This is a genomic window from Streptomyces sp. NPDC020597 (assembly GCF_044335095.1).
Lineage (GTDB): Bacteria > Actinomycetota > Actinomycetes > Streptomycetales > Streptomycetaceae > Streptomyces.
In genome coordinates, this window is record NZ_JBIRUL010000035.1 from 1 (window position 1) to 57,671 (window position 57,671).

The window sequence follows — 57,671 nt, forward strand, 5'->3', positions numbered from 1 at the left end:
ACGGCCTTGAGCGAGACCTGGAACACCGCCGCGACATCCTCACGCGTCCGGCCGGCCACCAACGCGGCCACCGCCCGCAGCCGAAGGGCCTCCTGTGCCGACGGCGACAACTGCCTTGCGTCCCCCACCAGTTCACTCACGCAGGGATCAACGACTCAGAACACCTACCGTTTCGGATCAATAGGTGTGGTGGCCATGTGGCAGTCAGCGTCCTTCGGCAGTCGGCTCTGAGGTGTCGTGCGTGGCCATGTGGTGGCCAAGCGTGCAGCGATTGTGTAAATGGGTCCCGATCTGCCGTGCCGTCACAGGCGTGCTTGGGGCCGCAGGGTTGTGCCATCCGGACAATCCCACGATCCACGCGCTCCACCTGGGGCACGATCGGCAGGAGCCGCCGCGGCGGTGTCAGCCAGCGGTGCTGTTCACTGATGCCAGGTCGCGGCGTCGGCTGGATGGCCGGTGCCAGGAGTCAGGTAGCGGCCGTGGCTCGCCAGGCGGTGGTGAAGCACTCTTGCTCCCAGTGCCACCATCCCTCGGCCTCGCCGTACTCCAAGCGGGGTACTGGTCTGCACAAGGTCTGACTTCTTGTGAATGGTCGGGTCCCAGGCCCTGGGCGAGCGGTGAAGTCGCTGAGCCCGGGGCCGTCTACGGGGTGCCGCTCAGGCAGACTTGGCAGTCATGCGGCCCTACCTTCTTGAGTGCGTCCCGCGAGTTCGCGACTCTGGGACTGTGCGGGTGGGGCAGGGATGGTTTTCATGCTGACTGCCTTCGATGGCTCAGGACGCTGATCCCCCTGCCCCGCCACTTCTTCCGGACTGCTGATTAGCCTCGAAGTTTCGTGACGGTCCGCCGACGGAGTCGGCGGGCCGTTTTCGTGCTGTGGGCTGAGGTTGTGGAGGCCGAAGACCCGAGTGTCGCCTCGGGGTGGCGCCGGATTCCACTGCTCGGGGTACTGAGGTGCTGTCGAAGGGACGGGGAATCTGCTGGTCAGCCAGGGCTGGGCAGTTGGGTGAGCCGGTCGAGGGCTGCGGTGATGTGACCGGTCCAGGGCCAGTGCCGGGCCAGGCGGAGGATTCGCCGACGGCCGGTGGTCACGAGCTGTCCGGCCGCGGTGAACAGGCGGAGCCGTAGTCGGCGGGGCTCCCAGAGCCTGGCCCTGCCGGTCAGGGCGAGCATCGGCATCCAGGCCAGCAGGTCGAGAGCGATCTGCACGATCTCCAGCCAGATCCGGTTCTGGGTCGTGCGGTGCAGGGGCAGGTTGCGCAGGCCGGTGGTCCGGGCGGCGCGGATGCGGTCCTCGGCCCGGGCCCGCAGCCGGTGACGGAGCTCGAGTTCGGCGATCGGCCTGCCCAAGGTGTTGGTGGCGAAACAGGTCAGCCGCATGCCGTCCGCATCCGTGAGCCGCAACTGGGCTCCGGGGTGCGGCCGTTCCTTCCTGACGATCAGCCGCATGCCCTTCGGCCAGCCGTCCAGAACGTCGCCGGCGAGTTCAGCGACCCAGGCGCCGTCGCGGATCGCGCCGTCCGCCTCGACGGCCGCCGTCCAGGCAGATGCCAAAACCTTCAGCACATGCTGGTGGACCTGCTCGGTGATCACCATGCCGACCGAGTAGGACAGCCACCGTCCCCGCTGGGCGAGCCAGGCGACGAAGTCGTGGGTGCCGCCCGCGGAGTCGGTGCGGATCAGGGTCCGGCGCCCGCGGCGGTACTTCTTCGGCAGCTGGGCCAGGGCCAGTTGGGCGGCACTGATGTGGTCGGAGGCCACCGGCCCGAACACGGCCGGCTCGGCCCGCAGCATGGCGACATCCGCGAGGCAGTCCCCGCCCAGCGCGACCGCCAGGGCCACGTCCAGCAGGATCTTGCCCGGGTCGTGCACCGCCCGAGTTTTCCGCCATGGCGTCAGCGCCGCTGATATCGCGGTGTCCAAGCCGGCCTTGCGGACGGTCTCGACCAGCAGCACGCCCCCGGCCTGCGAGACCACCGTCCGGCCGCCGCCCTCGATGCGGACACGCGGGTACGACCCGATACGCTTCTTCACCTGGAGAGTGCTTCTTTCCGTGCAGCCAACAGGACCCTAGACAAGTCCCATCGTTGCAGGTCAGGAGCACTCTCCGCTTATTTGATCAAGCATCGGACACCCCACATCGTGAAAGCGCGAGGTTAGGCACTGCGAACGATCGCTGAGTAGGGCGAGGGCAGGCGGAAGGAGTCGCGCCGCAGGCTGCACCGTGAGGGGACCATGACCGCCAACGCAGGCTTCGACATCGCCAAGGACTTCCACTGGCTCGCGGTCACCGACGACCGCGGACGCCCGCTGCTCAGCCACCGGGTCGACAACAACCCGGCCGCCATCGACGCCTCGATCGGCGAACTGCACACCCTCGAGGACGGACACGGCCCCGTCACCGTCGGCCTGGACATCCTGGGCGGCATCGCCGCCCTGCTGACCGCCATGCTTCTGGCGGCCGGCTTCCGCCAAGTGCAGCGCTCCCGCTCGCGGCCGGTCAACGGCTTGCGCAATCGAAAGTGGATTTGAATGCGAGAACGGGGGTGCAGGTTGTTGCAGTGGTGACGTGTGGCCTATTAGCTCGCCGGGCGGGTGCGGCGGGGCATTGTTCGGTGCCCGATCGGCTGGCCTGCGACCTCTGACCGCCGTGCCGTTCGTGCCCTAGCGTCGCTGGACGACGTGGTGTGGCGCAGGGGTGCGGAGGTGGATCATGGGGCTGCTCGTGACGGCGACGGCACTGGTGAGCTGTTCGTCGGGCAGTGCGCCCGCGACGCTGTCCGTGCCTCCAGGGCCGGTGCAGTGCCACGGCAGGACGGTCGCCACCGTCCAGGCGGTCGTGCCGCAGCTGAACATCCCGTCGTTCGGCATGTGCAGCAACCCCGGCAATCCCGTGGTGGCGCAGGCGACCGCCGCCGCGAACGGCGTGCTGACCCCCATGCCGTGCATGCCGGTCACTCCGGCTCCCTGGCAGCCGGGTTCGTCGACGGTGCTGGTGGCGGGTCAGCCGGCGCTGACCCAGTCGTCGAAGTGCGCGTGCCAGTGGGGAGGGACCGTGCAGATCGGCTCGCCCGGTCAGCAGAGCACGCAGGTCGCGGGCTGACCGGGACCGGGCGCGGCGCCGGCGGTCAGGACGCGACCATCTTGCCGTTCAGCAGCGCGGATTCGGCGCAGGTCGTGGGCTTGGGGGCGGAAGGCGGCGAGCCGGGGGTGCGGCACGCGACGGTCATGGTGACCTTGCCGCCGGCGGGAACACGGAGCGGCGTGACCCAGGGGCTGTCCGTGTCGCGGAAGTCCTCCAGCGCGAGCAGCGACACCTGGGAGCCGTCGATGTCCAGCGTCAGGGTGCCGTAGTCGCCCTGCGGGTTCTGCAGGACGATGTCCGAGATCAGGAAGGTCTTGCCCTTCGGCACGGTGAACGTCGCGTCGGCGCTGTCGCCGTTCTGGGCCCGCACGGACAACGGCGTGTAGAAGTTGGCGCCCGCCGCCCCCGGCCCGGCAGCCGCCGCGATCCCCGAGGCGCCCGGCGAAGGCTGCGCGGCCGGTTGCGCCCCAGCGCCCGCTCCCGCGCCTCCTCCCCCCGCCTGCGCCGCCGCCGCGCTCTGGCTCGCGGCGGCCGACGCCACCGCGTCGACCTTCTTCTGCTGCTCCTTGACCGCGGACTGCACGGCCTGGCTCGCCTGGGCACTGACGGCGGCGCCCGCGGTCGACTTGATCGTCGGCTCGAGCACGCCGAACCACGCGGCGGTCAGGGCGACGCCGGAGGCGGCGGCCAGCGCGAGCGCCTTGGGGAGCATCGCCGGGACCAGCGGGCGCTGCTCGTACGCGCCGTCGAGGGGGTCGCCGGGCAGGCCGGCGAGGGCCACGCGGACCTGGAAGGCGTGCCGCTGCACCGCGCCGCGCAGGATGCGATGGCGCGGCCGTACCGTCAGCCGGAGATGGCCCTGCTCGCCGGGGGCGAGTTCGGCTTCGGCGGGGTGGACGCGGTACCGCAGCTTCTCGTCGGTGTCCCAGGCCCCGAGCGTGACGTCGGCCGGGGTGTTGCCGTGGTTGTGCACGGCCACCTGGAAGCGCGCGCGCAGCCGTCCGCGGTTCGAGCGCGGCAGCAGCTCCGAGGCGATCTCGTGGAACGGCAGGACCTCGACCGTTCCCTCCGGGACCGTCACGTCCTGGGGCCGTTCGACGGGCAGGACGCGGACCGCGAACGGCGTCGGCCCGACGGCCGTGTCGGGCGTCCGGGGCGGCCGGAGGGTCAAGGTCACCGTGTCCGCGGTCCCCGGGTAGAGCGACAGCTCGGCCGGCTCCACCGCGGCCCAGGCCGACGGTACGCCGACCACCTCGAACCGGTACGCCTCGACGATGTCGCCGCCGTTGCGGACGTGCAGGGTGACCTGATGGGTCCCTCCTGGCTCGACCGGGAGGGACGGGGGGTCCAGCCGCGCAGTTGCTGTCATGGCCCCTGACTGTAGGAAGATCACCGCGCGCTGCCAGGGGCCGATCGGGAAAGACCGGAGGCACCATGTCTTCCCATTAGCTTCACATTAAGTGCACGCAAAGTCCTCAGGTGCATGCTCGTTCTCCTTGGTTCGATATCGACCCCCGGTCGACCGGCGCTCGCCCGGTCCGGGCCGGGAACACAGGAGAGCGAAGTGGAACGTGTCGCCGTCGTCGTCCACGCCGAAGACCCCATCTCCCGGTCGGGCGTCGTCACCCAGCTCAAGCGGTGCCCGGAGCTGTGGGTCCTCCCCGAATCCGAACAGGAGCGCGCCGCGGTCGTGTTCGTCGTCGCCGACGGAGTCGACGAGCACACCGCGGTGGTGCTGCGCCGGCTCAGCCGTACGGCCGCCGCGCGCGTCGTCCTGATCGCCGCCCGGGTCGACGACGCGGGCCTGGTCACGGCGGCGGAGTGCGGGGTCCTGGGCGTGGTGCGCCGCTCGGAGGCGACCCCGGAGCGGATCGTGCAGGTGGCCCTGCTGGCGGCTCGGGGCGAGAGCAGCATGCCGTCCGACCTGCTGGCCCGTCTGCTGGCCCAGGTCGGCAAGATGCAGCAGCAGTTGCTCGACCCGCGGGGGCTGTCCTACACGGGCATGAGCACCCGTGAGATCGGTGTCCTCAAGCTCGTCGCCGACGGGTTGGACACCCGCGAGATCGCCGCGAGCCTGTCCTATTCGGAGCGCACCGTGAAGAACATCCTGCACGACGTGACCAGCCGGCTGCAGTTGCGCAACCGCACGCACGCGGTCGCGTACGCGTTGCGGCAGGGCCTGATCTGAGGTCCCTTCCGGGGCCGTGCGCTGCCCGAACGCGCAACGGGTCCTGCGTCGTTCACTGCCCCGCCGCACGGGGTGAACCGTCGTCCGGACGCCCAGGATGGACGGTCTGACCATCGCGGGGTGAGCGAGCGCGGGCTCCCGCCCGGCGGTGCCGAGGACGGGAGGGTGCGCGCCGGTGCGTCGTAGCGTTCGATTGCCGCATGGCCACGGACCCGGCCGGCGCTTCGCCGCCCGGGCGGTTCCGCTGCTGTTGCTGGGGACACTGCTCGGAGTCGTCTCGCCCGAGGGGAGGAGTGCCGCGGAGCCGGCCGGCGGGGCCGCGGCCCCGGGACGCATCGCGTTCTACGGGACGGCGCACCGCAGCCTCGGCACGGTCGCGCTGGGCGACGAGAGGGCCGACTCCAGTGCTCCGCTCTTCCCCGGCCCGCAGCACTACGACGTCGACGCCTCGGCCCGGGGCGACGCCGTCGTCTGGACGAGCCTGCGGGACTCCACCGAGGCGCAGATCCACACGCAGCGCGGCAACGGTCCCGTCACCCGGGTCACCACGGCGGCGACCGGGGTGCAGCACCCGCAGCTCTCCCCGGACGGCGAGCAGGTGGCCTTCGCCGCCGCGACCGGCCGCGAGGACGGGCTGCACGACATCTGGGTCGCGGACGTCGACGGCGGCCGGCCGCGCCGGATCACCGACGGGTCCGGCGACAACGTCTGGCCCACCTGGTCGCCGGACGGGAGCCGGCTGGCCTTCAGCGCCCTGCGCGGCGACGTCTCCCGGTACCGGCTCTTCACCGTCGCCGCGGCGGGCGGGGCGGTCAGGCCGCTCACCGCGCACGGCGACTGCGACCCGGGCGGGCCCGGCACGGACACCTGGATCCCTCCGGCCGACCCGGCCGCGGGCGTCTGGGCCGGCGCGATCCAGCCCGCGTGGAATCCGGTCCGCGCCGACACCCTCGTCTACACGTGCGGGCAGTGGCCGGCGCCCGTCCCGGAGGTGACCGAGTCCCGCCTGACGCTCCTGTCCACGGACGGCAGCGAGTCCGCCGCGCTTGCGGCCGACTGGGCCGGCTGGCAGGGCAGTTGGTCCCCGGACGGCACGGGCCTGGCCTTCGTCAGCCATGGCGAACCGGGCGCGGAGGAGGGGCGGAACCTGATCTACACGGCGGCGGCCACAGGAGCCGCGACCCCTGTGCTGCGGCTGGTGGAGGACCGGGGGGTCGACGGCCCCGGCTGGTACACGCCCGCGGGCGGGAGCACCCGGCTGCTCGTCGCCCGCGACTCGGCGGCGAGGGCGGGCGGTCTCGACCTGTCGGACGTGCTGCCCGACGGAACCGACCCGCGCGACCTGGGCCAGCCGACGGCCGCCTCCCCCGTCGCGGAGTGGGCCCAGAACGGACCCGAGTACTCCCCGGACGGGCGGCGGATCGCCTTCACCCGGCCCGAACGCAGGGGCGACGAGACATTCAGCCGGATCTGGATCGCGAACGCCGACGGGTCCGGCGCACGCCCCCTGCAGGCGCTGGGCGGGCCCGGCACCGGGGGGAACGGGCGCGGGGAGATCTCCCCGACCTGGTCGCCGGACGGGCGGCGGATCGCGGTCGTCCGCGCCGGTTTCTCCGGGGACCGCCGCCGGTCGTGGATCTCCGTGATCGACGTCGCCTCGGGGCGGGACCTCTTCGACGTCGACCAGGGAGAGAACCAGTGGGACGCCGAGCCGGTGTACGCGCCGGACGGCCGCACGCTCCTCTTCTCACGGGTCGACGTCCTCGCCGAACATGCGGAGATCTGGTCGGCCCGCGCCTCTGACGGCGGCGGGCAGACCGACCTGACCGCCGTCTCCGTGCCGGACACGGCCGCCCGGACCGACGTCAGCCCTGCGGTCTCACCGGACGGTTCCACGATCGCCTTCAGCACCGAACAGGGCTACTGGCTGATGAACGCGGACGGCACCGGCCGCCGTCCGCTCCCGGGCGACTCCCCCGTGGGGGGCTTCCCGGCCTGGTCGCCCGACGGAACACGGATCGCCTTCACCGGCAGGCGGACGGAGCGGCCCAGGATCCACCTGGTGGACGTCAGGACGGGCGCCGGCACGGTGCTGCTGGGCCGGGGATTCACCGGGGGAGGGGGCGACGCCGGTCAGCAGCAGTCGCCCGCCTGGCAGCCCACCGCCGACCTCGGCACCTCGCTGCTGTCGACCCCGGGGGAGCTGACCCCGGGCGAGCGGGCGACCGTCACCCTGACCGTGCGCAACCTGGGCCCGCGGCCGGAACCCGCCGCACGGCTCACCGTCTCCGTACCGGCGGGGCTGCGGCTGAACGCGCTGGAGCCGGACCGGGGCAGCTGCGACACCGCCCGGTTCACCTGCGCTCTCGGCGCGCTGCCGACGGGGACGGCGGCCACGGTCACGGTCCGCGTGACAGCCACGGCCGAGGGTTCGTTCCCCGTCGTGTGGACGGTGGCCGGCGCCATGGCCGACCCCGATCCGGCCGACGACCACGGCAGCGCCCGGCTCACGGTGGGCGCGGACGTCCCGCCGGCGGTCCCGCCCGCGCTGGCCGTCGCCGCGTCCCCCGGTGTCGGACACGTCGGTGGCGCGGTCACCGTGACGTACACGGTGACGAACACCGGGCGGCGGAGCGTCGAGGGACTGTCGCTGGCCGTCGCGATCCCCGAGGCGTTCTCGGTGAGCGGGCTGCCGGACGCCTGCCGGACCGCCGTCGGCTGCGCGGTCGGCGACCTGCCGCCGGGAGGGTCCACGGTCGTCCAGGCCGTGCTGACCCCGACGACCGCCGGGCGGTTCCGGCTCGACGCTCGGGTGGGCGCGACCACGACGCCGACGGCCGACGGCGCGGTGCAGGCCGCCGCGACGGTGACGGTGCTCCAGCCGGCGATCACCGCACTGCCGAGGGTCGGCAGCCCCGGCACGGTCACCCTCGTCCGGGGGACCGGCTTCCCGCCGGGGATCCCTGTGCGGCTCACCTGGAGTCCGGGCATCACGGCGGCGGCAAACCCCTCGGTGACCGGCCCCGACGGATCGTTCGTCGCGCAGATGCTGATCCTGGACGGCGACCGCACCGGCCTGCGGACCGTCACCGCCGCCGGCCCCGGGTTCGGCCCCGTCACCGCCCCCTTCCTGGTGACCGAGGCCCGGTTGCCGCTGCCGTACCTCGACGCCGGCGCGGACGCGGGCGGCGGCGTCGACACGCAGATCCCCGCGGCGACGGGCACTCCGGCGGCGACGGGCGCTCCGGCGACGCCGGGTGTGCCTGCGACGCCGGGTGTGCCTGCGGGGCCGAGGGAGACCGTGGGGCCGGTCCGGCCGTCGGCCGAAGGGCGGACGCCGTGATCCACGAGGTGGATGAGGCACTGCGGAGCCTGCTGAGCGAGGAGATCCTCGGGGAGACCGGAGCGGAGGTGGCCTTCGAGGCCCCCACCCGGGAATGGGTGGCCAGACGCTCCGGCGCCCCCGCGGTCAACGTCTTCCTCTACGACGTCCGCGAGGACCTCCACCGGCGACAGCTGGGCCGCCGTACCGAGACCGACGACCGCGGCAGGGCGGTGGCACTGCGCGAACCGTCTCGCTGGTACACCCTCTCCTACCTGGTCACCGCCTGGACGGCACGGCCGCAGGACGAGCACCGGCTGCTGTCGCTGCTGCTCGCCGGGCTGGTGGGCGAGGAATGCCTCCCCCCGGGGCGGCTCACCGGATCCCTGGCGGAACTGGGCCTGACCGTCCCGGTCAGCGTGGCGCTCCCACCCGCCGAGAGCAGGGCGACCGCCGACGTGTGGTCGGCGCTCGGCGGCGAGCTCAAGCCGTCCCTCGACGTCGTCGTGACCGCCCCGCTCGCCCCCCGCGCCCGGCCCGCCGGACCCCTGGTGTCGGACGGCCTGGAACTGCGGGCCGTCGACCTCGGCAGCGGTACGCAGGCCGCGCACGGCGGCGAGAGGCGGCGCGCGCGCTACCAGGGCGCGCCCGAGGGGCAGACCGCGCCCCCGCCCGACGCCGCGCCCACGCTGGGCGCCCGCCGCGTCCGCGGCACGGCGGCGGGCGGCACGACGCCCGGGGCGGTGCGGCGTTGACCGGGACCGCGCCCGATACGGCCGCGCCCGATACGGCTGGGCCCGAGACGGTCATGGGGGCGACGGTCATGGACGGGGCGTGTCGCGCGCCCGCCCGTCTCTTCGTCGTCGAGGGACTGGTGCGCGCGGCCGTGGACCGGCGGCGCGGCGCCGACGCCCGGCCGGACGACCCGCTGCTCGGCCTGTACCTGTCCGAGGAGCACGTCGGCCGCCTGCTGGAGCGTCCGGACGGCATCGGCTCCGGGCCCCGTGAAGGGCCACCCCTTGCTGCCGTGGAGCGCGGGACGGAGGAGCGGGCGGAGGCCGGTTCCGTCGCGCCGGTGCAATCGCTCGCCCGGCGCTTCGGGTTGAGCCCGTTCGACGTCGACGTCCTCCTGATCGCACTCCTACCGGATCTCGACGCCGCCTACGAGCAGCTCTACGGCTATCTCAACGACGACGTCACACGGCGGCGGGCCTGCATCGGGCTCGCCCTCGAGGTGCTGGGCGCCGATGCCCGGCATCCCGGCGTCCGCGCCCGGTTCTTCGCGGGCGGCCCGCTGGTGGCGGGCGGGCTGCTGGAGGTCGAGGATCCCGGCAGACCGTTCCTGACCCGGGGACTGCGCGTGCCGGACCGGGTGGCCGCGTACCTGCTGGGCGACGGGGCTCCCGATCCGCGGACCGACGCCGTACTGCGCGTCCTGCCCCCGGCGGACGCCGGTGCCCCGGCCGGTCCGGAGGCGGCCGGGACGCCGGTCGCCTCGCTCACCGCGGCACTGCGCGCCGGCGTACGCCTCGTCCATCTGCACCAGGCGCAGGGCGGTTCGGCGACCGGCGTCGCGGCCACGGCGCTGCGGCGGGCGGGACTGGCGGCGCTGGCGCTCGACCTCACGGCCCTGGCGTCGACGCCCGACCCGGAGCAGTCGGTGCCGGTCGTGGTCCGGGAGGCACGGCTGCGCGGCGGCGGGCTCGTCGTCGGGCCGCTGGAGGCGCTGGAGCCCGTCGCCCACCCCGAACACCGGCGGCTGCTGCGCACCCTGGCCGGGCTGCCGGTGCCTGTCGTCTTCACCGGGCACCGCGCGTGGGACCCGCAGTGGTCGGGGACCAGCCCGCTGACCCTCGCCGTTCCCGGCCTGGACGCCGACGAACGCGCGGCCCTGTGGCGCGAGGCACTGACCCCGGCGGGCGGCATGGCGGACGGCATGGCGGGCGGCAAGGGAGTCGAAGCCGGGGACGGCGTCGACGCAGACGGAGACCAGGACGTCGAAGTCGACGTCGACGATGCCGGGTTGGCCGACCTGGTGTCCGCCTACGTGCTGACCCCGGAACAGATTCGGCGTGCCGCGGAGACGGCCCTCGGCCTCGCGGCGTCCGCGGGCGGCGGCGTCACCCGGACCCAGCTGAGCACGGCGGTCCGGGGCCAGAACGCCACCGGACTCGACCGTCTCGCCCGCCGTGTCGAACCGGCCGTCGGCTGGGCCGACCTCGTCGTGCCCGAGCCGGTGAGCGAGCAGTTGGGCGAGCTCGCCCGCAGGGCCAGGCACCGGGAACGGGTCCTCGGGCAGTGGGGGATGCGGCCGGGCGGCGGCCGGGGCCGGGGCGTGCTGGCGCTGCTCGCGGGGGAGTCCGGCACCGGCAAGACGATGTCGGCGGAGGTGATCGCCGGGGACCTCGGCCTCGACCTGTACGTCGTCGACCTCTCCTCTGTCGTCGACAAGTACATCGGGGAGACGGAGAAGAACCTGGAACGGATCTTCACGGAGGCGTCCGGGGTGAACGGCATCCTGCTCTTCGACGAGGCCGACGCCGTCTTCAGCAAGCGGTCCGAGGTGAAGGACTCCCATGACCGCAACGCCAACATGGAGAGCGCCTACCTGCTCCAGCGGATGGAGTCCTTCGATGGCATCGCCGTCCTGACGACCAATCTGCGGTCCAACCTGGACGAGGCGTTCATCCGCCGGCTGGACGTCATCGTCGACTTCCCGATGCCCGAACCCTCGCTGCGGCGCGACCTGTGGGACCGCTGCCTCGGCCCGTCCGTCCCCCGGGCGGACGGGCTCGACCTGGACTTCTGCGCCCGCTTCGAACTGGCCGGCGGCTCGATCCGGGCCTGTGTCATCACCGCGGCGTACCGGGCGGCCGAGAGCGGACAGCCGGTCTCCACGGCGGATCTGGTCGGAGCGATCCGCCAGGAGTACCGCAAGCTCGGCCGCCTGGTGCTGGACCACGAGTTCGCCCCGCGGCGGGCGACCACGAGGTGACGGACGGCCGCGTATGCCGCGTCACGGGAAAGGGGCGTACATGCACGAGCACGAGCAGGAGCCGACGGGCGGGACCGACGCGCGGCGGCTCTCACGCGAAGGGCGCAGCGCCCGCCCGGAGACCGCCGTGCAGGCCGTGCAGGCCGTGCAGGCCGTACGGACGGGGGATGCGCTGACCCCGCAGATGGTGCTGGCACTGCAGCGCGGCGTCGGCAACGCGGCGGTCGGCCGGATGCTGAACCTGCAGCGGCACACGGACGGCGGCTGCTGCGACCGCCGGGAACCGGAGCGCCACCTCTCGGAGGATGCCCCCGTGCAGCGCTCCACCGTGCACGACGTGCTGCGCTCCCCCGGAAAGCCCCTGGCCAAGACCCTGCGGTCGGAGATGGAGGAACGGATGGGCGCGTCCTTCTCCGACGTGGTCATGCACGACGACACAGCGGCGGCCCGCTCCACCGACGACGTGGACGCCGACCACTACACCGTCAAGAACCACATCGTCGTCGGACGCGGCGGTATCGACAAGCGCACGCTGGCCCACGAGCTCACGCATGTCCTCCAGCAGCGCGAGGGCGAGGTCGCGGGCACCGACAACGGCGCCGGCCTGCGGGTGAGCGACCCGTCGGACCGCTTCGAGCGCGAGGCGGAGGCGAACGCGGCACGCGTGATGGCTCGCGGGATCCATCCCGCCGACACCGGACCGGGTCCGTCCGCGGACCGGCGGAAGCAGGTGCGGTCGGCCGCACGACAAGCCGTCATGCAAAGGGTGAAGCGCTATGTCGCGCCGGGCGCGGTCGCGCACACGGCTGCTTCGCCCAGCGCCCACAAGCTGAGGGGAACCGAGACCAGGAAGGCGAAGCTGAGGAAGATCAGGAAACAGAACCTGAGCATGGCCGGAATAAAGCGCGAGTTCAATGACGCCGGCATCAGGGGTCTAGGTCACACAGGCGGCGGCATGTGGACGTCCAAGGTCACTCATGTCGGATCCCGATCGTTCAAGACTTCCCCGGACGAGCAGGTTCTTCGGCATCTTTCCACGCAATTGTTCTGGTATATGAAGAATGCCTTGGATCAGAAAGAGGAACAGGAAGTCCAGGCCATGTACGTCAATGGCGGGATTGTCGTGGCGAGCAACCTCGATGCTTCGCTGGCGGCCGTCTTCGGCGACCTTCACCAAAAGCTGGAGGACTATGTGAGGGCGGGGGGCGTGGCGCACGGCGAGGAGGAGGAGGAAGAGGAGGCCGAGGAGGGGGAGATGGACGAGGAGGGGCTTGAGAATCCTCTTCAGGAGGTTCTCGGAGGTGAGCAGAACCCTGGCGACCTTCGGGCTTCGGGTGTCGCACGGAAATTTCAGGGACTGCACGAAGGGTCGCGTCCCGCTCGTGCCGGAGCTGAGTGGATGCTCCACTCGATCCTGCAAGAAAAATTCAACCCACTGCGGTCTGTGACGATGGAAGAAAGCCGGGCCATAATTGGGGATCCGGAAAAGATGAAAGACCGGATAATCTTCCTGAGAGGCGGGAGCAACTACCACGCCGAGCAGAAGCTCGTCCTGGCGCTGCACGGCGCGGGCGGCACCGGCCAAGCATGGATCGCAGGAAAGAAGCGGCCCTGTGCCGTCTGCTTCGCGACCCTTTCGTACGCTCGGGACGAGGGACGTATGGACATCTCGTTCCAGGGGCGGCCCGGTGGATATTTTCAACCTGCCATCCCAGGTCTGGTGGCGCTCGGAAAGGCTCTCGGGCACACCGAGGACCAGGTGATCAAGTGGCTTCGAAGGTGGCTCGACGCAGATCTTCGGCTTGCCCAATCACTCAAGCTCAGCAAAGGCTCGTCGAGGTCCTCGCTGGTCGACAGGGTGGACGTCACGCCCAAGCTCAACGACGCGGATGTGGACACCGGGTACGGTTCCCTCTCCGATTCGGGCGATGAAGCCGACTCCGAAGCCGAATCTGAGTCCGGCTCGGACTGAGTCGCTCCGGCTTCGTGCGCCGGGACGGCGGTCCCCCCGGGACCCTCGGTGCTCCCCGGGTTGCTCGATCGGGCAACCCGGGCGTCCCCCTTCGCGGTACGCGTGGCCGTACCCCGGCCGTGGGCGGCGGATGAGACTGCTTGCCTGATCGCCGTCGCCGGAAGAGGAGCGCGAAGATGCCGACGTACCTGTCCCCGGGTGTGTATGTGGAGGAAGCCCAGAGCGGCTCCCGTCCCATCGAAGCGGTGGGGACGGCGGTCGCGGCCTTCGTCGGGTTCGCCGAGAAGGGGCCCTTCCACGAGCCGACGCTCGTGACCACGTGGAGTCAGTACGTCCAGACCTTCGGGGACTTCGTCGACGGCTCCTACCTGGGCCTCTCGGTCTACGGCTACTTCGCCAACGGCGGGAGCGTCGCGTACGTCGTGCGCGTCGGCGGAGCGTCCGGAGCGGGGCGGACCGGCGAGGGCGAGGGGCCCAGGGAGCTGACCGCCGGGGAGCCGGTCGGCCTCGGCTCGTTCCGGGTCGCGGCGCTGCCCGGCGTGGACGCCGCGGGCACCACGGTCGAGGTGAGCCACCCCGAGGGCGACAACGCCCCCGAGGACCGGTTCAAGCTGGTCGTCTCGCAGGACGGCAAGACCGTGGAGACCCATGACGTCTCGACCCGGAAGAACGCCAAGAACTACGTCGTCACGCAGGTGAAGACCGGCTCCACGCGCATCGCGGTCGAAGAGGCCGTCGCGCAGGGCGCGTTGACCCGTCCCGCGGCCCAGAAGGTCGCCCTGCTTCCGGCCGCGCCCGCACCGGCCCCCGCGACGGCCGCGGTGCTTCCCGCGGAGATCTCCCCCCAGGAGTACATCGGCGACGCCGCCGCCCGGACCGGGTTCGGCGGCCTGGAGGCGGTCGACGAGGTCACCATGGTGGCCGTGCCCGACCTGATGGCCGCCTACGAGCAGGGGCTGATCGACGCGGAAGGAGTCAAGGGCGTACAGCTCGCGATGATCACGCACTGCGAGCTGATGGGCGACCGGATGGCCGTCCTCGACCCGCTGCCCGAGCTGACGCCGCAGCAGGTGAGCCGGTGGCGCCAGGAGGAGGCGGGCTACGACTCGAAGTACGCCGCGCTCTACTACCCGTGGATCAAGGCGTTCGACCCGGCGAGCGGCAAGAACCGCCTGATGCCCCCGAGCGGTCACGTCGTGGGCGTCTGGTCGCGCAACGACGGCGAGCGAGGGGTGCACAAGGCCCCGGCCAACGAGGTGGTGCGCGGGGCGCTGGACCTGGCGGTCAACGTCACCAAGGGGGAGCAGGACCTGCTCAACCCGATCGGGGTGAACTGCATCCGCGCCTTCCCCGGCCGCGGCATCAGGATCTGGGGCGCGCGCACGCTGTCCTCCGACGCCGCCTGGCGCTACATCAACGTCCGACGGCTGTTCAACTACCTGGAGGAGTCGATTCTCCTCGGCACCCAGTGGGTGGTCTTCGAGCCCAACGACATCCGGCTGTGGGGGACCATCCGCCGCAACATCTCGGCCTTCCTGCGGGAGGAGTGGCGGCGCGGCGCGCTGTTCGGGGCCAGCGCGGCCGAGGCGTTCTACGTCAAGTGCGACGACGAGACCAACACGCCGGACTCCATCGACGCCGGCCAGGTGATCTGTGAGATCGGGATCTGCCCGGTCAAGCCCGCCGAGTTCGTGGTCTTCCGGCTGTCCCAGTTCTCCGACAGCACCAGCCTCGTCGACGAGTGACCCGGCAGCAGTGATCTTCAAGCGGCTCTGAACAGCGGCTCCGCGCAGCGGCTCCGAACGGCAGCTCCGAACGACGGCTCTGAACGACGGCTCTGAAAGGCAGTAGGACTCATGACGGCTACGGGAGACACCCTCTCCACACACATTTTCCAGGTCGAACTCGGCGGAGTGGCGGTCGAGTCCGTCCAGGAGGTCAGCGGACTGTCGGTCGAGGTGGACACGATCGAGGTCGCGCAGGTCACCCCGAGCGGCCAGTACCTGATCAAGAAGCTCCCGGGCGCGCGCAAGGGCGGCGAGGTCACCATCACCCGTGGGCTGGACAAGAGTTCCGCGTTCAGCCAGTGGATCGAGTACGTCTTCGAGAAGGGGGCGGTCGACGAGGCGCGCAAGAACATCAGCATCATCGTCACCGACGCCACGAACACCCCGGTGCGGCGGATGAACCTGGAGAACGCCTGGGTCAACAAGTGGGAGGGGCCCGGTCTGAAGGCGGGCGACGCCTCCCCCGCCACCGAGAAGGTCACCGTCGTCTTCGAGACGATCACCTTCGCATGAGGCGCCGCACGGTCTCCGGCGCGGCGCCCGGGACGGATCCCGCCGGAGACGGCTCCCTGCTCACCGCGCCCGAACCGGGCCACCCCGGCACGGCGGCCCCGGCCGCCCCGGAACGGCTCAGGACGGAGTTCGACTTCGAGCTTCCGCGCGGCTACGTGGACGACTCGGGAACGGTGCACCGGCGGGGCGCGATGCGCCTGGCGACCGCCCGCGACGAGCTGGTGCCGCTGATCGACCTCAGGGTGAAGGAGAACCCGGCGTATCTCACCGTGGTCCTGCTCGGGCTGGTCGTCACCCGCATCGGGACGGTCACCGACGTCCACGCGGGCGTGGTGGAGCGGCTGTTCGCCGCCGACCTGGCGTTCCTCCAGGACTTCTACCGCCGGATCAACGCGGAGGGCCACACCCGGGCCGAGGTGACCTGCCCGTCCTGTGCTTCCTCCTTCGACGTCGACCTCGCGGGCAGCCGCCTGGGGGAATCGTGACGTACGGGGCCGACCGCATCCACGAGGAGACCGCGTACGTCGCCTACCACTTCCACTGGTCCCGCGACCAGATCCTCGACCTGACCCACGCGGAGCGGGCTCGCTGGGTGACCGAGATAGCCAGGATCAACACACGTCTCAACGAAGGATGAGCAAGGGCCATGGCGATGCGTGACTGGATCGGCCGTCGGCGGGGCGGGCGGACGGCCGCCCCCGTGGACCCGGCCACCGCATCCGCCGTCGCCGGTGAGTCCGCCGTCGCCGGGCCGGCCGAGCCGTCGGACGGCGGCTGGCCCACGGTGGGGCCCATGCCGCTCACGGTCGCGCCCGCGACCCTGCTCACCGACCCGCCCGCCTTCGAACGCGGTCTCGGGACCCGGCAGAACCCCTCGCTGTACCGCGAACGCGGCCGCCTGGTCAGCGTCGACGCACCCGGCGGGAGGGCGCACGGGGTGGTGGACGTGGTCCCGGGAACCGCGGTTCAGCGAAGCGACCACTCCGTCCTTCCCTACGCCGGACCCGGTGCGCGCGCCGGTGCGGCATCCGATGCGGGACGCGGTGTGGAGTCCGTCGGCGACGTTCGGCCGGAAGGAGGGTCCGGGGATGCGGGGCCCCCGGCTCAGGGGCCTCCGGCCTCTGCGGCCCCGCCGGTGCAGCGCCGCGTTTCCCCGGCGACCGCAGCGCGGGCCCGAAGGGCGACGCCCTCACCGGCACCGGCCTCACGGGCGCCACGCGCGGCGGCAGCGCCGACGCCCCCCGGGGCGCCGGCCGAGGACCGCAGCGCCGAACCGCCCCGGCAGGACACGACCGGACCCCGGACGAATCCACCGGCCCCACCCGCCCGAGGGCATTCTCCGTCCGCTCCCATGGCTTCCGATGCCCCCGTGACCCCGGCCGCTCCCGCCGCCCCCGCCGCTTCCGATGCCCCCGTGACCCCGGCCGCTCCCGCCGCCCCTGCCGCTTTCAAGCCTCCGGCTGCCCCCGTGGCCCCTGCTGCCTCCGCGCCTGCGGCCGCTTCCGTCGCACCTGCCGACTCCGGTGCACACCTCGTTCAGCGGCGGCAGCAGCCGGGACCCGCCGCCCCCGTGACGGCCGCCGCTCCGGTCGCACCCGCCGACTCCGGCGCCCCGGCGTCCCGTCCGGCACCGGGCTCCGCCCCGGCGGATCACCCGGCGACCCGTACGCCCCCTCACGTGCAGCGCGCGGTCACGTCGCGCTCCGGGTCCGGTACGCCGCCACGGTCGGCAGCCCGGCGGACCGACTCCGCAGACGGCCCGGACATCTCGGCACCCGGCCGGGTGTCCCCCGTCGGCCCGACGAGCGGCAAGCCACGACCAGCGGACCGAGCCGCACGAGCAGTGCCGGCGGTTCCGACGGCCCCGGGGGCTCCCGCAGCGCCGACGGCACCGGACCCGGAGCCGGCGCCGGTGTCGGCACCCCTGCCGACGGTGCAGCGCCGGGCGGAGCCCGCCCCGCCGTCGGCTCAGGACCGGCCGCCCGCGGAGGCTCCGGCCCCGACCGCATCTGCCGCAACCCCTCGACCGGTACGCCCGGACGTCACGGAGAGCATCCCTGCGCCTGCGGGGTCGGGAACGATCGAGTCGGCGATGCCGTTCGCGCCGCCGTCCGCGCTGCACCGTGCCCGGGAGACCGAGCCCCGGCAGGGAAACACGTCGGCGCACTCCTCCCCCCGTCGGGATACCGCGCCGCCCGCTGCCGCGGTGCTGCCCGAGGTTGCCGCACCGCCGACGGCAGCACGACGTAAACCGGTCCAGCCGGTCCAGCCGGTCCAGCCGGTCCAGAGAAGTGTTTCGCGGCCGGAGACGCCCGGCGTCGGCGCGGCCGCGCGGCCCGGTTCGCCCGGCGTGGCCGATGCGGTCGAGGCGGTCGAGGCGGTCGACGTGACCGAGCCGGGTCCGTCGCGGCGAGCATCCCGGGAAGCCGCTCACGGCCGTCCCGGAACGCCTCGGGGGAACGCGCCGTCCGCCGGAACCGAGACGCCTGCTCCCCCTGCGTCCCCCGGCCTTCCCGGGCGGGCTCCTGCTGCCGTGCCCCCGGTCGTGCCGGTCACGGTGGCGGTCGCGCCACCCGTGGTGCAGCGTGCGATGCCGCGTGCCGCCGTGTCCCCGTCGGCGGCGGAGCGGCCCGCCGCACGGCAGGCGCCGCCGCCCGTGACCGCGGCCCCGCCGGCTCCGGTCCCGCGTGCGGCGACGGCGACGGCGACGGCGGCGACCGTGGTCGCCCCTTCGCCTTTCAAGGAGACCGACGGTTCGGGGTCGGTGCCCGGCCCGCCCGTGGTGCAACCGGCCCCGGCGCGAAGGTCCGGCCTCGGTGCTCCGCTTCCCGACGGGGAGGCGTGGGCCCCCGTGTCCCGGTCCGATGCGGGCGCGACGGTTCGCCCGACGCCGCAGGGTCGCGGCGGCCGGAGGGGGCTGGGGCTCGGCGCGCCCATCGAGGCGCCGCAGGCCGGGGCCGGGGCTCCCGTGCCCCCGCCCTCGTCCTCCTCGACGCCCCCGTCCGCGACCCCGTTCGCGCCTCCGTCCGCGCCCCCGTCGGTGCAGCGTGCCGTCGGAGCCGCTGCCTCCGCGAGGCCCGCGTCGGGGGAACCGAACGAGGCCGCCCGTCCCGTGGTCGTCCGGCGCGTCCCCGGAGACCCGGCGTCGCCTCGGCGACGGACTCCGTCGGCGCCCCGCGAGTCCGGCGCCCGGGCCGTGGGCTTCGGACATGACAGGCCCGCGAGCGTGACGTCTGCCGATGCCGGCGCCTCCTCGCCTTCCTCGCCTTCCTGGCCTTCCTGGCCTTCGTCTGCCGGGGCGCTGCCGCCGGTGCTTCAGCGAGCGGAGGGCAGCCGCGTCATCGTCCCGGAAGCGGCCGCACCGTCGCGGTCCCTGGTCGTTCCCCGTCCGCGCCCGGCCGCAGCCGTCGCGCCCGCTGGTGCGGTCGTACAGCGAAAGCACCCGAGGCGCCCCGGCACGGGACCGGCTCCGGCGCGCCCGGCCGCACCGGGGAGCCCGCGCCAGGAACGGTCCGGGACACCGGGGCAGGTTCAGGTCGCCCCGGGCCGGACATCCCTCCCTGCCACCGTGGATCCGGCACCGGTTGAGTGGGCGGGTTCACGCAGACCCGCCCACGCACCGGAGTCGTACACGCTGCCGTCTGCCGCGTCTGCCGCGTCTGCCGCGTCTGTCCCGTCGGCTCGGGGGCTCGTGTTCGGCGCGGACCGCCGACGCGCGGACCAGGCCGCATCGCCGCGCGCGGACGGCAGAGCACCGGCGCCGCCGGCATACGGAACGCCGTCGCCGCCGCCCGGGCCGCCCCCGGCAGGCCCGGGCGGCGGGTGGGGAGCGCCCGGCCCGCATACACCGGCGCGTGTGCCGACGCCGACGCCGCCACCGAAGCCGGTGCCGGACGGGCCGCACCGGTACGGCGGGGGGCCGGAGGATCCCGGGGCGTTCCTGCAGCGGCTGGAGCGCAGGCATCTCGACGAACTCGCCCGGCGGCTCGCCGACCCTCTGGGCCGTCTGCTGCATGCCGAGTACCTGCTCGGCAGGGAACGCGCGGGACGCCTGCTGGACGGCGGGCGCTGACATGACACACGACGACGACAGTGGACGGCCGCGGCGGCCGGCGAGGCGGTGGGGTGCGGATGAGGGTGGACAGGACGGCCGGTACGGACCCGGGGACGAGCGTCCACTTCCGGCTGCAGATCGAGGGCATCGACCTGGGCGGTTTCAGCAACTGCGAAGGACTGAGCCTCCAGGTGGAGGTCGAGCAGCGCGTGGAGGGGGGCAACAACGGCTTCGTGTGGCAACTGCCGTCGCGGATCACGTACTCCAACGTCCGGCTGTCGCGCCCGCTCACCTCGGACTCCGCGAAGGTGGCCGGCTTCCTGGCCTCGCTGCCGCGCAAGGCACGTCGTGGCACCGCCCAGATCGCCGCTCTGCGGCCGAACCTCCAGGACGTGATCGCGCAGTGGTCGCTGCGTGACGTGATCGTCGTGTCCTGGACCGGACCCACCTTCGACGCCGGGAGCTCGCAGGTCGCGACGGAGAGCATCGAGCTGGCCCACCACGGGTTCCTGTGACCGGCCCGCTCCGTCGTCCACGCCGTCCGTCCGCCCGCACCGAGAGGAGCCGTGTCCGTTGACCGCACTGGCCCGCGCCAAGCTGACCGCGTACGAACCGCCCCGACAGCCCGGCGAGCCTCCCGGCGCGCGGGTGGGGAACGCCGTGCCCTTCCAGTTCAATCCGGCCTCGCTGAGCCTCGGCAAGGGCGCGGGCTGGGTACGCCATGTCGCCAAGGGCGCGAAGGAGGTGGGCGTCCCCGAGTTCGTCGGCACGCATCCGCGCAGGCTGTCGGCGGAGTTGTTCCTCGACGCCACCGCGACGCATGACAGCAGCGTCCAGCAGGCGGTGGAGACGCTGATCGGGTGGTGTGCGCCGACCGAGCGCAGCAGCGCCGCCGACGCGCCGTCCGCGCCGTGGGTGAAGTTCACCTGGGGGTCCTTCAGCACCGTCTCGTTCTTCGGTTACCTGGAGAACGTCGAGGCCGTGTACTCGCTGTTCGACCCCAACGGCACCCCGCTGAGGGCCACCTGCTCGGTCTCCCTCACCGAGGCCGCCGGGCCGGTGCCCGGACAGAACCCGACCTCCGGTGCGCTGCACGCCCGGCGGGTGCACCGGCTGGTCATGGGCGACAGCCTGGAGACGCTGGCCCACCGCGAGTACGGGGACCCGACCGTGTGGCGGGTGATCGCGGAGGCCAACGGCATCGACGACCCGGCCAGACTGCGCCCCGGCACGGAGATCCTGCTGCCCGCCGCGGGCGAACACGACCACGGGGGAGTGAGCGTCCGATGACGACCATGTTCGTGGTGGAGGCGCCCCGCCCGCTTCCGGCCTCGCTCGCCGATCTGCCGGTCCATGTCCGGATCGAGGACGGCAACGCGGCTCCGGCCGCGGCGGTCCTGCGCTACCGCGACCCCGAGCGGATCTTCCTGCGGAGGTCCGGGATCGTGATCGGTGGGGTGCTCAGGGTCTCCGCCCGGCCCGGCGGTGCGGGTCCCGCCGTCCCGCTGTTCGACGGTGAGGTCGTGGCGCTCGAGGCCGAGTTCGACGGGACCGGCACCTTCACCACGGTGCGCGCCTTCGATCACGGGCACCGGTTGCAGCGGGGGCGACGGGTGGCGGCGTACCCCAACATGACGGCCTCCGACATCGCCCACAAGGTCGCCACCAGGGCCGGTATCGCGATCGGCCGGATCGACCCCACGACGACGACCTGTCCGCTCGTCACCCAGCCGAACGTCTCGGACTGGGACTTCCTCGCCTCGCTGGCCGCCGAGAACGGCCGCGAGATGCTGGTGGAGGGCGGCAAGTTCCACTTCCGACGGCCCAATGCCGCCAGGTCGGCGCCGCCCGCGGGCGGGCCGGCCGCGCGCCGGAAGAGCCCCTATGTCATCAGGATGGCCGAGGACGTCCTGTCGGTCCGTTCGTCGATCACCTCGGTCAACCAGGTCGAACGGGTACAGGTCCACGGGTGGAGCGTCCAGGAGAAGAAGGCGCTGCTGGGCGAGACGACGGTGGGCGAGAGCCGCACCTCGGCGGTGGGCGTCACCCCCCGGCAGGCCGCCGGGGCGTTCGGGGCGGCTCCGCTCGTGGTGGCGGACGTCCCCTACCGCAGCGACGCCGAGGTGAAGGCGGTCTCCCGCGCGCTCGCCGACGACGTGTCGGCGGCACTGGCGGAGCTGGAGGTGGTCGTCCGGGGCGACCCGAGGCTGCGCTGCGGGGCGGCGGTGACGCTGACCGGGGCGGGCGTCCCGTTCGACGGCAGGTACACGGTCACCGCCAGCAGGCATCTCGACCGTCCGGGTCTGGGCTACGAGACCTGGCTCACCGTCAGCGGCCGTCAGGACCGCACCGCGTACGGCGTCGTCGGCGGCGCGTCCGCGGCGGCGCGCTCGCCCCGCATCCCGGGTGTGGCGGTGGGCGTGGTGACCGACGCCAAGGAGCCGAAGGACCGCGAGGGCCAGGGCTGGGTGCGGCTGAGGTTCCCCTGGTTGTCGGGGGACTCGGGGACGGCGTACGTCAGCGACTGGGTCCGCACCGTGCAAGCGGGCGGCGTCGGCGGCGGCGGGGTGTTCAGCCCCGACGTCAACGACGAGGTGCTCGTGGCCTTCGAGCAGGGGCTGCTGGACCGGCCGTACGTGATCGGCGGGCTCTACAACGGGGTCGACAAGCCCTCGCCGCACGACACGCCGCTCGTCGACGCGACCAGCGGCAAGGTCAACCGCAGGTCGCTCGCCTCGCGGGCCGGTGACCGGCTGGAGCTGCTCGACGCGGCGGGCGGCGGCCCCGGCGGGGTCCGCGTGCGCACCGGGGACGGGAAGCTGGAACTGCACCTGGACCGCCGGCAGACGGCGATCACCGTGCACAGCGACGGGACGGTGAGCATCACCGCGGCCGAGCACGTCACGGTCGCCGGGAAGGGCATCACCCTCGACGCCCGTTCCGGGGCCCTGGAGCTCAAGGGCGCGTCGGTCTCCGTCGCCGGGTCGACGGTGTCGCTGAAGGGCGACAGCGAATGCGTCGTCAAAGCCCCCATCGTGAAGATCAACTGACCTGTCGTCCGCGTCGGCGGCCGTGCACGGAGAGCGGAGCAGCGAAGCAATGGCCGAACAGTTCGTCGGGGCCGGGTGGGCCTTCCCCCTGCGCACCGACGCCACCGGCGGCATCGCCCTGGTCGCCCGGGACCGGGAGATCGCCGAGTCGATCAGGATCATCCTCGGCACCGCCCCGGGCGAGCGCCCGATGCGCCCCGAGTTCGGCTGCCGGATCCACGACCACGTGTTCGCGCCCGCCGACGAGGACACCGCGGGGCGCCTCGCCTACGAGGTGCGCAGCTCCCTCGACCGCTGGGAGCCGCGGATCGACGTGGCCGACGTGGTCGTCACGCCGGACGGCCACGACGCCGGAACCCTCTACATCGACGTGCGGTACAGCGTCCGGGGCACCAACAACCCGCGCAATCTCGTCTTCCCCTTCTACGTCATCCCCTCGCACGACACGCCCCCGGCCGGCTCCGGCGACGGGGCCGCGTGGAGCGTCCAGGCGGCGCCGAGCATCCAGGAGAGTGCACGCTGATGGCCCTGCCCGCCCCCCACCTCGACGACCGCCGCTTCCAGCAGCTGGTCGACGAAGCGAAGCGCTTCATCCAGCAGCGCTGCCCGGAGTGGACCGATCACAACGTCTCCGATCCCGGGGTCACCCTGATCGAGGCGTTCGCGCATATGACCGATCAGTTGCTCTACCGGCTCAACAGGGTGCCCGAGAAGAGCTATCTGGCGTTCCTCGACCTCCTCGGGGTCACCCTGTTCCCGCCGGTCCCGGCCCGCACCGACGTCACGTTCTGGCTCTCCGCGCCGCAGCAGGGCGTCGTGCTGCTGCCCGAGAACACCGAGGTCGCGACGGTGCGCACCGAGACCGAGGACGCCCTGGTCTTCGCGACCACCGCCGATCTGGCCGTGGTGCCCTGCTCGCTCGCCCACCTGCTCACCCAGAGCGACGGGGCGCGCGCCGTCGACCGTACCGACGACCTCGCCGACGGGCGCGACGTCGGCTGCTTCCAGGCACAGCCGGTCGCCGGGGACGCCCTGCTCGTCGGTCTGTCGGACGCCGTGCCGCACTGCGCGGTGGTCCTGCGGCTGGACAGCCGGGTGGAGGGGGTCGGCGTCGATCCGCGTCGGCCGCCGTTGGTCTGGGAGGCCTTCGACGGAGCCGACTGGCAGCCCTGCGAGGTGGAGAAGGACGACACGGGCGGACTCAACCGGCCCGGTGAGGTGATCCTGCACGTGCCGGGCGGCCACGCGCTCGCGCCGCTCGCGACCCGGCGAGCGGGGTGGCTGCGCTGCCGGGTCGAGACCCCCCGCGCGGACCAGCCCTTCTACTCCTCCTCCCCGGTGCTGCACGGCGCCACCGCGTTCACGATCGGCGGCACCGTGGGGGCGGTCCACGCCGAACTGGTGACCGGTGAGCGGCTCGGCGAGGCGGAGGGCGTGCCGGGCGGGCGGTTCGCCGTCGCCCGGCCGCCGGTGCTGCCGGACGAGGAGCCCCTGGTCGTCGAAGTCGCCGGCGAGGACGGCGGCTGGCAGGAGTGGACCGAGGTCGAGACGTTCGGCGCGAGCGGGCCGGGCGATCGCCACGTGCGGCTCGACCGGACGCTGGGCGAGGTGGCGTTCGGGCCCGCGGTGCGCGACCCCGACGGCTCGCTGCGCCGCTGCGGCGCGGTGCCGCCCAAGGGCGCGCAGGTCCGGATCCGCCGCTACCGCACGGGGGGCGGCCGGCGCGGGAACGTCGCGGCCCACACCCTGACCGTGCTGCGCAGCTCCGTCCCGTACGTGGCCCGCACCGACAACCGCGAGGCCGCCTCGGGCGGCCGGGACGGCGAGTCGGTCGAGAACGCCAAACTGCGCGGCCCGATCGAACTGAGCTCCCAGGACCGGGCGGTGACGGCACGGGACATCGAGACCCTCGCCCGGCGGGCGGCCCCGGCGGCGGCCCGGATCCGTGCCGTGCCCGCCGGGGACGGCGCGCCCGCGGGCGCCGTGCGGGTGCTCGTCGTCCCCCAGGCGTCGCCGGACGGGGACCGGCTGCGGATCGAGCAGCTCGTCCCGCCGGACCGGATGCTCGACGACATCGCCCGGTACCTGGACGAGCGGCGACCGATCGGCGCCCGGCTGATGGTCGAACCGCCGCTGTATCAGGGCGTGACGGTGGTGGCCCGGATCACCGCCGAAGCCGGGGCCTCGGCCGCCCTGGTGCGCGCCCGCGCGCTCGACGCGCTCCACCGCCATTTCGACCCGCTCGTCGGCGGGCCGGACGGCGGCGGCTGGCCCTTCGGCCGTCCGGTCCAGGCGGGCGACGCGCACGCGGTGCTGCAGGCGGTGCCCGGGGTGGCACTCGTCGACGACCTGCGCCTGTTCCCGGCGGACCCGCTGACCGGGCGCCGGGGTTCGCCGGCCGACCGGATCGAGCTGGGCCCGCACGCGCTGGTGCTCTCCTTCGAACACCAACTGCTGGCGGAGGAGCGGTGAGCGGCGCCTCGGCCCGCCGTGCCGTGCCCGGGCTGGAGTCGGCGCTGCCGTTCGGCGACCGGCTGCCCCTGCTCTACGCCGACGACGACTTCGCCCGTCGCATGGTCGCGGCCTTCGACGACGTCCTCGCCCCGGTCCTGTCCACCCTGGACTGTCTCCCGGCCTACTGGGACCCGCGGCTCGCTCCCGAGGACTTCGTCGACTGGCTGGCCGGCTGGCTCGCGGCGGACCCGCCGCCCCGGCTGCCGGCCGCCCGCCGCCGCGAACTGGTGGCCGAAGCGGTCCGGCAGCACCGTCTGCGCGGGACCGCGCGCGGGCTGGCCGAACAGATAAGGCTGGTCTTCGGCGTCGAGGCGGAGATCACCGAGAGCGGCGGCACCACGTGGTCGGCGACCGCGGGCGCGACGTGCGCCGAGTCGGCCGGACCCTCGCTGACGGTCCGGGTACGGGTCGCCGACGCGCGGGTGGCGCCCCTCAGGGAGCTGCGGGCGCTGGTCGACGCCAACCGCCCCGCGCATGTGCCGTGCACCGTCCACGTCGATGTCGACGCCGGTGGCGGTGGCGATGCCCGTGGCGGTGGCGACGTCGCGGCCGAGCCCCGGCAGTAGGACGGCCGGTGCGGCCCGGTACGGGCGGCATGCCAGGAATCCAGGTCACTCGGGCCCGCCCTTCGGGGGCGCCCCGCAAGAACGGAGAACTCACGCAGGTGGCTACATGCGAGCAGTGCGGGGCGCCGCAGCAGGACGCCGACGACTTCTGTGGGGCCTGCGGCGCCTTCACCGCCTGGGGCCGCGAGCGGTCGGGGACGCAGGCGGCGCAGGAGACACGGGCGCAAGAGGAGGCGGCGACGGAACAGGGGGGTGCGGGTGAGGCGGCCGGCCGCGCGGTCGCGCCGCCGTCGAAGGCCCCGCTCGCAGCGGACGCAGCGGACCCCGCGGTCACTCCGGCCGCCCCGGTCGCCCCGGCGGGTTCGGTCTCCTCGGCCGGAGCCGTCTCCTCGGCCGGGGCCGTCTCCTCGGCCGGGGCCGTCTCCTCGGCCGGGGCCGTCTCCTCGGCCGGGGCCGTCTCCTCGGCCGGGGCCGTCTCGGCGGCCGGCGCGGCGGGCGCGGTCGCCGCGGTCGCACCGGTCGCGCCGGTGCCGGGGAAGGCGGTCCCCTCCGCGCGGACGGCCGCGTCGTCCGCACGGGATCAGCTCGCGCCGACGGCCCCCGCACCCGACGCCGCGACGGCGGCCGCGGTACGCCCCGCGAAACCGACATGGGACCGTGTGGAGCGGCGGCACGGCGTCCCGGACGGACACGTCCCGGCGCCGGACGACGTGGAGTGCGCCGGGTGCGGCACCCCCAACCCGGCGGGCCGGCGCTTCTGCCGCCGGTGCGGCGACACGCTCGACGAACGCGCCGCCCAGCCCCGCGCCTCCTGGTGGCAGCGGCTGGCGGGACGGCTGCGCGACCGCCGCCACCGGCGCCGGCTGGGCCGCCGTCACGGCGGATGGGCGACGGCGCGCCGGGCGGCCGGCGTGGTCCTCGTCCTGTGCGTGCTCGGCGGCGGGATCCGTCTGTCGTGGCCCTACGCGTCCCGGCTGCTGGGCGACGCCCGCGATCACGTCGCGAGGTCCGCGCCCGTCACGCCGAAGAAGGTCACCGCCTCCAGCAGCGCCCCCGGTCATCCCGCGGCGTACGCGGCCGACGGCACCTGGACCAACTGGTGGGCGCCGCAGAGCCCGGCCGAGGGCCAGTGGGTGGAGGCCGAGTTCGACGGGGCTGTCGACCTGCTCCACCTCGTCGTGCTCTCCGGCGCCTCCGAGCGGCAGGACGGTTTCCTCAAGCAGGCGCGACCCGCGGTGTTCGAACTCACCGCCCGCGTCGCCGGGGGCAAGACCGTCACCCGGCGCATCAAGCTCCAGGACAAGTACGGGTCGCAGGACTTCCTGCTCGCCATGAAGGGGGTGACCCGGATTCGCCTGACCGTCGTCTCCTGCTACGGCGCGGCCCGGGGGCGCCTTGCCGCCGTGGGCGAACTCGAGTTCCGGACCCGCGCGTGAGGCGCGCCTGCCGCGTCTGGGCCCGCGGGCGCGGCAGGGCGGCCGGAGCGCCGGGGCGGGCCGCGGACCACCGGGACTGCCGGGAGCGGCGGCGGACCGGCGGCGACCGGCGCGGCCCGCTTGTCAGCCGAGGGTGCGGATCACCCGTTCGTACTCGCGCTGAGCCCGTTCGGCGGCGGCCGTGCTGCCCGCCTCGCGATGCGCCGCGACCAGCAGCTGCCACGAACGGTCGCGGTAGCGGTCCAGTTCGAGGCTGCGCCGGGCCGCCTCGGACGCCTCGACGGGGCGCCCGAGGAGCAGTTCCGCCTCCGCGAGCGCGCCGGTGACGTCGGCCGCCCGGATCCGCAGCCGCCGGCGCTCCGGCACCACCCACTCGGTGGGCCCGAGTTCGGGCAGCAGACTGCCGGCGTACCAGCGGTGAGCGGCCCGCAGGGTGTCGGCGATCTCCTCCGTGCGGCCGGTGTCCCGGATGCGCCGCCAGTCGGCGACGGCTCGCTCGAACCCCCCGACGTCGCACGCGTCGCCCGGTCCGAGGGCGATCCGGTAGGACTCGCCGTCCCGCAGCAACAGCCGGTGGTCCCCGCGTCCGGCGTCGGGTTCGAGGAAGCCGCGCAGGTGGGAGATGGCCACCTGCAGATTGCGGATGCCCGCCTCCGGTTTCAGGTCCGGCCAGAGCGCGGCGAGCAGATGCTCCCGGTGCACCAGCCGCGGTGTGTGGACGGCCAGCAGCTGGAACAGCGCCCGGACCTTGGGGCGCAGCGCCGAACAGTCCAGCGGCTGCCCTTCGCGCTGCACCTGGAACAGCCCGAAACAGCGGATCTCCAGTCGCGGCCGGGCGGGTGGGGCCGACGGGGCCTTCCGTACGGCCGGCCCGCCGAGCCGCGCCGCCCTCGGGGCCGTAACCGGAGCCGGCGTCGCAGCGGGGGCGGGCGCGGGGATCGCGGCCTGGGTGTCGGCCGTGGCGCCGGCGAGGCGCGCCTGGGCTCCGGCCCGTTCTGCCAGCGGCGCCGCGTCGCATGCGGCCGCGAGCGCGGCGGCCCGGTGCAGCATCGGGACGGCCTCCCGGTGACGTCCGAGGCGGTGCAGCGCCGTACCGTGATCGGTGAGCACCCGGGCCAGCGGCAGCCGTGCGTGCGGACCGCTCAGCGAGGCCTCGGCCTCCTCGAACAGGCGCAGCCTGTCCTCGGCGCCGGCCACCAGGGCGCAGGCGTGCAGGGCGACGCCGATGGCCTTCGGACGGCCCCAGCGGCGCGCGAGCGCCAGCTCCTCCTCGGCCCAGCGGCGTACGCGTTCGCCCTCGGGCCCGTGCCCGTGTCCGTGGCCGCCGAGCGTCGCGAACGCCTGGGTGGCCCAGGACCGCCAGGCGCCGTAGGACACCCCGCGGATGTTGTGGCTCAGCAGCAGAGCGCCGTGGTCGAGGAACTCGGCCATCGCCCCGCGCGCGTCGCCCCGCGCCAGCAGCAGACGGCCCCGTCCGGACCCGGACTCGGGATCGGACCGCGGCTGGTCCGGCCGGCCGGGACCGGTCGCAAACCCGAGCAGCCTTCCCGCCTCGGCGATCTCTCCCCGCTCGACGAGGGCGTGCGCCAGCAGACTCTGGTCCTGCAGCCAGGAGAACAGGCGCACGTCGACGCCGGACCGTTTGAGCAGGACGTTGGCGCTCCTCGCCGACTCGACGGCCTCGCCGAGCCTGCCCACCGAGTACAGGAGCCGGCAGCCCACCGCGTGGGCGAGCGCCGAGCCCAGCAGGTCGCCCGTGGCGTCGGCGCGGCGGGCCTCGAGGTCGTGGTAGTGCAGGGCCGAGTCGTCGTCCTCGACCCGGCCCAGCGTGAGCACGTTCGCCCAGTACAGGATGCGCTCGACGAAGCCGTCGGGCATGGGTTCGGCGAGGACGCCGAGGGCCAGTTCCCGGGCTTCGTCCGCGGAGTCACCGTGGCGGCAGCACTGCACGGCGCGGACCGTGTCCAGGCACTGCCGGGCGACCGTGTCCTGCCGCTCTCCGCCGCGCAGACCGGCCGCACGCCGGTTCATCTCCACCGCGGACGACATGTCCATCAGGGTCGTCGCCATGGCCTGCGCCTCCAGGCGGACGGCGAGCGCCCCCGCCCCGGCGAGCCGCTGCGCGGTGCGGTCCAGCACCGTCCGCGCCTCCTCCCCGCGACCGAACATCAGCAGCGCGCCGGCGAGATGGCCTGCGATGTCGACGCAGGCGGCCTCCTCGCGCGAGGAACCGGCCGGGCCCGCCGGCAGACAGGCGCGGGAAGCCCACGGCCGGGGCTCGCGCAGCGCACGCCGCAGATAGCGCTCGCCCGCCCGCGGTCTGCCCGCGGCCATGGCGCCGACGCCGGCGTCGTGAAGGGTCTCGCCGGCCCAGGCGTCGATCCCCGGACTGGTGTGCACCAGGTGCTCCGCCACCTCCGCCTTCTCTGCGCCCGTCTCGTGCAGCACCCGGGCGGCGAGGGAGTGCAACGTGTCCGCGGTGCTCACGGGCAGGAACCGCTCGATCGCCGCCGCGACCAGAGGGCGACGGAACGCCAACGGCTGCTGATTCACCAGCAGTTGCCTGCGCACCAGCCGGTCGACGGCGTGGGCGGCCTCCGCTGCCGTCAGTCCCGCCAGCCGTGCGGCGATCGCCAGCTCCGCGTGCTCGCCCAGCACGGCGACCGCCTGGGCCAGCGACACCGCGGACCTGCCGAGGCCGCGCATCCGCGCGTAGGCGTCGTCGGCGGCGGACTCGGGCGCGTACCGGGCCAGTTGCCGACCGGTCTCCTCGTCGGGCGGTGCGCCCTGTCCGATGAGTTCGTCGAGCAGCGCCCACAGCAGGCGGGGATTGCCGCCGGTCTCGCGGACCACCGCCCGCAGGAATCCCGGGTCGCACTCCTCGGGCAGCGCGGACCGGACGATCCGCTCGACGGCCGCGGGGGCCAGACCGGCGAGGACGGTGCGCCGGCAACGGTCGGTGAGATCACCGAACGGCGTCGGGGCGGTCACTGCCTCCCCCGTCCGCGCGCTCCCCAACAGCGTCACCCGGGGTGTGCGGCACTGGTTCGTCAGGTGATCCAGCCACTGCAGCGAGGGGCCGTCACACCAGTGGAGGTCGTCCAGCACCAGCAGGGTCGGAGCACCCCCGGACGCCACGGCCAACGCCTGCTCGACCTCGCGGTGGTCGGGCACCGAAGGCGGCGAGGACAGGGCGCTCGGCCGGCAACGCTGGAACGCACGCCACACCGAACTGTACGCAGACGGGCTTTCTTCCGGATGTAATCGGATATGCATCACGAAAAAGCCGATGCTTTCCGCATGTTTGGCTATTTCGGCCAGCAGAGTGCTGCGCCCCATACCTGCCTCGCCCTCCACCAGAAGTGCGAGGGGGAGATCGCTGGCGGCGTCGCCGAGAGCCTGGAGAATGCCCAGCCTTTGGGCTTCACGCCCCTCTTGGGGCGGTATCGGCGTTTTCATTCATGTGACGGGGAATCGGTCGCACGACGCGTGCGACTCCCGTTCGGTCGCGTCCTCGTTTCCTCCCGCGACCTGCCGTCGAATGGTCCGCACCATAACCGCCCGATGCCCCGGATAACTGACATGGCCGCAGCATAATGGCAACTCGGCGGCATCCCGGAACGTAAAGGGCGACAGTGCGGCGACTGAATACCGGCCTTTCGCCTTTTCCGGACCCCCACGATTCCACACGCCGCCCGGGTCCTGTGGTGCCCCGCCGCGTCTACTCCGGTTCTGTCGCGCGTTTCTTCAGGTCTTCGGCGTGCTTGTCCCAGTCGGGGCCGAAGGAGAGCAGGTCCGTGGCCGCCTCACGGAGCAGCCGCGAGTCGTCGGGGCGTTGCAGGCAGGCCAGGCGGTAGGCGAGGGCGCGGGCCCAGGGCGGATGGGCCGTCCAGTCCTCGGCGAGGACGTCCCGCAGCATGGCGCGGATCTCGTCTGCCGTGGCGAAGGTGAGCTTCTCGACGAAGTCCCGCGTCGCTTCGTTGACCTGACGGCTGTCGGCGCCGTCGATCGCCTGACGGAGGCTCCTGGCCGCGGGGGTCAGGTCGGTGTCATCTGGGCGCGTAGTCCTCGACCAGGTCGGCGATGAGTGAAAGCAGGGCGTCGACGCGGTGCCGGTCCTCGCGCTGGTCGCGCAGGGCCTGGTCCAACGTCCGGAGCCGGTCCAGGGCGGCCGGAGCTCGCTTTCGCACCTCGTCGAGCAGAGGTGTGGTGATCAGATCCAGGCATTCGGTGAGCAGGCGGCGGGTGCCCGGCGCGGGGGGCGCCGGGTCGGGGGCGGCGAAGCCGGTGGTCAGGTAGCGCGCGGGGTCGGTGAGGCTCCAGCCGACGACGGCGCCGTGCTGGACGAGGAGCGCGACGTCGGGGGCGATGCCGATGCGGGCGTCCAGCGGCTCGTCCAGGACGTCGAGGTCGCGTAGGCAGGTGAGCGCGGTGTCTTCGGGGGCGCGGCAGAGCTCCGTGGTCACCGCCAGGTGGAAGTCCCGGGCGTCGTCAGCGCGAAGACCGCCCGGGCGGACCGGGGGTGTTGCGGGAAGGCGGGCGGAGTCCTCGGCATCGGCGGCCTCGTAGGGCAATCGGAACCCGGCGCCCACCAGTTCCCGGCCGGCCTGGTCGAACCGGAGTTCGTCGGGAGCGTCCCACAGCCACTCCCGGCTGCCGAAAGTCTCGACGAGGAACCGCTGCCATTCCGTCACGTCCGCGTACTCCGCGATGCGCACACACTGGCCCGGGAAGTCGAAGCGCGGGGTGCTGCGCAGTGGATCGTCCGTCACCGTCGCGGTCCAGTCGTCGTCGAGGGTGAGTCTCATGGTGAATGCCGCCTTATCGAATCTGCACAGCGGGAGCCATGTAGCCGTTCTTGGCCGGAATCCTGCCTTCCACCACGTCTGCGTGGGTAATCGGCCCACCGGGATCGGTGGGCAGGCCGCCGAGCGCCCTCACTCCGGAGTCGCCTCTGATGCCGGACGGGCCGTATGCCGTGATGACGTTGCCTGCCCCGGCGCCGCCGCCCTCCGCCACCACGATGTCCTCCCCCTGTCGGAAGGTCAGCCTTCCGCTGCCCGCCGTTGAGTGGTACACCGCGTCCGGGTTCTTGAGGATCTCCAGGACCCGTTCGTCGCTGAAGCCGTGCATGGAATCCGCGTGGTAGTTGCCGGCCTTTCTCATCCGGTCTCCCTGGGCTCTCTCGACGACGTCGTCCGCGGTCTGGATGGCCGTTTCCCTGGCCTTCTGGGCCTTCTCCTCCTTCGTGTACTTGGGCATGAGGCCCAGCGGGTCGGATCCGCTGAGCGGGTTGTCCACGTACGCGAGGGGGTTGGGGGCGGGAGCGAGGCCGAGGGGGTCGGGGGAGATGTAGCGGCCGGTCTCGGGGTCGTAGTGGCGGAAGTAGTTGTAGTGCAGGCCGGTCTCGGGGTCGTAGTACTGGCCGGGGAAGCGCAGCGGGGTGTAGGCGCTGCTGTCCCGGGCCCAGGCGGTGGTGCCCCAGAGCGTGCTGCGGCTGCGCCACGCGATGTCGCCGGACTCGTCGACCAGTTCGGTGGGAGTGCCGACGACATCGGTGGCGATGGCGAAGAACCGGCGGTCGATCTCCTCCTGCCGGGCGTCGGCGGTGAGGATGCGCTCGGTCTGGGCGAGGGCCGTGCCGGCGCGGTGGTCCCAGGTGAGGGCGACCGTGTGCGGGACGTCCGGCCGGTGGCCGGTCTGTTCGCACAGGGTGAGGCCGTCCCAGGTGAAGCGGGTCTCCTCGACCACGCTCTCGCCGTCGGACGCCAGGCGCTGCTTCGCGGTGCGGCGGCCGAGCGGGTCGTAGCGGTACCGCCACCGGGTCCCGTCGGGGGTGGTGACGGAGGTGAGGCGGTTCTCCGTGTCCCACTCGTAGCGCCAGGTGTCGGGCTTGCGGGAGAGACGCTTCTTCTGCCGCAGGACGACCCGGCCGAGGGCGTCGTGCTCGAAGCGGACGTCTCCGGCGCGGGTGATGCGGGTGCCGGTGTAGGAACGCGCTCCGGTGGCCTCGCTGCCGGGATGGCGCGACGGCCAGGACGCCGAGGTCTGGTTGCCGGCGTCGTCGTAGGCGTACCGCTCGGTCCAGTCCTGTGCGTGGACGGCGGTGACCCGGCCCGTCGGGTCCAGGTCGAAGGTGCGGGTGCCCGCCTTCCGGTCCGCGACGGAGACCAGGTGGCCGTCGGCGCGGTAGGCGTAGACGCGGCTGTTGACGGCCCGGGCGCCGGCGGTGATGTGCTGCGCGGCGAGCCGTCCGGCTTCGTCCCAGGTGGAGGAGACGGTGATCGTGTCGCCGAAGACGCGGGCGAGCTCCCGGCCGACGGCGTCGTGCGTGAAGCCGACCCGCCGACCGCCGGTGGCCAGGTGCTCGAGTCGTCCGTCGTCACCGTAGGCGTAGGAGGTGACGTGGCCGGTGGGCGTGGTGCGCCGGGTGCGGCGGCCCAGGGCGTCGTAGGAGTAGGAGACGGGACGGCCGTCCACCAGCTCGGTCTTGACCCTCCCCTGCCGGTCGTACCGGTAGTGGAGCTCACCGTCCGGTCCTGCCGCCTCCAGCAGGCGCCCGGCCCGGTCGTGGACGTAGGTGGTCACGCGTCCGTCGACGTCCTTGCGGACCACCTGGCCCAGCCGGTCGCGCTCGAAGGAGACGGTCCCGCCGAGTCCGTCGACCCGGGCCGCGAGCCGGCCCGCGGCGTCCACCCGATAGGTGAGGGTGCGGCCGTCGAAGTCGGTCTCGGAGCGGATGTCGCCGGCCGCGTCGTACGTGTAGGTCCAGCTCAGCCCCTGGGGGTTGGTGACGCGGGTGAGGCGCAGCTCGGCATCGTGCTCGAACTCGTAGCGGGCGCCGTCGGGCAGGGTCCGGGCGACCGGGAGGTCGAAGTGGGTGTACTCGAAGCGTGAGACGCCGCCGGAGGCGTCGGTGTGGGCGAGCAGGTTGCCCTCGCCGTCGTACGTCCACGATTGCGTCGCGCCGTCGGGTCCGGTGCGCCGGGCGAGCTGCCCGTCGGCGTGCCACTCGAAGCGGGTGACGGCGCCCGTCGGGTCGGTGACGCGGACCGGCCGGCCGAGGGCGTCGCGCTCCGTGCGGGTGACGGCCCCGTCGGGAGCGGTCACCTCCAGGGGCAGCCCGGCCGCGTCGCACACCACGCGCGTCGTCGCGCCGAGGGCGTCGGTGACCGAGGTGAGCCGGCCGGCGTCGTCGTAGGTGTGCCGGGTGGTGGCGCCGGCCTGGTCGGTGACCGCGGTGCGGTTGCCGCGTTCGTCGAACTCGTGGACCACGCGGGCGCCGTCCGCTGCGACGACCTCGACGGGCAGGCCGAACGGGCCGCGCACGGTGCGCAGTTCGCTGCCGTCGGGGCGGACGGCGCGGACGACCCGGTCGGCCTCGTCGTAGGAGAAAGCGGTGGTGAGGCCCAGCGGATCGGTGCGGGTCAGCAGGTTGCCGCGGGCGTCGTAGGCGAACCGGGTGGTGTGGCCGAGCGGGTCGGTGACGGCCAGCAGCCGGCAGCCGGGACCGAACAGGTAGCGGGTCGCGTGTCCCTCGGCGGTGGTCAGCGTGGTCGTGTGGTGACCGGTCCCCGGGTCGGGTTCGGTGTAGACCAGGCTGATCTGGACGTGACCGGCCTCGCCGCCCTCCGCCACGACGCGGTCGTGGTCGTCGTAGACGTAGTCGTAGCGGTGTCCGCCCGAGTCGATCCAGGCGATGACACGGCGGCGGTCGTCGTAGACGAACGTGGTCGTCGCGCCGGAGGGCTTGGTGACGGCGGTCAGGTCGCCGTCCTGGTAGCCGTAGGTCATCAGCGGCAGGTCGGCGCCGTTCTCGCCCGCGCCGGCCAGGGACAGCCCGGTGACGAGGCCGCCGGCGGACGACAGGTTCACCCGGTGGCCCGCCGAGTGGACCAGGGCCAGCGGCAGGCCGTCCTCGTCGCGGTCGATCGTGATCGTGTGACCGTTGCGTTCGGAGACCTCCGACAGCCAGGCGACGCCGTCGCCGCCCGGCTCGGCCCCCGGCGGAGCGGCGAAGCGGAACACCAGGCCGCTGTCGGGCACGGTGACCGTGTAGTCGCCGTGGGCGTCGCGGGCCAGCTCGGTGCGGGACCGGCCGGACTGCGGTGTGGTGGGCACACCGGGCACCGGGTGCGGGTACGCGATCAGGAGCCCGTCGGCGGTGACGTGGAGGACGCCGACGGCGTCGATCTGCAGACGGTCGTCGACGGTGGACGTCCAGGCGGGGCCGAGGAAGCGGCCCGCCGTGCAGCCGGACTCGGTGCGGCGGGTGAAGGCCAGCGGCAGGATGCCGGGAAGTTCGAGGTCGGTCTGGGGCAGGTACATCCGGCCGGTGGCGAGGTCCACCGGGTCGCCGCCGGGGTTGCGGTCGCCGTCCGGGGTGTTGTGGGTACCGTCCGGGGCGTCGTCGACCAGACGGCGCAGCCGTGCCGCCTCGGCGGCGTCCTCCGCGATCCGCACGCCCTTCACCGCGGCGCCGCCGCCCCCGGTGGCCACGGTCAGCGCGACGTCGGGGAGCAGCCGCCCGAGGCCCTCGGAGGGGTCCTTCATGAAGTCGGTGACCATCTGCTTGCCGGTGCCGACCGGGTCGTTCGCGGCGACGACCAGCCCGGCGGCCAGGCTGTTGAGGGAGGTGAGGTACTCGGCCGGGTGCGTGAGGTTGTACGGGTCCATCGGGTTGACGCCGCGGACGAAGTTGAGGATGCCGGCGGTGCCCTTGATGACGCCGCCGCCGACGTGGTCGCCCATGATCTGCAGTTCCTGCATGCCGTCGTTCAGCTGCTCCGCGTAGGACGGCTTCTCCGGGGCGGTGTCGCGGGCGGCGCGGACGGCGGAACGCGCGGTCTCGGCCGCCGTGTTGCGCTGCCTGCGCGCCTCGGTGAGCAGGTCCTGGGCGTCCTGCATCAGCTTCTTGCCGGGGTCGTCGAAGGTCGCCGCCGGCTTGGCGGGCAGCGTCGAGAGGTCGCGCTTGTCGGCGGGCTGGGCGTTGTAGCGGTCGACGGCGCTGTTGTAGTCGTCGACCTTCTTGCGGTGGGCGTCGGCGGCGCTCTCGGAGGCCTTGACACCCTCCTTCCACTTGTCGATCGCGGTCTGCGCCTGCCCCTGCGCCCAGGTGACCGTGCCGGCGAACGCCTCGAGCGCGGCGGCCGCCTTCTCGCAGGCGTCGGCGCCGGTGAACCACTTGGGCGGCTGGGTGCTCACCGCGGTGCGCAGGGCCTCGGCCGTCGCGCCCTTGAGCCGGGACGAGTCGAGGCCCTTGAGGCCTTCGCCGGCGCCGTCGAAGGAGGTCTGGAAGCCGCGGAGCTTCTCGGCGGTGGAGCGGATCTTGTCGGCGCTGCCGTAGATCAGCTTCGTCTTGTCCTCGGTCTGCCCGAGGTCCAGCTCGTCGACCTCGGCGCCCAGCCGGTCGGCGACCGAACGGGATTGTTCGCGCACCCAGTCCGCGCCGCTCTGCCAGCCGGCGTCCTCCAGCTTGTCGGCCGTCCAGTTGCCGGCGTCCTCGACCCGGTCGCCGACCCATGCGACGCCGTCCTCGACCGCGTCCTCGACCGAGTCGGGCGTGATGTCACTGATGAAGTCGCCGATGCCCACCGTCAGTTCCCCCCGGCCCCGCCGTGCTGCTCCGCCTGCTGTGCGCGTTCCTCCGGCGACGGGCCGAAGGTGTCGTCCAGCGCCTGGTTCCACTGGTCGTCGGAGATGCCGAGCGCGTCGTTGAGCAGCTCCGACCGCCGGCCGCCCTCGCCCTCGGTGAGGACGGTGCGACCGGTGTCCTTCCAGGTCTGCTCGATGTCCTGACCGGCCTTGTCGAAGGACTCGCCGCTCCAGTCCGGGTCCAGGGAGTCCGGTGTGAAGACGTCGCCCCAGTCCTGCTGGGCGATCTCCGCCTCGGTGGCGTGCGGGTTGCCGCCCATCACCGAGTTGACGCCCACCTTCAACGAGCCCGCTATGTACTGGTCGTGCTCCCACTGGGTGCCCGCCGCGAGGCCGAGGCGGTTCGCGAGGGCGCTGGCATCGCGCACCAGGGCGCGCACTCCCCACTCCCAGCGCTCGCAGAAGTCCTCGAAGTCCGCCGACAGGCCGTGGTGCCCGGCCTCCATCTGGGTCATGGCCAGCTCCGAGAAGCCCTTGCCCATCACCGAGCCGGTGGCGCCGCCGAGTTCGCCGAGCTGGTCGATCGTCGCGCCCACGCCCTGGGTGAACTTCGCGACGGCGTCCGCGCCGAGCTGAAGGTCCGTTCCCTCACCGCTCACGGCAGCCTCCCCGCTGCCGCCGCACCGGCGTCGACGGCGACCGCGTCCGGGACGATGCCGACGACCGGCGGGAAGAACATCGACCCCTCGTCGGTGGCGATGTCGACGGCGAGTCCGGCGGGTTCGCCCAGGGCGGGCACGATCTCGTCGACGATGCGCGCGCCGAGCAGCGCCGCGTACTCCAAGGGCCGGTCACCGGGCCCGTGGTGCAGGGCGAACCGGGCGAGCGCGGTCTCGTCGGTGAACCCGCAGATCCACCGCACCCCGCCCGAGCGCACCGACCACAGACCCCCGTCGGCCACCGGCACCAGCAGCACCGAGCGCCGCATCTCGCCCACCAGCGCGCGCGGGTCGTCGCCCCCGCTTCTGCGCTCCGCGATCCGCTCAGCGAGCGCCGCTCTCCACTGCTGCACGGTTCCTCCCCGGTCACAGGTGCCTCAAGGCACCGTAGATCAGGACGCACAGCACATGGGCATCGGTTCTTGTGAAGGTTCGCCGGGGGCCGGACGGGCTCCCGGCGGATCAGGTCTGCCGGGGACCGGCCGCGATCAGACGGGCGCCCCCCGCCCGGCGCCCGCCGCCGCGGTCGCGGGTTCCCGGCCGTCGTGTTTGAGGGGGCGCCACCAGGTGGGGTTGTCGCGGTACCAGGCGACGGTGGCGGCGAGGCCCTCGTCGAAGGGGACCTCGGGGGCGTAGCCGAGTTCGGTGCGGATTCTGGAGTCGTCCAGGGCGTAGCGCAGGTCGTGGCCCTTGCGGTCGGGGGCGCGGCCGACGAGGGACGGGTCGGCCCCGCACAGGTCGAGGAGCAGGTCGGTGATCTCCCGGTTGGTGCGTTCGGTGCCGCCGCCGACGTTGTAGACCTCGCCGGGGCGGCCGCCCGTCAGCACCAGCTGTACGGCACGGCAGTGGTCGGATACGTGCAGCCACTCGCGGACGTTGGCGCCGTCGCCGTAGAGGGGGACGGGGAGGCCGTCGAGCAGGTTGGTGGCGAACAGCGGGATGAGCTTCTCGACGTGCTGGTAGGGGCCGTAGTTGTTGGAGCAGCGGGTGACGGACACGTCCAGGCCGTGGGTGCGGGCGTAGGAGAGGGTGATGAGGTCGCTGGCCGCCTTGGACGCCGCGTAGGGCGAGTTGGGGGCCAGCGGCCAGTCCTCGGTCCAGCTGCCGTGGGCGATGGAGCCGTACACCTCGTCGGTGGAGACGTGCACCACGCGGGTCACGCCGGCGGCGAGGCTCGCCTCCATGACGTTGTGCGTGCCGACGCAGTTGGTGCTGACGAAGTCGGCGGCGTGCACCAGGGAGCGGTCGACGTGGGACTCGGCGGCGAAGTGGACGACGGCGTCGTGCCCGGGGACGAGGCCGCGCAGCAGCTCGCGGTCGCAGATGTCGCCGTGGACGAAGGTCAGCCGGGGGTGCTCGGCGGGGAGGTTCGCCCGGTTGCCGGCGTAGGTGAGTTTGTCGAGGACGGTGATGTCGGCTTGCTCATATCCGGCGTACTCGCCGCTCAGCATCGCTCGCACGTAGTGGGAGCCGATGAAGCCGGCCGCGCCGGTGACCAGGATACGCATGCGGCTCACGGTGGCCCGGGACGCTAGAGAACCCCTACACCCGCGATCGACGCGTGCGGCGCGGGCGTCCCGCGTTCCATCGGCGTTCCGTCCAGGTTCAAGACGCGTCGACCAGGGTGGGGGCATGATCCCAACGCCCAAGGAGCAGTCATGACCGAGGCGCAGAAGGTCCCCGACGTGCGCAAGACGGTGACGGTGGACGTGCCCGCGGACCGGGCCTTCGCCATTTTCGCCGAGCGTCCCCTCGAATGGTTCCCCGAGCGGCACGTCTTCGTCGAGGACCGGGTGTCGCTCACCATCGAACCCTTCGAAGGCGGCCGCTACTACGAGGTCGGCGCCGACGGCACCGAGATCGCCTGGGGCACGGTGGTGGAGTGGAACCCGTCCAAGCGGATCGTGCTGACCTGGCGGGTCGGCCCGAACTGGCAGCCGATCTTCGACGACGAGAAGGCGAGTTTCATCGAGGTCGACTTCGAGCCGCTCGGGCCCGGGCGGACGTCCGTGGCGCTCACGCACAGCGGACTGCACCGGCACGGCGAGATCGCGCCGCAGATCCACGCGGCGCTCGACGGCCCGAGCCCGGGGGACACGCTGGCCCGCTACGAGCAGGTCGTCGCCCGGGTCTCCGCGGCGGCGAAGGCGGTCCCCGTGACCCTCGTCAACAGGTTCCAGCTGACGGGGGAGGCCGAGGAGTTCGAGAAGGTCTTCGCCGCGACCTCGGCCTTCTTCGCGGCCCAGCCGGGTTTCGTCGAGCACACGCTGCACCGCCGGATCGGCGAGCCCGCGTCGTACGTGAACATCGCGCGCTGGGCGGACGGCGCCAGTCTGCGGGCGGCGGTGGCGCAGCCGGAGTTCCAGCCGCACAGCGCGGCGCTGCGGGCGCTCGCCGTGTCGACCCCGGAGCTGTTCGAGGCCCGTCTGCGGGTGACGGCCGCCGACGCCGAGTGAACGACCGGGGGCGGGAACGGCGTGCGTCGCCGTTCCCGCCCCCGGGTCAGGTCGGCTGGGTGAACAAGGTGGTCGGGGCGACGAAGTCGAGCGCGGGATCCGCCGACAGGATCGCGTGCTGCAACTGCTGCAGTCGCGCCGACGGTTCCAGCCCGAGCTCGTCGGCCAGCTCGCTGCGCACCCGCTGGTAGACCTCCAGGGCCCGCCAGCGCTGCCCCGAGCGGTAGAGGGCGATCATGAGCTTGGCGCAGAAGTTCTCGTGCATCGGATTGCGGGCGACCAGCACCGCGAGTTCGCCGAGCAGCATGTGGTGCCTGCCCAGGTGCAGTTCGGCGGCGATACGGGTCTCGAGCAGGCCCAGCCGGCTCTGCTCCAGGCGCGTGGCCTCGATGCTGAGGTGGACCCCGCGCAGGACGTCGATCAGGGCGTCCCCCGACCACAGGTCGAGGGCCTGGCGGGCCACCCGGTAGGCCTCCACGTGGTCGCCGTTCTCCGAGGCCTGGTTGGCCTCCTCGACGAGCCCGTCGTAGAGCTGGGCGTCCACCATCACCGCCTCGGGGGCGAACAGGTAGCCGTTGTAGCGGGTCAGCAGGACGTCCTTGGCCGAGCCCGACAGCACGACCCGGCCGATCAGTCTGCGCAGTTGCAGGATGTAGGTCTGCAGGGTCGTCAGCGCGCTGCGCGGTGGTTTCTCACCCCAGATCTCCTCGACCAGGGTGGACACCGACACGACCTCACCGGCCCGCAGTGCCAGCAGTGCGAGGACCTGGCGCGGTTTCGCCGCCGTGGGCGCGATGCACCGGCCGGCCCCGGTGGCCTCCATCGGCCCGAGCACGTTTATTTCCAGCAACTTTTCCCCCTCTACGTGGCGCTTCTTTTCAGCCTCTGCGGTTACCTTCGAAGAATGCACGACCGGAATTGAGGCTCGGAACTGCCGCTGTCACCAATGCGCATGAGGTTCACAGGGCCCAGGTATGGGTTTTTCATACGCGTGACGCGAACAAGTCAGACGATCAGCAGCTTGGTGTCCTCGGGGAGGGCGGGAGAGCCCACCATCCTGGCGGTGCGCCGCCAGCGCCGGCGGCCCAGCACGACCCAGTCGGGCCGCCTCCTGCGGACCAGGCCGGCGACGGTTCTGCCGGTGTCGCTGTAGGTCGTGTGCAGGGTCCACTTCACGGCCCTGCCCTCCAGGAACGCGCCGACCTTGAGCAGGGACTCCAGTTCGAGGTCGGTGGAGTCGAACGCGGCCGCCAGGGAGCAGTCGAGGAGCAGGGTCCACGGCCGCCGCAGGACCAGGACGAGGACCAGGTCGCCGCCGTGTTCCTCGGCCAGGGCGACGGCGCAGCGCATGAGACCGCTGTCCACCGTCCACATGACCGCGACGACGGGACGAGGGCGCCGCAGTGCCATCTTCCGCTCCTTCCCGCTCGTTCCGGCTAGCCGAGGGAGTTCAGGCAGGCGACGAGGGTGCGTGCCTGCACGTTCACGTACTGGCTGTGCCGGAGCAGCGCGGTGAGCTGGCTCACCGTCGCCCAGGCGTGACCGGGCGGCAGGCCGTCCGCCGGCGCCGCGTCCGTCTCGGCGACGACATAGCGGCTCACGGCGTTCAGGAAGCGGCCGCCCTCCTCGGCGTGGAGTGCGTCGTAGTGGATCCGCGGGGAGCCCTGGACGGGGACGTGGGCGAGGAACGGCGAGGTCTCCTCCTCGAGTTCGCCGGCCGACATGCACTGGACCGTCGGGGCCAACTCGACGCCGTCCCCGAAGCCGCCCTCGGCCGCGGCGCGCACGAGGACGTGGAGCACGCCGTCGAACTCCCTGACCAGGAAGGCGGACAGGCCCCTGCCGACCGGCTCTACGAGCGGCTGCGACCAGGAGGCGACCTCCCGGCTGCCGGCCCGTACGTCGGCGGCGACCACCCGGAAGTGACGGCCGTCGTCGCGGCTGATCTCCTTGTCGTCGCGGTGCCAGCCCGGCAGGGCGCCGAGCGGGAGCCGGCCGGCCTCGAGCCGGCAGTCGGCGCGCAGCCCGGTGAACCAGCTCAGCAGCTCGGCCGTGGTCGACACGGCGCCGGCGTCCGGGTCGCGGGAGGCGGCCAGCGAGCGGCTGAACCGGTCGGCCGCCCCGGCCTCCGGCCCCACCGGGGGCAGGCACGCCAGCACCGTGCGCGAGTCCATGTTGATGACGTTGTCCCTGGCCAGCAGGGCGTTGATCTGTCCGAGGGTCAGCCAGCAGAAGTCGTCCTCGAGGGGGACCGCCTCGTCGGCGGCCGCCTCGACGAGCATGTTCCGGTTCCGTTTGCGGTAGAACCAGTCGCCGTGCTCGGACTGCAGCACGTCGGCGATCACGCGGGCCGGCCGCCGGCCCGTGAAGTACTCCAGGTACTTGACCTTCGCGCCCCGGTGCACCTGCGTGTAGTTGCTGCGGGTGGCCTGGACGGTCGGCGAGAGCATCAGCGGCACCGGATTGCCCGGTTCCATCTTGGCCTGCATCAGGAAATGCAGGACCCCGTCGAACTCCTTGACGAGAATCCCGAGGATGCCGACCTCGGGCTGGTTGATGATCGGCTGGAACCGCTCGGCGGATCCGGGAGCGCGCAGACAGAGGCCCTCCACGGAGAAGAACCTTCCGCTTTCGTGCACGAGGTTCCCGATGTCGTTCTCGAATTTCCAGCCGCGCAGTCCGGAGAACGGAATGCGGTCGACCGTGAAGTCATGCGCACTCGCCCGTTCGGCCAGCCACGCGTCGAATTCGTCCATGTGCATCTGAACGCCCGCCGTCCGCTGGGCGGAGGCGGCGAGTCGGCTGGGAAGAACGAGGTCTTCCCGTGGCTTCAGCTTTTCCACACCCGACACACCCTCGTTGGCTGGGAATCGTTGGGCGGCCCACGCTGGACGGGGCCGCTCGATTTCCGCGGCAGCACTGCTGGAGCATTGCTCGGAAGCCGGGTTTTCCAGGCGTGCGCGAGCGCGATCCGAGTCGCCGGGCCCAAATTCTCAGAGCACGCACAACCCTCCGACACGGGAGATGGAAATGGCGGAACTGACGATCGACCGGCTCAAGGACATTCTGCGGATCAGCGCGGGCGAGGACGAGTCGGAGCAGCTCGCCGGCGACATCGGCGGGACCACGTTCGGCGAGCTCGGCTACGACTCGCTGGCCCTGCTGGAGACGGCGGCCCTGATCAAGCGCGAGTTCGGCGTCGACATCACCGACGACATGGAGCACCTGAACACGCCGCAGGCGATCACGGACTTCGTGAACGGCAAGTCCCTCGCGTGAGGGACTCCGACCGGACGGGACGGGAAGGACCCAGATGAGCGACAGGCGGGTAGCGTTCGTCACCGGAGCCAGCAGCGGCATCGGCCTCGCGGTGACCCGGACCCTCGCGGAGCAGGGGATGGCGGTGTACGGGTGCGCCCGGGACGCCGACAAGCTGGCCGAGACGCTGGAGAAGCTCACCGCGGAAGGGCTGGAGGTCGCGGGCGGTCCCTGCGACGTGACCTCCACCGAGGGCGTCCGTGCGGCCGTCGCGGCGGCCGTGGAGCGCTTCGGCCGTATCGACATCCTGGTCAACAACGCCGGCCGGGGCGGCGGCGGGGAGATCGCCCACCTCGACGAGCCGACCTGGCTCGACGTGATCGACACCAACCTCAACGGTGTCTTCCGCGTGACCAAGGAGGTGCTGGCGTCCGGCCGGATGGGCGAGAACGGCTACGGGCGGATCGTCAGCATCGCCTCCACCGGGGGCAAGCAGGGCGTCGTCTACGCGTCGCCCTACTCGGCCTCCAAGCACGGGGTGGTCGGCTTCACCAAGGCCGTCGGCCTCGAACTGGCGAAGTCGGGCATCACCGTCAACGCGGTGTGTCCCGGGTACGTCGAGACGCCGATGGCCGAGCGGGTCAGGTCCGGGTACGCGGACTTCTGGGGCGTCTCCGAGCAGGACGTCCTGGAGAAGTTCAACGCCAAGATCCCGCTGGGGCGTTACTCGACCCCGGAGGAGGTCGCGGGCCTGGTCTCCTACCTGGTGACCGACACCGCGGCGTCCATCACGGCGCAGGCGATCAACGTCTGCGGCGGGCTGGGCAACTACTGAGCGCGCGACGGCTCCGGCCGTCGCGCGCCCGGCGCCCGAACGACGCAACACAACTGAACGACGCAACACAACTGAACGACACAGCAGAGGGAGGGAGTGCCAGGCACCCCCTCCCTCAAGTCGTTTTCACCACTTGACCGGCAGTGACCACACGCCGTAGACGACGGAGCCCTCCTTGGTGCGGATGTCCTCGTAGGGCACCGCGAGCTGGAGGTCCGGGAAGCGCTCGAAGATCTTGGTGAGGGCGATCTCCAGCTCGACCCGGGCCAGGTCCGCGCCGATGCAGTAGTGCGCACCGTGCCCGAAACCGAGGTGGCGCCGGGTGCCGCGGGAGAGGATCAGCTCGTCGGGCCGCTCGAAGACGGAGGCGTCCCGGTTGGCCGGCAGGGCCAGGCACAGGATGCCGTCGCCCTTCTTGATGGTCACGCCGCCGAGCTCGATGTCGTCCAGGGCGACCCGGGGCACGGCCAGGTCGCCGATGGTGATGTAGCGGACGAGTTCCTCGATCGCCGGGCCGATCAGCGACGGGTCGGCCTTGAGCTGCTCCAGCTGCTCGGGGTTGCGCAGCAGGGCCATGGTGCACAGGGAGATCATGTTGGCGGTCGTCTCGTGCCCGCCGTTCATCAGCAGCCGGCACAGGTTGACCAGGTCACGCGTGGTGTACTCCTCGCCGGACTCCCGGTAGGCGATGATCGCCCGGCTGAGCAGGTCGTCGCCCGGCTCGCGCTCCTTGAGGCCGACCAGCTTCTCCAGGTACCTGCCCACCTCCACCATCGCGGCCTGCCGCTGGTCGGGGGTGCTGTGGCCGCCCAGCAGGTTGGTGCCGTGCTCGGCGAAGAACGCGTGGTCCTCGTACGGCACGCCGAGCAGTTCGCAGATCATCGACATCGGGACCGGCAGCGAGACGATCTCGTGCAGGTCGGCCGGCGAGCCCGCCGCCTCCAGGGCGTCGAGGCGCAGGTCCACGTTCTCGACGATCTTCGCGCGCAGCTGCTGGACCCGGCGGTTGGTGAAGGTGACGGCGGCCTTGCGGCGGGTGGTGGTGTGCTCGGGGGCGTCGTAGCCGATGAAGGAGGTCTCGGTGCGGAACTCCGGCGGGGCCTCGAAGTAGAAGGGGAAGTTGTCGTGCTTGCGCGAGGAGCTGATGCGCGGATCGGTCAGCAGCTGGCGTATCAGGTGATAGTCGGTGACCGCCCAGACCTCGAGGCCGGTGATGAGGCTGACCTTCGTCACCGACCCCTTCTCCATCATGGGCCCGTACTCCTCGGGCATGGAGAAGGGGCACTTGCGCTTGTAGGGAAACGTCGACTGTTCGGTCGTGGATTCGGCGGCGTTCACCGACATGACTACTCCTTGTCTCCGGCGAATTCAGAAGGTCGGCTCGGAATCGCGTTCCGAGACGAACGCGAAAGGAAAGAAGTGCGCTGCCGGGCGTAATGCGCCAGGCAGTCCTCGTAGCGGGGCAGAATGCCGAGTTCGGCGGCCCGGGACAGGCTCGGCGCCTGAAGGTCCTTGGGCGCCACCACCGGTTCCTCCGTCAGGGGCCAGGGCAGGGCCAGATCCGGGTCGAACGGGTCGATCTCGAACGGCGTGCCCGGGATGTACGGGGTGTCGAACACGTAGCTCACGCAGGAGTCGTCGGTCAGTGACACGAAGCCGTGCGCCATCCCGTCGGGCAGGAACACCGCCGTGCCCTTCCCGGGCTCCAGCAGACTGACGTCGTGGCCGCCGAACGTCGGCGAGCCGACGCGCACGTCCAGCACGACGTCCAGCACGGCGCCCCGGACACAGGTGACGTACTTGGCCTGGCCCGGCGGCAGACTCACCCCGTGCATGCCGCGCAGCACGTTGCGGTGGTTGACGGAGAAGTTGGTCTGCACCGGCCGGAACACCTGGCCGGTGACGCGGGTGAACTCCTCGTCCCGGAAGGACTCGAAGAACGCGCCCCGCTCGTCGCCGTGGATTCGCGGCCGGATGCGGTAGGCGTCCCGCACGGCCATCTCCTCGATCTCCATGGCCCGCGAAGCTACGAGACACGGCTCGAGCACCGCTGGTGGCGGCGGCTCAAGTGCGGCTCGAGTGGCGGGCGGTTGCATGACCAGCATGAGGATTCTCGTGAGCACCGGCCCGAGCTACGGGCTCTACTGTCCGGTCGTCCCGCTTGCCTGGGCGCTGCGCGCGGCGGGTCACGACGTGCTGGTCGCCGCACCGGAGAGCCTCGCCCCCGTGGCGAACGGCTCGGGGATGCCCTTCATCCCCACCTACGGGCCGATGCACATGCGCGAGGTCATGGCCCACGACCGGCAGGGCAACCCCATCGCGTTCGCGCGTGAGGAGCCCCAGATGCTGGAGCAGGCCGGCCGCGGCTTCGGCCGGCTCGCCGCCCGCACCCTGCCCGGCCTCCTCGACGTCGCCGAGAAGTGGAAGCCCGACGTCATCGTCGCCGAGCCGCACACCTACGCGGCCGGCGTCGTGGCGCAGCTGAAGGGCATCCCCTGGGTCGAGCACGGCGTCGGCCTCGGCTACTTCCGCGAGATGGACAAGTCGGGGGCCGACGAGCTGACGCCGGAACTGACCGAGCTGGGCCTGGGCGCCCTGCCCGAGCCGGACCTGGCGCTGGAGCCCTGCCCGGCCTCGCTGCTGCCCGCCGGGGGCGCCCACGGCGTCCCGATGCGCTACGTCCAGTACGACCCGCCGGCCACCGTGCCGTCGTGGGTGTTCGAGGCGCGCGAGCGGCCCCGCCTGCTGCTCACGCTGGGCACGGTGGCGCCGGCGGCCGGCGGGGCCCGGGTGCTCAAGGACCTGGTCAACTCGCTGCCCGCGCTCGGCGTGGAGCTGCTCGTCGCGGTCGCCGACGACATCGTCCCCCAGCTGGGGCCGCTGCCCGACGCGGTGCTGGCCGCCGGCTTCCTGCCGCTGGCCTCGGTGCTGCCCTCCTGCGACCTGGTGGTCCACCACTGCGGCGGCGGCTCCACCATGGCGGCGATCCTCGCGGGACTGCCGCAGCTGCTGGTCCCGCAGCCGATCGTCGCCGAGCAGTACGACAGCGCGCGCCGCGTCACCGCGTACGGCTCCGCCCGCCAGCTGGTGGGACAGCCCATCGACCCGGAAGCCGTCGTGGAGAACTGCCGCGCCCTGCTCGAGGACGAGTCGTACGGCGTCAAAGCCCGGGCACTGCGCGCGGAGGTGGCCGCGATGCCGTCCCCGGCGTCCGTCGTGCCCGTCATCGAAGAGCTCGCCGGCGCCAGGCCGGGACGGTAGGGAAGGAAACCCCGTTGAGCGACACCAACAGCCGCGCGCACCTGCTGCCGGAGACGCTCGAGGTGCGCGGCGCCCGCGAGCACAACCTGCGCGGCGTCGACGTGGACCTGCCGCACCGCAACCTCACGGTGTTCACCGGCGTCTCCGGCTCGGGCAAGTCGTCCCTGGCCTTCGCCACGATCTACGCCGAGGGCCAGCGGCGCCAGCTGCAGAGCATGTCGACCTTCGCCCGCCAGTTCATGCACCAGATGGACAAGCCGGACGTGGACCACATCGGCGGCCTGTGCTCGGCCGTCGCGGTCGACCAGCGCTCCTCGGCCTCCCGCAGCCCGCGCTCCACGGTGGGCACGGTCACCGAGGTGTACGACCTGCTGCGGGTCGTGTTCGCGCGGATCGGGCACCCGCACTGCACCGTGTGCGGGACGGAACTGGCTCAGGACGCCTGCCCGCAGGGCCACGACAGCGCGCTGCCCGAGATGACCAACGGGGCCTTCTCCTTCAACCTGCCCTTCGGCCAGTGCACCGCCTGCCAGGGCGTCGGCACCCGGCTCGAGGTGGACCCCACGACCCTGGTCGCCGACCCGGGCCGCTCCCTGCTGGAGGGCGCGATCACGCCCTGGCGGCCCACGTTCACCGAGCCGGAGCGGATGAAGGCCCGCGCGGTGGCGCACCTGCTGGGCGAGGACGAGAACACGCCCTGGGAGGACCTCTCCGAGGGGCTGCGGCACACCCTGCTGCACGGCACCGACATCAAGGTCCGGGCCCGCAAGTTCGACAAGCCCGGCGACCCGGTCAAGGACGTCGTGTTCACCGGGGTGGTGCCCTGGCTCTACGAGCGCTACCGCAAGTCCGGAGGCGAGAACTTCGGGCAGCTGGAGAACTACATGCGGCCGGCGCCCTGCCGTGAGTGCGGCGGCGGCCGGCTCAACCCGGCGCAGCTCGCGGTCCGGGTCGCCGGACGCGGCATCGCGGAGGTGACGGCGCTGCCCGTCTCCGTGTCGCTGCGCTTCTTCCAGGAGCTGGACGTCGCGGAGCGCGAGCGCGCCGCCGTGGGCCAGGCCCTGGAGGAGATCGTGCAGCGGCTCGGCCATCTGACGCGGATGGGCCTGGAGTACCTCAGTCTGGACCGTCCGGCGCGCACCCTGTCCGGCGGCGAGTCGCAGCGCATCCGGCTGGCGGGTCTGCTCGGCACCGACATGTTCGGCCTGCTCTACGTCCTGGACGAGCCGACCACCGGTCTGCACCCCAGGGACATCGAGAAGCTGGTGGCCACCCTTCAGGACCTGCGCGACCAAGGCAACACGGTGCTCATCGTCGAGCACGACCACCAGATGATCAAAGCCGCGGACTGGGTGGTGGAACTCGGTCCTGCGGCCGGCGAGCACGGTGGCGAGCTGCTGTTCAGCGGCCCGGCCGAGCAACTGCTCGGCGACCCGGACTCGCCGACCGGCGGCTACACCAGCGGCACGCGCGGCATCGCGGTGCCCGCGAGCCGGCGGCCCGGGGCGCCCGACCGCCGGATCGCCGTGTACGGCGCGAAGGAGAACAACCTCGCCGGGTTCGACGTCGCCTTCCCGCTCGGCACGTTCATCGCGGTGACCGGGGTGTCGGGGGCCGGCAAGTCCACGCTGGTGGACGACATCCTCTACCCGGCGGTGGAAGGCGCCCTGGGCGGCGACGCGCCGGCGCCGGGCGCGCACACCAGGATCGAGGGGCTGCAGCACGTCGACCGGGTGATCAGGGTGGACCAGGCGCCCATCGGGCGTTCGGGCCGGTCGACGCCGGCGACGTACACCGGGGTCTTCGACAGCGTGCGCAAGGTGTTCTGCCAGACCGCGGAGGCGAAGAAGCGCCGCTACAAGCCGGGCCGGTTCTCGTTCAACTCGCCGGGCGGGCGGTGCGAGACCTGCACCGGCGACGGCTCCATCAAGATCGAGATGCAGCTGCTGCCCGACGTCTTCCTGCACTGCGAGACCTGTGACGGCACCCGCTACAACGCGGAGACGCTGGAGATCGTTTACCGCGGCAAGAACATCGCCGAGGTGCTGGCGATGCCCGTCGAGGAGGCGCTGGAGTTCTTCGCGGGGGAGCCCGCCATCGAGGCTCCGCTGCGCGTGCTCGACGAGGTCGGCCTCGGCTATCTGCGGCTGGGGCAGTCGGCGACCACGCTCTCCGGTGGCGAGGCCCAGCGCGTCAAGCTCGCCAACGAGCTGCAGCGCAGGGCGGGCGCGCACACCCTCTACCTGCTCGACGAACCGACCACCGGCCTGCACTCCAGCGACATCGAGCGGTTGCTCTCGGTGCTGCACAGCCTGGTGGACAAGGGGCACACCGTGCTCGCCGTGTCCCACAACCTCGACCTGATCAAGACGGCGGACTGGGTGGTGGACATCGGTCCGGAAGGCGGCGACGGAGGCGGCGCGCTGGTCGCCGCGGGGACCCCCGAGCAGGTGGCCGGGCAGCCGCACGGCCACACCGGGCGCTTCCTGCGCGACGTGCTGGGGACGAGCGGGCGGCCGTGATGAAGGGGTCGCCCGCCACGGGCTCGGAGCCGGTCCGGATCGGTGTGCTGGGGTGCGCGGACATCGCCCGCCGCCGGGTGCTGCCCGCCTTCGCGGCGGACCCCGGCAGCCGGGTGGTGGCCGTGGCCAGCCGGGACGGCGGCCGGGCCCGCGAGGTGGCCGACCGGTTCGACTGCGCCGCCGTGACGGGCTACGACCGCCTGATCGCCGACCCGGGCGTGGAGGCCGTCTACGTGCCGCTGCCCGTCGCCCTGCACGCCCACTGGATCGAACGGGCGTTACGGGCGGGCAAGCACGTGCTCGGCGAGAAGCCGCTCACCGGCGACGTCGACTCCACCCGGCGGCTGTTCGGGCTGGCCGCCGCGCGGGGCCTGGTGCTCGCCGAGAACTTCATGTTCCCGTGCCACCCGCTGCACCGGCGGGTGCGGGAGCTGCTCGCGGGCGGCGCCATCGGTGAACTGCGCAGCTTCACAGGGGAGTTCGCCATCCCCGCGCCGCCGCCGGGCGACGTCCGCTACGACGCGGGCCTCGGTGGCGGCGCCCTGCTGGACATTGCCGTCAACCCGCTGCTCGCCGCCCGCTTCTTCCTCGGTCCCGCGCTCACGGTGTGCGGGGCGCGGCTGCGCCGGCACCCCGTGCACGGCGTGGACACCGGGGGAGCGGTCCTGCTGGCCGCACCGGACGGCGTCACCGCGCAGGTGGTGTTCGGCATGGAGCACGCCTACCGGGCCGGGTACGAGCTGTGGGGGAGCGCGGGGCGGATCCGGGTGGAGCGCGCCTACGCGCCGCCCGCCGACCACTGCCCGGTGATCCGGGTGGAGCGGCCGGAGGGCGTGGAGGAACTGGTCCTGCACCCCGAGGACCAGTTCCTCGCGGCGGTGCGCGCGTTCTCGCACGCCGTCCGGCAGAGCCGGCCGCCGGCCCGAGGGCCGGGGCGGACTCTCCAGCCCCCGCCCGCCCCGCAGGCCCCGCCTTCCCCGTCCTCCCCGCGGTCGCCGGGAACCCCACAGACCTCACAGACCCGCGACGGCCTCGGGGCCGAGCGCGGTCTTCGCGAACGGCACCAGGAGCGGGCCCTCACGGTCGCCCGGCTGGTGGCCGAGGTTCGAGCGGCGGACAAGGCCGCTTCCAGCGCCGCACAGCACCCTGTTCCGAGCTGGGACGACCCGAGAGGGGCCTTATGAACTCCGCTGTCACCGACAAGCTGCGCTGTGAGCGCATCACGAAATTCCGTGACGTCATACCCGGCGACGGTCCGGGCAGGCTCTCCTCTCCCGCCGGGGATCTCGTGAGGTTCGCCAACGGCGACGCCTACCGGTTCGCCGCGTACTGGGACTGCCTGCCGGGCGGACCGTGCCGCGGAAACCACTACCACCTCGACAAGACCGAGGTGATGTTCGTGATCTCCGGCGAACTGAGAGCCGCGTACTACGACCTCGACACCGGCCAGCGCTTCGACACCGTGCTGGTCGCCGGGGACCTGGTCACCGTCCACCCGCGCCTCGTGCACAGCTACATGGCGCTCAGCCCCACCCAGGTGGTGGAGGTGGCCTCGCACGCCTACTCGCCGAGCGACACGCATCCCTACGTGTTGCTCTGACCGACCAACCCGCCGCACACACCCCCCATAGAAGGAGAAGATCGTGACCGCTCTGGAAGCAACGTCGTCCGGAGAGCAGGAGGGAGAGCTCAATCCCAAGCGCTGGATCGCGTTGACCGTGATCCTCGTGGCCGCGTTCATGGACATGCTCGACAGCACGATCCTGAACGTGGCGATCCCCTCCATCCGAACGGATCTCGACGCCGGCTACGCGGACATCCAGTGGGTCACCGCCGGCTACCAGCTCGCTTTCGCCCTGCTGCTGATCCTCGGCGGCCGGCTCGGCGACATCTACGGCCGCAAGCGGATCTTCCAGATCGGCGTGGCGGGCTTCACGCTCGCCTCGCTGGCCGCGGCCGTGTCGGTCGACCCGGGCATGCTGATCGTGTCCCGGCTGGCCCAGGGCGGCTTCGCCTCGATCATGGTGCCGCAGGTCCTGGCCATCATCCACGTCAGCTTCCCGCCGCAGGAGCGCGCCAAGGCGTTCGGCATGTTCGGCACGGTGGCCGGTCTCGCCGCGCTCACCGGTCTGAGCCTCGGCGGCCTGCTGGTCGAGTGGGACCTGTTCGGCCTGGAATGGCGGCTGGTGTTCCTCATCAACATCCCCGTCGGCCTCTTCGGTCTGATCGTCGGGCAGAAGAGCATCGTCGAGTCCAAGGCGCCGGTCGCGCTGCGGCTGGACATCGTCGGCGCGGTCCTCGCCGCCGTCACCCTGTTCCTGCTCGTCTTCCCGCTCATCCAGGGACGCGAACTGGGCTGGCCGGCCTGGGGATTCGTCCTGCTGGCGCTGACGCCGGTGGCGCTGTTCGTGTTCATCCGCCAGCAGCAGGCCCGTACCCGCAAGGACGGTTCGCCGCTGGTCGCGCTGAACCTGTTCCGGCTGCGCAGTTTCTCCTCCGCGCTCAGCGTGCAGCTGGCGTTCAACATCGGCGTCGGCGTGTTCTTCCTGTCCTGGAGCCTGTACATGCAGGTCGGCCTGGGCTGGAGCCCGATCCGCGCCGGTCTGACCAGCCTGCCGTTCTGCATCGCCACCTTCATCACGTCGGCGCTGTCGTACGCCTTCCTCGCCGCGAAGATGGGGCGCAAGCTCCTGCAGCTCGGCGCGGTGCTGGTGCTGCTGGGCCTCGGCTCCTACATCTGGGTGGTCGAGCACTACGGCAGCGGCGCCACCAGCTGGAAGATGGCGCTCCCGCTGGCCCTGTTCGGCCTCGGCTTCGGCATGGTCATGTCCCCGATCCCGGACATGGCCACCAGCGAGGCTCCGCGGCAGGACGCGGGCTCGGCCTCCGGCCTGGTCAACACCAACCAGCAGCTCGGGTTCGCCGTCGGCACGGCCCTGGTCAGCGTCATCTTCTTCGGCGCGCTCGGCGGCAACGCGGCCGACAACTCCCGGGAGGCGGCCCCGCAGCTGCGCAAGGACCTGGCAGCCGTGTCGGTCACCGGGCAGGGCGCGGACCGGGTCGTGGACTACTTCGTGCAGTGCACGAGCGACCAGGCGAAGGAGAAGGACTGGACCGTCCAGGCGCCGAGTTGCGCCAAGGCCCCGTCCGAGCTCACCGGCAACCCGAAGGTCGCCGCGGTGTTCGCCGACACGGGCAAGCACACCAACGCGCTCACCTTCGCCGACACGTTCGCCCACGCGCTGCGCTGGTTCATCGGCGGCATGGTCCTCACCCTGCTGCTGACGTTCCTGCTGCCCCGCAAGAACGCGGCGCACGGCGAGCAGGCAGGGGCCGGCACGGAGCCCAAGGCCGTGGCGGAGAACGTCTGACGGTCGCGGACCGCGACGAGAACCGGGCCGCGGCCCGTGGGGCAGACCGCCCCGCGGGCCGCGGCCTGCACGTTGTGCGCCGGTCCGACCGCCCCGTGGTGCGCCCGGGACGAAGCCTGCTGAAGCCGTCATCCGGCGATCATGAATTCTTCATCACCGGCCGGTGAGCACGGCACTACTGCGGCCCTCCTCCTCTCGGCGAGACTCCTGGTCAGACGCCGAAGCCGCGGAGAACACCGACCGGCAGGACGACGGCGCACCGCACGGTCACACCGACCGCGTCACAGGGCGCGGTTCACAGACGATCGAGGGGGAGACCATGTCCGCACAGCACCTTTCCGAGGACCTGTTCATCGAGGAGTACAACCCGGCCGGCCCGTGGGCCGCGCCGACCGATTCCTTCGTCTGCTGGGCCGAGTCGGCCGTGCCCGCCACCACGGACCACAGCGGGGTCTGACGGTGATCCGGTCGGCTTCGGGGAAGCCCCGCCTGGGCTTCAAGGAACACCTGACGGTCCAGATCGTCCCCGGGGAAGCGGTCTACCTGATGTCCGGGCGACGCGTCATCACGTTGCACGGCGCGGAGATCTGCCACCTCGCGGAACTGTTGGACGGCGTCAGGACGCGCGACGCCATCCTCGCGGAGGCGTCCGGGCGACTGCCGGTCGAGCGAACGCTGCGGCTGCTCGACCGTCTCACCGAAGCCGACCTGCTGGCCGAACTGCCCGAGTCGCGGGCCGACGACGCCGCGGAGCGCGCGTACTGGGAGGCCGCCGGTCTCAGCGGCGGCGCCGTCCGCCCCGCGGCCACCGTGCACACCGTGGCGGTGGGGGGCGTCGGACCCGAGACACTGCACACCGCCGCCGTGGCGGCCGGCCTGCGCACCGGGCCGGCCGCCGAGGCGGACCTGATCCTGGTGGCCTGCGACGACTACCTCGACCCCCGGCTGCGCGAACTCGACCGGGAGTACCGGGAGGCCGGGCGCTGCTGGCTGCCGATCCAGCTGCACGGCACCGAGACCTGGATCGGCCCGTTCCTCGGTGTGCCCGACGGCCCGTGCTGGTCCTGCCTGGCCGAACGGCTGTGGCGCAGCCGCCCGGTCGAGGCCAGGCTCCAGCAGGGACTGGGCCGCTCCGGGCCGCTGCCCCGCCGACCCTGCGCGGTCCCGGCGAGCCTGCTCGCCGGGCTTCACCTGGCCGTGCTGGAGGCGGTCAAATGGCTGGCCGGCCTGCGCCACCCCGGGCAGGACGCGCTGTGGACCCTGAACGGACTGATGCTGACGGGCAGCCACCATCCGGTGAGCCGGCGCCCGCAGTGCCCGGACTGCGGCGATCCCACGCTGGTCGCCGCCAGGGTCGAGGCGCCCGTGGTGCTGAGATCCCGGCCCAAGGCGGACTGCGACGGCGGCGGGCACCGGGCCCTCGGCCCGGAGGAGATGCTCCGGCGCTACCGGCGGCACGTGGACCCGCTCACCGGCCTCGTCCGGGAGATCCGCCGCGACCCGCGCGGCCCGGCGTTCCTCAACGTCTTCCACGCCGGGCACAACCTTGCCCTCACCCACCACGACCCGCGCGGCTGGCGCACCGGGCTGCGCGCCACCAGCGCGGGTAAGGGCAGCACCCCGCTGCGGGCCGAGGTGAGCGCGCTCGCCGAGGTGCTGGAGCGGCACAGCGGCCACCTCCAGGGCGACGAGCCGATGCTGCGCGCGTGTTACGACGCGCTCGGCGAGGAGGCCGTCCACCCCGACTCCGTCCAGCTCTTCGCGGCCGGTCAGTTCACCGGCCGCGCCCGCTGGAACGCCGAACACGGCGCGTTCCAGCAGGTCTGCGAGCCCTTCGACGAGGGCCGGGAGATGGAGTGGACCCCGGTGTGGTCGCTCACCGAGCAGCGTCGCCGGCTGCTGCCCACGGCCCTGCTCTACTTCGGCGCCTCACGCCTCGCGGGCCGTCCGTACTGTCTCGCCACCTCCAACGGCGTGGCCGCGGGCGCGTCCTTGGAGGACGCGGTGCTCCAGGGGTTCCTGGAGCTCGTCGAGCGGGACGCCGTGGCCCTGTGGTGGTACAACCGGCTGCGCCGGCCCGGGGTGGACCTCGGCTCCTTCGACGACCCCTGGATCGCCGAACTGCGCACGGTCCACGCCGGTCTGCACCGCGAGGTGTGGGCCCTCGACCTCACCGCCGACCTCGGCATCCCCACGGTGGTCGCGCTGTCCCGCCGTACGGACAAGGCGGGGGAGGACATCACGCTCGGCTTCGGCGCGCACTTCGACCCCCGGATCGCGCTGCACCGCGCCCTGACCGAGCTGAACCAGATGCTCCCCTACGTCGTGGACGCCCGTGCCGACGGCGCCGGATACGGAACCGACGACGTCGAGGTGCTGCGCTGGATGCGCACCGCCCGGGCCGACGAACTCCCCTACCTGAGACCGGATCCGGAGCGTCCCGCGACGAACGCGGACACCCACCCGTACCGGCCCCGGGCCGATCTGCGGGAGGATGTCGCAGAGGCTGAGCGGATCGTCCGCGAGGCCGGACTGAACATGCTCGTGCTCGACCAGACCCGTCCCGACGTGGGGCTGCCGGTGGCCCGCGTCATCGTCCCCGGGCTCCGCCCCCACTGGGCCCGGTTCGCACCCGGCCGTCTCTTCGACGTGCCGGTGCGCAGCAAAGACCTGACCGAACCGACCCGCTACGAGGACCTCAACCCGGTCCCCCTGTTCCTGTGACCGTCCCCGTGATTCCCCCGCGATCGCGACCGTCCCCCCACCTTGGATCAGCCGTGCACCTTGGCAGTCTCGCCCCCCAACTGGTCAATCTGTGGTCCTTGAGGCCGGACATCGTTGTCGATCCGGACACCGATCCCGAGGACGCCCTCGTGCTGGAGACACCCTGGGAGGATCTCCGGATCAAGGAGCCGAGCGCCGCCCTGCGCGAGGCCGTGCGCCGGATGCAGCTCGGGCCGTCCGCCATCCCCAACATCCTGGCCTCGGCGGCGGACTCGCCCGGCGGTCCGGAGGGGCTGCTGGAGGAACTCCGGCCGCTGCAGCACCTGGTGGTGCGCACCCTGGCCGTCGGCGCGGCGCCGCTGCTCTCCGTGGTGCCGATCTCCGGGCAGGCCCGCTTCACCCGGCTGAAGCCGCTGCTCGGCCGGGTCTGCAGGCTTTCGAGGTTCGCGGTGATCCGCTGTGCGCCGGGCGGTCTGTCCGTCGAGTCCTCGCTCGTCGAGCACAAGGTGGAGCTGCACCACCCGGGCGTCATGGGGATGCTGGGCCGGATAGACGGCGCGGCGGACGACTTCGACGCGCCGCACCTTCCCGTGGTGGAGGCGGTCCGGTCGTATCTGGTCGCCGCCGGGGTGCTGGTGGTCGCCGAGGGGCCCGCCGGGTACGGCCCGGGCGGCGCCGAGCCCACCTTCGCGGAGGACCGCGACCCCGCGCTCACCGGCTGGTCCCCGGACGAGCTGATGGTGCACGCCGGCAGCCGCCGGGAGCGCTTCGGCCGGCCGCGCGGAGCCGCCTTCGCCCAGGTCGGCCGGATGCCCCCGCCTCCGGTGGTCAAGCCGCAGACGGAGCCGGACCCGGACCGCCCCGCGCACCGGATCGCGCTCGCCCGCCCCGTCCTCGACGCCCCGGCGGCCGCCGACCCGACCCTCACCGCGGTGCTCGAGCCCGGCGTCCGGCCGGTCGTCGAGGACGCCGAGCTGTCGCTGGACCGGCTCGGCGCCCTGCTGTACCGGTCGGCCCGGGTCCGCGCCCTGCTGCCGCCGGCCGACTTCGATCCGGCCGGCTACCCGACGAGCGAGCGCCCGTACGTCAGCGTCGACGACAGCTATGCGCTGGAGGTGTACGTCCTGGCCGACGAGGGGGCGTCCTGTCTGCCGCCGGGCGCGTACCACTACCGGCCGCTCGACCACTGCCTGGAGCGGATGGGCGGCGACCCCGGCGCCGCGGCCGACCTGGCGGGCACGGCCCGCGGCGGGGAGCCGGGCCCGGACGGGGAGCCGGCCGTGCTCATCGCCATATCCGCCCGGTTCGCCCGCGCCGCCTACAAGTTCAGCGGCACCGCCTACAGCAACGTCCTCAAGGACGTGGGAGCGCTCCAGCAGACGTTGACGCTGGTGGCGCGGGCCGTGGGACTGCAGTCCCGCATCCTGCCCGTCGGCGACGCGGACGCCT

Annotated in this window: 44 protein-coding genes (1 of these 44 running past the window's edge); 30 read left to right on the top strand and 14 right to left on the bottom strand. The window is 72.7% G+C overall.

Annotated elements, in window-relative coordinates; genetic code table 11:
• Window positions 1-984: 984 nt before the first annotated feature.
• Complete coding sequence (locus ACH4ZA_RS35380; RefSeq protein WP_398433273.1) at window positions 985-2,034, bottom strand: transposase; 1,050 nt, start codon at window positions 2,032-2,034, stop codon at window positions 985-987.
• Between the two features lie 201 nt (window positions 2,035-2,235).
• Here ACH4ZA_RS35380 and ACH4ZA_RS35385 point away from each other — a divergent pair, with 201 nt between their 5' ends.
• Both ACH4ZA_RS35385 and ACH4ZA_RS35390 read left to right on the top strand, forming a co-directional pair.
• Window positions 2,236-2,532, top strand: coding sequence for a transposase (locus tag ACH4ZA_RS35385; RefSeq protein WP_398433274.1), 297 nt, complete (start codon window positions 2,236-2,238; stop codon window positions 2,530-2,532).
• 181 nt (window positions 2,533-2,713) lie between these two features.
• Entirely contained in the window at window positions 2,714-3,103 is a 390-nt protein-coding gene (locus ACH4ZA_RS35390) for a DUF4280 domain-containing protein (RefSeq protein ID WP_319275596.1), read from the top strand.
• A 25-nt stretch (window positions 3,104-3,128) separates the two neighbouring features.
• Here the strand turns inward: ACH4ZA_RS35390 and ACH4ZA_RS35395 are convergent, their stop codons facing one another.
• On the bottom strand, window positions 3,129-4,454 hold the full coding sequence (locus ACH4ZA_RS35395; RefSeq protein WP_398433275.1) for a hypothetical protein: 1,326 nt from the start codon (window positions 4,452-4,454) through the stop codon (window positions 3,129-3,131).
• Between the two features lie 195 nt (window positions 4,455-4,649).
• Here ACH4ZA_RS35395 and ACH4ZA_RS35400 point away from each other — a divergent pair, with 195 nt between their 5' ends.
• The 17 genes from ACH4ZA_RS35400 to ACH4ZA_RS35480 all read left to right on the top strand — a co-directional run bounded on the left by ACH4ZA_RS35400 (window position 4,650) and on the right by ACH4ZA_RS35480 (window position 27,482).
• A complete protein-coding gene (locus ACH4ZA_RS35400) occupies window positions 4,650-5,273 on the top strand; it encodes a response regulator transcription factor (RefSeq protein WP_319275592.1) in 624 nt (207 codons plus the stop codon).
• A gap of 175 nt (window positions 5,274-5,448) precedes the next feature.
• Window positions 5,449-8,616, top strand: a complete 3,168-nt coding sequence (locus tag ACH4ZA_RS35405; protein WP_398433276.1) for a hypothetical protein — start codon at window positions 5,449-5,451, stop codon at window positions 8,614-8,616.
• On the top strand, window positions 8,613-9,350 hold the full coding sequence (locus ACH4ZA_RS35410; RefSeq protein ID WP_319275588.1) for a DUF4255 domain-containing protein: 738 nt from the start codon (window positions 8,613-8,615) through the stop codon (window positions 9,348-9,350). The genes ACH4ZA_RS35405 and ACH4ZA_RS35410 overlap by 4 nt, the downstream gene beginning before the upstream one ends.
• Window positions 9,351-9,418: 68 nt before the next feature.
• Window positions 9,419-11,590, top strand: coding sequence for an ATP-binding protein (locus tag ACH4ZA_RS35415; protein ID WP_398433277.1), 2,172 nt, complete (start codon window positions 9,419-9,421; stop codon window positions 11,588-11,590).
• 40 nt (window positions 11,591-11,630) lie between these two features.
• Window positions 11,631-13,562, top strand: a complete 1,932-nt coding sequence (locus tag ACH4ZA_RS35420; RefSeq protein ID WP_398433279.1) for a DUF4157 domain-containing protein — start codon at window positions 11,631-11,633, stop codon at window positions 13,560-13,562.
• 176 nt (window positions 13,563-13,738) lie between these two features.
• Window positions 13,739-15,307: a phage tail sheath family protein gene (locus ACH4ZA_RS35425; protein ID WP_398433280.1), complete on the top strand. Its 1,569-nt coding sequence runs from the start codon at window positions 13,739-13,741 to the stop codon at window positions 15,305-15,307.
• 111 nt (window positions 15,308-15,418) lie between these two features.
• The gene (locus tag ACH4ZA_RS35430; RefSeq protein WP_319275581.1) at window positions 15,419-15,862 is read left to right on the top strand and encodes a phage tail protein; all 444 of its coding nucleotides are present in this window, start codon (window positions 15,419-15,421) and stop codon (window positions 15,860-15,862) included.
• Window positions 15,859-16,347, top strand: a complete 489-nt coding sequence (locus tag ACH4ZA_RS35435) for a hypothetical protein (protein WP_319275580.1) — start codon at window positions 15,859-15,861, stop codon at window positions 16,345-16,347. Before ACH4ZA_RS35430 ends, ACH4ZA_RS35435 begins: the two co-directional genes overlap by 4 nt.
• A complete protein-coding gene (locus tag ACH4ZA_RS35440) occupies window positions 16,344-16,499 on the top strand; it encodes a DUF6760 family protein (protein WP_319275578.1) in 156 nt (51 codons plus the stop codon). Before ACH4ZA_RS35435 ends, ACH4ZA_RS35440 begins: the two co-directional genes overlap by 4 nt.
• A 3,219-nt stretch (window positions 16,500-19,718) precedes the next feature.
• On the top strand, window positions 19,719-19,934 hold the full coding sequence (locus ACH4ZA_RS35445; RefSeq protein ID WP_398433281.1) for a hypothetical protein: 216 nt from the start codon (window positions 19,719-19,721) through the stop codon (window positions 19,932-19,934).
• A gap of 59 nt (window positions 19,935-19,993) precedes the next feature.
• Window positions 19,994-20,431: a phage tail protein gene (locus tag ACH4ZA_RS35450; protein WP_319275575.1), complete on the top strand. Its 438-nt coding sequence runs from the start codon at window positions 19,994-19,996 to the stop codon at window positions 20,429-20,431.
• 58 nt (window positions 20,432-20,489) lie between these two features.
• Window positions 20,490-21,206, top strand: a complete 717-nt coding sequence (locus ACH4ZA_RS35455; protein ID WP_319275573.1) for a LysM peptidoglycan-binding domain-containing protein — start codon at window positions 20,490-20,492, stop codon at window positions 21,204-21,206.
• Window positions 21,203-22,966: a VgrG-related protein gene (locus tag ACH4ZA_RS35460; RefSeq protein WP_398433282.1), complete on the top strand. Its 1,764-nt coding sequence runs from the start codon at window positions 21,203-21,205 to the stop codon at window positions 22,964-22,966. The genes ACH4ZA_RS35455 and ACH4ZA_RS35460 overlap by 4 nt, the downstream gene beginning before the upstream one ends.
• 49 nt (window positions 22,967-23,015) lie before the next feature.
• Window positions 23,016-23,489 carry a GPW/gp25 family protein gene (locus ACH4ZA_RS35465; RefSeq protein WP_319275570.1) on the top strand — a complete coding sequence of 158 codons (474 nt, stop codon included), beginning with the start codon at window positions 23,016-23,018 and terminating at the stop codon, window positions 23,487-23,489.
• The gene (locus ACH4ZA_RS35470) at window positions 23,489-25,438 is read left to right on the top strand and encodes a putative baseplate assembly protein (protein WP_398433283.1); all 1,950 of its coding nucleotides are present in this window, start codon (window positions 23,489-23,491) and stop codon (window positions 25,436-25,438) included. Before ACH4ZA_RS35465 ends, ACH4ZA_RS35470 begins: the two co-directional genes overlap by 1 nt.
• Window positions 25,435-26,046 carry a phage tail protein gene (locus ACH4ZA_RS35475; protein WP_398433284.1) on the top strand — a complete coding sequence of 204 codons (612 nt, stop codon included), beginning with the start codon at window positions 25,435-25,437 and terminating at the stop codon, window positions 26,044-26,046. The genes ACH4ZA_RS35470 and ACH4ZA_RS35475 overlap by 4 nt, the downstream gene beginning before the upstream one ends.
• A 98-nt stretch (window positions 26,047-26,144) precedes the next feature.
• A complete protein-coding gene (locus tag ACH4ZA_RS35480) occupies window positions 26,145-27,482 on the top strand; it encodes a discoidin domain-containing protein (protein ID WP_398433285.1) in 1,338 nt (445 codons plus the stop codon).
• Window positions 27,483-27,605: 123 nt separating this feature from the next.
• Here the strand turns inward: ACH4ZA_RS35480 and ACH4ZA_RS35485 are convergent, their stop codons facing one another.
• From ACH4ZA_RS35485 to rfbB, 7 genes are all read right to left on the bottom strand, one after another.
• A complete protein-coding gene (locus ACH4ZA_RS35485; protein WP_398433286.1) occupies window positions 27,606-30,941 on the bottom strand; it encodes a BTAD domain-containing putative transcriptional regulator in 3,336 nt (1,111 codons plus the stop codon).
• Window positions 30,942-31,203: 262 nt separating this feature from the next.
• The gene (locus ACH4ZA_RS35490) at window positions 31,204-31,401 is read right to left on the bottom strand and encodes a hypothetical protein (protein ID WP_398433287.1); all 198 of its coding nucleotides are present in this window, start codon (window positions 31,399-31,401) and stop codon (window positions 31,204-31,206) included.
• A gap of 130 nt (window positions 31,402-31,531) precedes the next feature.
• Window positions 31,532-32,290, bottom strand: coding sequence for a hypothetical protein (locus ACH4ZA_RS35495; RefSeq protein ID WP_398433288.1), 759 nt, complete (start codon window positions 32,288-32,290; stop codon window positions 31,532-31,534).
• A 13-nt stretch (window positions 32,291-32,303) separates the two neighbouring features.
• Window positions 32,304-37,076, bottom strand: coding sequence for a putative T7SS-secreted protein (locus tag ACH4ZA_RS35500; RefSeq protein ID WP_398433289.1), 4,773 nt, complete (start codon window positions 37,074-37,076; stop codon window positions 32,304-32,306).
• Between the two features lie 2 nt (window positions 37,077-37,078).
• Window positions 37,079-37,735, bottom strand: coding sequence for a hypothetical protein (locus ACH4ZA_RS35505; protein ID WP_398433291.1), 657 nt, complete (start codon window positions 37,733-37,735; stop codon window positions 37,079-37,081).
• Complete coding sequence (locus ACH4ZA_RS35510; protein ID WP_319275553.1) at window positions 37,732-38,148, bottom strand: hypothetical protein; 417 nt, start codon at window positions 38,146-38,148, stop codon at window positions 37,732-37,734. The genes ACH4ZA_RS35505 and ACH4ZA_RS35510 overlap by 4 nt, the downstream gene beginning before the upstream one ends.
• Before the next feature lie 135 nt (window positions 38,149-38,283).
• The gene (gene rfbB, locus ACH4ZA_RS35515; protein WP_398433292.1) at window positions 38,284-39,303 is read right to left on the bottom strand and encodes a dTDP-glucose 4,6-dehydratase; all 1,020 of its coding nucleotides are present in this window, start codon (window positions 39,301-39,303) and stop codon (window positions 38,284-38,286) included.
• A gap of 150 nt (window positions 39,304-39,453) precedes the next feature.
• Here rfbB and ACH4ZA_RS35520 point away from each other — a divergent pair, with 150 nt between their 5' ends.
• A complete protein-coding gene (locus ACH4ZA_RS35520; RefSeq protein ID WP_319275549.1) occupies window positions 39,454-40,251 on the top strand; it encodes an antibiotic biosynthesis monooxygenase in 798 nt (265 codons plus the stop codon).
• 46 nt (window positions 40,252-40,297) lie between these two features.
• Here the strand turns inward: ACH4ZA_RS35520 and ACH4ZA_RS35525 are convergent, their stop codons facing one another.
• The 3 genes from ACH4ZA_RS35525 to ACH4ZA_RS35535 form a co-directional block, all read right to left on the bottom strand.
• Window positions 40,298-41,101 carry an AfsR/SARP family transcriptional regulator gene (locus ACH4ZA_RS35525; RefSeq protein WP_319169459.1) on the bottom strand — a complete coding sequence of 268 codons (804 nt, stop codon included), beginning with the start codon at window positions 41,099-41,101 and terminating at the stop codon, window positions 40,298-40,300.
• Between the two features lie 155 nt (window positions 41,102-41,256).
• Window positions 41,257-41,661, bottom strand: a complete 405-nt coding sequence (locus ACH4ZA_RS35530) for a universal stress protein (RefSeq protein ID WP_319275548.1) — start codon at window positions 41,659-41,661, stop codon at window positions 41,257-41,259.
• 26 nt (window positions 41,662-41,687) lie between these two features.
• Window positions 41,688-43,103: an NDP-hexose 2,3-dehydratase family protein gene (locus ACH4ZA_RS35535; protein WP_398433293.1), complete on the bottom strand. Its 1,416-nt coding sequence runs from the start codon at window positions 43,101-43,103 to the stop codon at window positions 41,688-41,690.
• Between the two features lie 178 nt (window positions 43,104-43,281).
• Between ACH4ZA_RS35535 and ACH4ZA_RS35540 the strand changes: the two genes are divergently transcribed.
• Window positions 43,282-43,530 carry an acyl carrier protein gene (locus ACH4ZA_RS35540; protein WP_057577785.1) on the top strand — a complete coding sequence of 83 codons (249 nt, stop codon included), beginning with the start codon at window positions 43,282-43,284 and terminating at the stop codon, window positions 43,528-43,530.
• 34 nt (window positions 43,531-43,564) lie between these two features.
• Window positions 43,565-44,344, top strand: a complete 780-nt coding sequence (locus tag ACH4ZA_RS35545) for an SDR family NAD(P)-dependent oxidoreductase (RefSeq protein ID WP_306950109.1) — start codon at window positions 43,565-43,567, stop codon at window positions 44,342-44,344.
• Window positions 44,345-44,470: 126 nt separating this feature from the next.
• On the opposite strand, the gene ACH4ZA_RS35550 is transcribed toward ACH4ZA_RS35545, so the two are convergent.
• A complete protein-coding gene (locus tag ACH4ZA_RS35550; protein ID WP_319275546.1) occupies window positions 44,471-45,688 on the bottom strand; it encodes a cytochrome P450 in 1,218 nt (405 codons plus the stop codon).
• A 2-nt stretch (window positions 45,689-45,690) separates the two neighbouring features.
• On the bottom strand, window positions 45,691-46,359 hold the full coding sequence (locus ACH4ZA_RS35555; protein ID WP_319275544.1) for a dTDP-4-dehydrorhamnose 3,5-epimerase: 669 nt from the start codon (window positions 46,357-46,359) through the stop codon (window positions 45,691-45,693).
• Window positions 46,360-46,447: 88 nt separating this feature from the next.
• Between ACH4ZA_RS35555 and ACH4ZA_RS35560 the strand changes: the two genes are divergently transcribed.
• From ACH4ZA_RS35560 to ACH4ZA_RS35595, 8 genes are all read left to right on the top strand, one after another.
• Entirely contained in the window at window positions 46,448-47,605 is a 1,158-nt protein-coding gene (locus ACH4ZA_RS35560; protein WP_319275542.1) for a nucleotide disphospho-sugar-binding domain-containing protein, read from the top strand.
• 14 nt (window positions 47,606-47,619) lie between these two features.
• Complete coding sequence (uvrA, locus tag ACH4ZA_RS35565; protein ID WP_319275540.1) at window positions 47,620-50,127, top strand: excinuclease ABC subunit UvrA; 2,508 nt, start codon at window positions 47,620-47,622, stop codon at window positions 50,125-50,127.
• On the top strand, window positions 50,127-51,311 hold the full coding sequence (locus ACH4ZA_RS35570) for a Gfo/Idh/MocA family protein (protein ID WP_398433294.1): 1,185 nt from the start codon (window positions 50,127-50,129) through the stop codon (window positions 51,309-51,311). Before uvrA ends, ACH4ZA_RS35570 begins: the two co-directional genes overlap by 1 nt.
• Complete coding sequence (locus tag ACH4ZA_RS35575; protein WP_266724886.1) at window positions 51,308-51,727, top strand: cupin domain-containing protein; 420 nt, start codon at window positions 51,308-51,310, stop codon at window positions 51,725-51,727. Before ACH4ZA_RS35570 ends, ACH4ZA_RS35575 begins: the two co-directional genes overlap by 4 nt.
• Window positions 51,728-51,770: 43 nt before the next feature.
• Window positions 51,771-53,498 carry an MFS transporter gene (locus ACH4ZA_RS35580; protein WP_398433295.1) on the top strand — a complete coding sequence of 576 codons (1,728 nt, stop codon included), beginning with the start codon at window positions 51,771-51,773 and terminating at the stop codon, window positions 53,496-53,498.
• Window positions 53,499-53,817: 319 nt separating this feature from the next.
• A complete protein-coding gene (locus ACH4ZA_RS35585; protein WP_319275534.1) occupies window positions 53,818-53,955 on the top strand; it encodes a hypothetical protein in 138 nt (45 codons plus the stop codon).
• Between the two features lie 2 nt (window positions 53,956-53,957).
• Complete coding sequence (locus ACH4ZA_RS35590) at window positions 53,958-56,222, top strand: TOMM precursor leader peptide-binding protein (protein ID WP_398433296.1); 2,265 nt, start codon at window positions 53,958-53,960, stop codon at window positions 56,220-56,222.
• 53 nt (window positions 56,223-56,275) lie between these two features.
• Window positions 56,276-57,671 carry the 5' portion of a SagB family peptide dehydrogenase gene (locus ACH4ZA_RS35595; protein ID WP_319275530.1) on the top strand. Its footprint extends 83 nt past the window's final position, so only the first 1,396 of its 1,479 coding nucleotides appear in the window; its start codon is at window positions 56,276-56,278; the stop codon falls past the right edge of the window.

What these genes read in the sequence shown, in the direction of transcription:
- ACH4ZA_RS35465 (WP_319275570.1), top strand. Translation starts at nt 23,016, where the DNA reads ATGGCCGAACAGTTCGTCGGGGCCGGGTGGGCCTTCCCCCTGCGCACC.
- ACH4ZA_RS35530 (WP_319275548.1), bottom strand. Translation starts at nt 41,661, where the DNA reads ATGGCACTGCGGCGCCCTCGTCCCGTCGTCGCGGTCATGTGGACGGTG.
- ACH4ZA_RS35545 (WP_306950109.1), top strand. Translation starts at nt 43,565, where the DNA reads ATGAGCGACAGGCGGGTAGCGTTCGTCACCGGAGCCAGCAGCGGCATC.
- ACH4ZA_RS35450 (WP_319275575.1), top strand. Translation starts at nt 19,994, where the DNA reads ATGAGGGTGGACAGGACGGCCGGTACGGACCCGGGGACGAGCGTCCAC.
- ACH4ZA_RS35520 (WP_319275549.1), top strand. Translation starts at nt 39,454, where the DNA reads ATGACCGAGGCGCAGAAGGTCCCCGACGTGCGCAAGACGGTGACGGTG.
- ACH4ZA_RS35585 (WP_319275534.1), top strand. Translation starts at nt 53,818, where the DNA reads ATGTCCGCACAGCACCTTTCCGAGGACCTGTTCATCGAGGAGTACAAC.
- ACH4ZA_RS35470 (WP_398433283.1), top strand. Translation starts at nt 23,489, where the DNA reads ATGGCCCTGCCCGCCCCCCACCTCGACGACCGCCGCTTCCAGCAGCTG.
- ACH4ZA_RS35490 (WP_398433287.1), bottom strand. Translation starts at nt 31,401, where the DNA reads ATGCTGCGGGACGTCCTCGCCGAGGACTGGACGGCCCATCCGCCCTGG.
- ACH4ZA_RS35385 (WP_398433274.1), top strand. Translation starts at nt 2,236, where the DNA reads ATGACCGCCAACGCAGGCTTCGACATCGCCAAGGACTTCCACTGGCTC.
- ACH4ZA_RS35415 (WP_398433277.1), top strand. Translation starts at nt 9,419, where the DNA reads ATGGACGGGGCGTGTCGCGCGCCCGCCCGTCTCTTCGTCGTCGAGGGA.
- ACH4ZA_RS35420 (WP_398433279.1), top strand. Translation starts at nt 11,631, where the DNA reads ATGCACGAGCACGAGCAGGAGCCGACGGGCGGGACCGACGCGCGGCGG.
- ACH4ZA_RS35435 (WP_319275580.1), top strand. Translation starts at nt 15,859, where the DNA reads ATGAGGCGCCGCACGGTCTCCGGCGCGGCGCCCGGGACGGATCCCGCC.
- ACH4ZA_RS35395 (WP_398433275.1), bottom strand. Translation starts at nt 4,454, where the DNA reads ATGACAGCAACTGCGCGGCTGGACCCCCCGTCCCTCCCGGTCGAGCCA.
- rfbB (WP_398433292.1), bottom strand. Translation starts at nt 39,303, where the DNA reads ATGCGTATCCTGGTCACCGGCGCGGCCGGCTTCATCGGCTCCCACTAC.
- ACH4ZA_RS35460 (WP_398433282.1), top strand. Translation starts at nt 21,203, where the DNA reads ATGACGACCATGTTCGTGGTGGAGGCGCCCCGCCCGCTTCCGGCCTCG.
- ACH4ZA_RS35555 (WP_319275544.1), bottom strand. Translation starts at nt 46,359, where the DNA reads ATGGAGATCGAGGAGATGGCCGTGCGGGACGCCTACCGCATCCGGCCG.
- ACH4ZA_RS35430 (WP_319275581.1), top strand. Translation starts at nt 15,419, where the DNA reads ATGACGGCTACGGGAGACACCCTCTCCACACACATTTTCCAGGTCGAA.
- ACH4ZA_RS35570 (WP_398433294.1), top strand. Translation starts at nt 50,127, where the DNA reads ATGAAGGGGTCGCCCGCCACGGGCTCGGAGCCGGTCCGGATCGGTGTG.
- ACH4ZA_RS35390 (WP_319275596.1), top strand. Translation starts at nt 2,714, where the DNA reads ATGGGGCTGCTCGTGACGGCGACGGCACTGGTGAGCTGTTCGTCGGGC.
- ACH4ZA_RS35550 (WP_319275546.1), bottom strand. Translation starts at nt 45,688, where the DNA reads ATGTCGGTGAACGCCGCCGAATCCACGACCGAACAGTCGACGTTTCCC.
- ACH4ZA_RS35425 (WP_398433280.1), top strand. Translation starts at nt 13,739, where the DNA reads ATGCCGACGTACCTGTCCCCGGGTGTGTATGTGGAGGAAGCCCAGAGC.
- ACH4ZA_RS35485 (WP_398433286.1), bottom strand. Translation starts at nt 30,941, where the DNA reads ATGAAAACGCCGATACCGCCCCAAGAGGGGCGTGAAGCCCAAAGGCTG.
- ACH4ZA_RS35560 (WP_319275542.1), top strand. Translation starts at nt 46,448, where the DNA reads ATGAGGATTCTCGTGAGCACCGGCCCGAGCTACGGGCTCTACTGTCCG.
- ACH4ZA_RS35575 (WP_266724886.1), top strand. Translation starts at nt 51,308, where the DNA reads ATGAACTCCGCTGTCACCGACAAGCTGCGCTGTGAGCGCATCACGAAA.
- ACH4ZA_RS35540 (WP_057577785.1), top strand. Translation starts at nt 43,282, where the DNA reads ATGGCGGAACTGACGATCGACCGGCTCAAGGACATTCTGCGGATCAGC.
- ACH4ZA_RS35495 (WP_398433288.1), bottom strand. Translation starts at nt 32,290, where the DNA reads ATGAGACTCACCCTCGACGACGACTGGACCGCGACGGTGACGGACGAT.